The organism is Lignipirellula cremea (genome assembly GCF_056501455.1).
Genome location: NZ_CM151415.1, coordinates 1,330,073 through 1,387,743 on the forward strand (window position 1 = coordinate 1,330,073; position 57,671 = coordinate 1,387,743).

The 57,671-nt window shown below is 64.0% G+C and carries 42 protein-coding genes (2 of these 42 running past the window's edge); 8 read left to right on the forward strand and 34 right to left on the reverse strand.

The annotated features are described in order from the left end of the window. The 3 genes from SH602x_RS05215 to SH602x_RS05225 all read right to left on the reverse strand — a co-directional run. Positions 1 to 706 carry the 5' portion of an MFS transporter gene (locus SH602x_RS05215; RefSeq protein WP_479475783.1) on the reverse strand. 578 nt of this gene lie to the left of the window's left edge, so 706 of the gene's 1,284 nt are visible here — the first part of the coding sequence; its start codon is at positions 704 to 706; its stop codon lies beyond the left edge, outside the window. Beyond that, on the reverse strand, positions 703 to 1,479 hold the full coding sequence (locus SH602x_RS05220; protein WP_479475784.1) for a creatininase family protein: 777 nt from the start codon (positions 1,477 to 1,479) through the stop codon (positions 703 to 705). Before SH602x_RS05220 ends, SH602x_RS05215 begins: the two co-directional genes overlap by 4 nt. 289 nt (positions 1,480 to 1,768) lie before the next feature. Then, the gene (locus SH602x_RS05225; RefSeq protein WP_479475785.1) at positions 1,769 to 3,319 is read right to left on the reverse strand and encodes a DcaP family trimeric outer membrane transporter; all 1,551 of its coding nucleotides are present in this window, start codon (positions 3,317 to 3,319) and stop codon (positions 1,769 to 1,771) included. Positions 3,320 to 3,545: 226 nt separating this feature from the next. Here SH602x_RS05225 and SH602x_RS05230 point away from each other — a divergent pair, with 226 nt between their 5' ends. Both SH602x_RS05230 and SH602x_RS05235 read left to right on the forward strand, forming a co-directional pair. After that, complete coding sequence (locus SH602x_RS05230) at positions 3,546 to 5,096, forward strand: AbgT family transporter (RefSeq protein WP_479475786.1); 1,551 nt, start codon at positions 3,546 to 3,548, stop codon at positions 5,094 to 5,096. Next, positions 5,096 to 6,454 carry a threonine/serine exporter family protein gene (locus SH602x_RS05235; RefSeq protein WP_479475787.1) on the forward strand — a complete coding sequence of 453 codons (1,359 nt, stop codon included), beginning with the start codon at positions 5,096 to 5,098 and terminating at the stop codon, positions 6,452 to 6,454. The genes SH602x_RS05230 and SH602x_RS05235 overlap by 1 nt, the downstream gene beginning before the upstream one ends. Positions 6,455 to 6,475: 21 nt before the next feature. Here the strand turns inward: SH602x_RS05235 and SH602x_RS05240 are convergent, their stop codons facing one another. The 7 genes from SH602x_RS05240 to glsA form a co-directional block, all read right to left on the reverse strand. Next, entirely contained in the window at positions 6,476 to 7,678 is a 1,203-nt protein-coding gene (locus SH602x_RS05240; RefSeq protein WP_479475788.1) for a M20/M25/M40 family metallo-hydrolase, read from the reverse strand. 37 nt (positions 7,679 to 7,715) lie between these two features. Beyond that, positions 7,716 to 9,374, reverse strand: coding sequence for an AbgT family transporter (locus SH602x_RS05245; RefSeq protein WP_479475789.1), 1,659 nt, complete (start codon positions 9,372 to 9,374; stop codon positions 7,716 to 7,718). 156 nt (positions 9,375 to 9,530) lie between these two features. Next, complete coding sequence (locus SH602x_RS05250; RefSeq protein WP_479475790.1) at positions 9,531 to 10,643, reverse strand: baeRF11 domain-containing protein; 1,113 nt, start codon at positions 10,641 to 10,643, stop codon at positions 9,531 to 9,533. A gap of 30 nt (positions 10,644 to 10,673) precedes the next feature. Then, positions 10,674 to 13,781: an efflux RND transporter permease subunit gene (locus SH602x_RS05255; protein WP_479475791.1), complete on the reverse strand. Its 3,108-nt coding sequence runs from the start codon at positions 13,779 to 13,781 to the stop codon at positions 10,674 to 10,676. Further along, complete coding sequence (locus SH602x_RS05260; protein WP_479475792.1) at positions 13,778 to 15,055, reverse strand: efflux RND transporter periplasmic adaptor subunit; 1,278 nt, start codon at positions 15,053 to 15,055, stop codon at positions 13,778 to 13,780. The genes SH602x_RS05255 and SH602x_RS05260 overlap by 4 nt, the downstream gene beginning before the upstream one ends. A 210-nt stretch (positions 15,056 to 15,265) precedes the next feature. Continuing rightward, the gene (locus tag SH602x_RS05265) at positions 15,266 to 15,874 is read right to left on the reverse strand and encodes an HdeD family acid-resistance protein (RefSeq protein WP_479475793.1); all 609 of its coding nucleotides are present in this window, start codon (positions 15,872 to 15,874) and stop codon (positions 15,266 to 15,268) included. A gap of 198 nt (positions 15,875 to 16,072) precedes the next feature. Further along, entirely contained in the window at positions 16,073 to 17,077 is a 1,005-nt protein-coding gene (gene glsA / locus SH602x_RS05270) for a glutaminase A (protein ID WP_479475794.1), read from the reverse strand. A 248-nt stretch (positions 17,078 to 17,325) separates the two neighbouring features. On the opposite strand from glsA, the gene SH602x_RS05275 reads away from it, so the two are divergent. Then, a complete protein-coding gene (locus SH602x_RS05275) occupies positions 17,326 to 19,155 on the forward strand; it encodes an SLC13 family permease (RefSeq protein WP_479475795.1) in 1,830 nt (609 codons plus the stop codon). Positions 19,156 to 19,192: 37 nt separating this feature from the next. Here the strand turns inward: SH602x_RS05275 and SH602x_RS05280 are convergent, their stop codons facing one another. From SH602x_RS05280 to SH602x_RS05305, 6 genes are all read right to left on the reverse strand, one after another. Further along, positions 19,193 to 20,377: a zinc-binding metallopeptidase family protein gene (locus SH602x_RS05280; RefSeq protein WP_479475796.1), complete on the reverse strand. Its 1,185-nt coding sequence runs from the start codon at positions 20,375 to 20,377 to the stop codon at positions 19,193 to 19,195. A 118-nt stretch (positions 20,378 to 20,495) separates the two neighbouring features. After that, complete coding sequence (locus SH602x_RS05285; RefSeq protein WP_479475797.1) at positions 20,496 to 21,650, reverse strand: VWA domain-containing protein; 1,155 nt, start codon at positions 21,648 to 21,650, stop codon at positions 20,496 to 20,498. Continuing rightward, positions 21,647 to 23,974, reverse strand: a complete 2,328-nt coding sequence (locus tag SH602x_RS05290) for a DUF5682 family protein (protein WP_479475798.1) — start codon at positions 23,972 to 23,974, stop codon at positions 21,647 to 21,649. The genes SH602x_RS05285 and SH602x_RS05290 overlap by 4 nt, the downstream gene beginning before the upstream one ends. A 34-nt stretch (positions 23,975 to 24,008) precedes the next feature. Continuing rightward, positions 24,009 to 25,169 carry an ATP-binding protein gene (locus SH602x_RS05295; RefSeq protein WP_479475799.1) on the reverse strand — a complete coding sequence of 387 codons (1,161 nt, stop codon included), beginning with the start codon at positions 25,167 to 25,169 and terminating at the stop codon, positions 24,009 to 24,011. Positions 25,170 to 25,212: 43 nt separating this feature from the next. Further along, positions 25,213 to 26,805 carry a DUF5691 domain-containing protein gene (locus SH602x_RS05300; RefSeq protein ID WP_479475800.1) on the reverse strand — a complete coding sequence of 531 codons (1,593 nt, stop codon included), beginning with the start codon at positions 26,803 to 26,805 and terminating at the stop codon, positions 25,213 to 25,215. Next, complete coding sequence (locus SH602x_RS05305; RefSeq protein WP_479475801.1) at positions 26,805 to 28,115, reverse strand: SWIM zinc finger family protein; 1,311 nt, start codon at positions 28,113 to 28,115, stop codon at positions 26,805 to 26,807. The genes SH602x_RS05300 and SH602x_RS05305 overlap by 1 nt, the downstream gene beginning before the upstream one ends. 307 nt (positions 28,116 to 28,422) lie before the next feature. On the opposite strand from SH602x_RS05305, the gene SH602x_RS05310 reads away from it, so the two are divergent. After that, a complete protein-coding gene (locus SH602x_RS05310; RefSeq protein ID WP_479475802.1) occupies positions 28,423 to 31,773 on the forward strand; it encodes a DUF7133 domain-containing protein in 3,351 nt (1,116 codons plus the stop codon). A gap of 38 nt (positions 31,774 to 31,811) precedes the next feature. Continuing rightward, positions 31,812 to 33,368: a phytoene desaturase family protein gene (locus tag SH602x_RS05315; protein ID WP_479475803.1), complete on the forward strand. Its 1,557-nt coding sequence runs from the start codon at positions 31,812 to 31,814 to the stop codon at positions 33,366 to 33,368. A gap of 37 nt (positions 33,369 to 33,405) precedes the next feature. Here the strand turns inward: SH602x_RS05315 and SH602x_RS05320 are convergent, their stop codons facing one another. The 10 genes from SH602x_RS05320 to SH602x_RS05365 all read right to left on the reverse strand — a co-directional run bounded on the left by SH602x_RS05320 (position 33,406) and on the right by SH602x_RS05365 (position 46,756). After that, complete coding sequence (locus tag SH602x_RS05320) at positions 33,406 to 34,284, reverse strand: alpha/beta hydrolase family protein (RefSeq protein WP_479475804.1); 879 nt, start codon at positions 34,282 to 34,284, stop codon at positions 33,406 to 33,408. 557 nt (positions 34,285 to 34,841) lie between these two features. Continuing rightward, positions 34,842 to 36,014 carry a lysylphosphatidylglycerol synthase transmembrane domain-containing protein gene (locus SH602x_RS05325; RefSeq protein WP_479475805.1) on the reverse strand — a complete coding sequence of 391 codons (1,173 nt, stop codon included), beginning with the start codon at positions 36,012 to 36,014 and terminating at the stop codon, positions 34,842 to 34,844. A 163-nt stretch (positions 36,015 to 36,177) separates the two neighbouring features. After that, entirely contained in the window at positions 36,178 to 36,579 is a 402-nt protein-coding gene (locus SH602x_RS05330) for a carboxypeptidase-like regulatory domain-containing protein (protein WP_479475806.1), read from the reverse strand. A 52-nt stretch (positions 36,580 to 36,631) separates the two neighbouring features. After that, positions 36,632 to 37,618 (reverse strand): DUF1559 family PulG-like putative transporter, encoded by a 987-nt coding sequence (locus SH602x_RS05335; RefSeq protein WP_479475807.1) that lies wholly within the window; start codon positions 37,616 to 37,618, stop codon positions 36,632 to 36,634. An 862-nt stretch (positions 37,619 to 38,480) separates the two neighbouring features. Continuing rightward, on the reverse strand, positions 38,481 to 42,008 hold the full coding sequence (locus SH602x_RS05340; protein WP_479475808.1) for a hypothetical protein: 3,528 nt from the start codon (positions 42,006 to 42,008) through the stop codon (positions 38,481 to 38,483). A gap of 127 nt (positions 42,009 to 42,135) precedes the next feature. After that, positions 42,136 to 42,978 (reverse strand): sugar phosphate isomerase/epimerase family protein, encoded by an 843-nt coding sequence (locus tag SH602x_RS05345; protein WP_479475809.1) that lies wholly within the window; start codon positions 42,976 to 42,978, stop codon positions 42,136 to 42,138. Continuing rightward, entirely contained in the window at positions 42,975 to 43,745 is a 771-nt protein-coding gene (locus SH602x_RS05350; RefSeq protein ID WP_479475810.1) for an NAD-dependent epimerase/dehydratase family protein, read from the reverse strand. Before SH602x_RS05350 ends, SH602x_RS05345 begins: the two co-directional genes overlap by 4 nt. Then, complete coding sequence (locus SH602x_RS05355) at positions 43,742 to 44,602, reverse strand: glycosyltransferase family 2 protein (protein WP_479475811.1); 861 nt, start codon at positions 44,600 to 44,602, stop codon at positions 43,742 to 43,744. The genes SH602x_RS05350 and SH602x_RS05355 overlap by 4 nt, the downstream gene beginning before the upstream one ends. Then, complete coding sequence (locus SH602x_RS05360) at positions 44,599 to 45,591, reverse strand: glycosyltransferase family protein (RefSeq protein ID WP_479475812.1); 993 nt, start codon at positions 45,589 to 45,591, stop codon at positions 44,599 to 44,601. Before SH602x_RS05360 ends, SH602x_RS05355 begins: the two co-directional genes overlap by 4 nt. Positions 45,592 to 45,604: 13 nt before the next feature. Continuing rightward, a complete protein-coding gene (locus SH602x_RS05365; RefSeq protein WP_479475813.1) occupies positions 45,605 to 46,756 on the reverse strand; it encodes an FAD-dependent oxidoreductase in 1,152 nt (383 codons plus the stop codon). 195 nt (positions 46,757 to 46,951) lie between these two features. Between SH602x_RS05365 and SH602x_RS05370 the strand changes: the two genes are divergently transcribed. After that, a complete protein-coding gene (locus tag SH602x_RS05370) occupies positions 46,952 to 47,182 on the forward strand; it encodes a hypothetical protein (RefSeq protein WP_479475814.1) in 231 nt (76 codons plus the stop codon). 889 nt (positions 47,183 to 48,071) lie between these two features. On the opposite strand, the gene SH602x_RS05375 is transcribed toward SH602x_RS05370, so the two are convergent. The 7 genes from SH602x_RS05375 to SH602x_RS05405 form a co-directional block, all read right to left on the reverse strand. Next, positions 48,072 to 48,686, reverse strand: a complete 615-nt coding sequence (locus tag SH602x_RS05375; RefSeq protein WP_479475815.1) for a pyridoxamine 5'-phosphate oxidase family protein — start codon at positions 48,684 to 48,686, stop codon at positions 48,072 to 48,074. Positions 48,687 to 48,765: 79 nt separating this feature from the next. Continuing rightward, complete coding sequence (locus tag SH602x_RS05380) at positions 48,766 to 49,227, reverse strand: nuclear transport factor 2 family protein (protein WP_479475816.1); 462 nt, start codon at positions 49,225 to 49,227, stop codon at positions 48,766 to 48,768. Between the two features lie 82 nt (positions 49,228 to 49,309). Next, positions 49,310 to 49,894 (reverse strand): carboxymuconolactone decarboxylase family protein, encoded by a 585-nt coding sequence (locus SH602x_RS05385; protein WP_479475817.1) that lies wholly within the window; start codon positions 49,892 to 49,894, stop codon positions 49,310 to 49,312. Positions 49,895 to 50,018: 124 nt separating this feature from the next. Next, positions 50,019 to 50,975: an alpha/beta fold hydrolase gene (locus tag SH602x_RS05390; RefSeq protein ID WP_479475818.1), complete on the reverse strand. Its 957-nt coding sequence runs from the start codon at positions 50,973 to 50,975 to the stop codon at positions 50,019 to 50,021. 70 nt (positions 50,976 to 51,045) lie between these two features. After that, the gene (locus SH602x_RS05395) at positions 51,046 to 51,240 is read right to left on the reverse strand and encodes a carboxymuconolactone decarboxylase family protein (protein WP_479475819.1); all 195 of its coding nucleotides are present in this window, start codon (positions 51,238 to 51,240) and stop codon (positions 51,046 to 51,048) included. After that, the gene (locus SH602x_RS05400; protein ID WP_479472661.1) at positions 51,237 to 52,604 is read right to left on the reverse strand and encodes a transposase; all 1,368 of its coding nucleotides are present in this window, start codon (positions 52,602 to 52,604) and stop codon (positions 51,237 to 51,239) included. The genes SH602x_RS05395 and SH602x_RS05400 overlap by 4 nt, the downstream gene beginning before the upstream one ends. A gap of 55 nt (positions 52,605 to 52,659) precedes the next feature. Next, positions 52,660 to 53,109 carry a carboxymuconolactone decarboxylase family protein gene (locus SH602x_RS05405; protein ID WP_479475820.1) on the reverse strand — a complete coding sequence of 150 codons (450 nt, stop codon included), beginning with the start codon at positions 53,107 to 53,109 and terminating at the stop codon, positions 52,660 to 52,662. Between the two features lie 212 nt (positions 53,110 to 53,321). Between SH602x_RS05405 and SH602x_RS05410 the strand changes: the two genes are divergently transcribed. Continuing rightward, entirely contained in the window at positions 53,322 to 54,935 is a 1,614-nt protein-coding gene (locus SH602x_RS05410; protein WP_479475821.1) for a sigma-54-dependent Fis family transcriptional regulator, read from the forward strand. Positions 54,936 to 55,088: 153 nt separating this feature from the next. Here the strand turns inward: SH602x_RS05410 and SH602x_RS05415 are convergent, their stop codons facing one another. Beyond that, the gene (locus SH602x_RS05415; protein WP_479475822.1) at positions 55,089 to 55,565 is read right to left on the reverse strand and encodes an integrase core domain-containing protein; all 477 of its coding nucleotides are present in this window, start codon (positions 55,563 to 55,565) and stop codon (positions 55,089 to 55,091) included. Positions 55,566 to 56,351: 786 nt separating this feature from the next. On the opposite strand from SH602x_RS05415, the gene SH602x_RS05420 reads away from it, so the two are divergent. Beyond that, a protein-coding gene (locus tag SH602x_RS05420) for a glycosyltransferase (protein ID WP_479475823.1) crosses the window boundary here: on the forward strand, positions 56,352 to 57,671 show its 5' portion. 957 nt of this gene lie beyond the right edge of the window; the window shows 1,320 of its 2,277 coding nt (coding positions 1–1,320); it begins with the start codon at positions 56,352 to 56,354; its stop codon lies beyond the right edge, outside the window.

The following is a 57,671-nucleotide window of genomic DNA, read 5'->3' on the forward strand; positions in this document are numbered from 1 at the left end:
TCACCACCGGGACGAGCGCCCAGAAGCGTCGGTTGGCGAAGCACTCCGTCCACCAGACGCCGAAGAACGAGGAAGGCGCCGTCGCCTCCGCGTCGGGCGACTTCATTCGATCGGTCGAGCGCATCGTCGCCAGCCAGCCGACGACCCACACCGCTCCGATCGCGCCGATCACGAGAAAGGGGGGTCTCCACGCGCCGACGCTCGTGTCGTCGCCGACCATGACGCGAATGATCAGGGGCGTCACGATCGCGCCGAGCGCTCCGCCGCTCTGCAGGATGCTGTTGCCGAGCATGCGATCCTTGCGCGCGAGCACGGCCTGCGTCGTCTTCAAGGCGCAGGGCCAGTGGCCCGCCTCGAAGAAACCCAGCAGCGTCCGAAAAATCAGCATCGACAGGTAGCCTTCGGACAACCCGGTCAGGATGCCGACGGTCGACCACGCGACGACGACGGCCGGATAGAGAAACCGCACCGGAAGGCGGTCGGCGAGGATACCGAAGAAAAGCGATCCCGCGGCGAACGCCCATCCGAAGGCGAACTCCAGGTCGCCGTAACGTTCCTCGGAGATCTCGAGTTCGCTCTTGATGCGCACCGCCAGATTCGCGAGCGTCTGCCGGTCCATGTAGTTCAGCATCGTCGCCGACAGCAGCAGCGCGCTGACCCACCAGCGCCACTTCCAACTTCGGCCCGACTGTTCCAGTTCCGTCACGTCGGCGTTTCCCAAGACAGGCCATCCCACGAAACGACGCGATCGAGGAACGTCGCGACCCCTTCGGCGAAGACGTCGAACAGATATTCGCCCTTCGCGGCGGCGGCATGCTGCGGGTCGCCGAGATGCCCGGGCGCATCAGAGCCGACCGGAGCGCGTTCCTTCGTGATCCAGCCTCGATACGCAGGCTCGAATCCGAAGCCGACGCCCATCGGCGAGAGCCCTCGATACTCTTTCACGAGATCGGGCCGGATCGCCAGCATCATGGACGTCTCCCACTCGCAGGCGTGGCCGAGCGACGTCTGCACGAGATCGTCCCGCAACAGATTCGGCCGGGCGAAGTCCCAGTACGAACATCCCAGCAGCAACAGATCGCTCCGTGTGCGATGCCGCTGCCGCGTCTCGAAGATCGCCTGTCGCATCGGGATCACGTTTCCGCCGTGGCCGTTCAGGAACGCGATTCTTCGGAAGCCGTGCGTCAGCAGGTTCTCGAGCAGATCGTTCAGCAGGTCGAGGTAGACCCGCGGGCTCGCCGAGAGCGTGCCGGCGTATTCGAGGTGATGGTGAGAGTTCCCCAGCCACTGCACCGGCAGAAACAGAACCTGATCCCGCTTCCGCTCCTCCGCTCGACGGACGACCTCCGCCAGGAGCAGGCTGTCGGTCGCCAGCGGAAGATGATGCCCGTGCTGCTCGACCGCCGCGATCGGCACGACGACTGGCGTGTCGGGAGCGCGCGAACGGATCTCCGGCCAGGTCAGTTCGGCGAATTGCATCGGCGGGAAGGAAGGCGAGTCAGGCCATCGACGAGGAGGGCGCCTGCGACGGTCCGACCGATCGACGGCCGAACGTCAGGCGGGCGACGCCTACGATAGCGCAGGGAGGACCGGGAAACAATCCGATCGTCGCCCGCGCGTCGCCCGCGCCTGACGCGCTGCGGAAGTTTCTCGCACAGGCGAATCGCGTCCCGGCGCTAGTGCGTGCCGCACTCGCATGTAGCGTTCGCGCCGATCTGAATCGTTACGGAATCGGCGCACAGGCCGCTATAGTTTCGCGAGACGCGATCTAGAAGTTGTATTGCGCTAGCGCGTGAAGTCGGTCGGCGTTCGCGGAGGCGCGGTCGAGATTCTCGCGTTCGCCCGTGATGTATTCGACGCCGAAAGAAAGGCGTTCGACGGGGATCCACCAGAGACTGGTCGCCAGATACTTCCCGGCTCGATACTCGTCGCCTGACTGGTTCGCGACGTTGTTCACGTTTACCTGGCTATAGGTGACGTTCGTCAGCCAATGCTTGTCGAACCAGTGTTCGTAGCTGGCGTTCCAGCCGATCGCCTCGACCAGTTCCATCTGCCCGGTCACCGGGTCGACCTGGGCGTCGAGGCCCTGTCCGGGCAGGTCGTTGATATACCGACTGATGCCCTGTCCCCACGTCGCCTGGCACAGGAACCGGCTGCGATCGAGGCCGGACGGGTTCGTCGCGCGCAGCGGATCGGTGTCGAACAGAATCGCCCAGGGGTGAACCACGACGTTTCCGCTGACGCCGTACCCCGTGAGTCGCGTGACGTCCTGACCGGTCGGCTCGTACCCGACCGTCCTCAGAAGCGAGCCGACTTGCAGATGCCCCCGGTCGCCTTCCAGGCGCAGATGCGTCGCGAAGTCGGGAACGTCCTGAACCGACTCGCCCAGACCGTTCGTCGTCACGTCCGAGAACGGGCGCTCGATACTCGACGCCCAGTACATGCGTTCCATCACCGGTACTGTCACGCGGGCGGAGGGCTGACGCTGATTGACCCAGCCGTTGGGCCCCTGGAAGTCGACCAGACTCGGCCAGTTCGTGCCGTCCATAAAGACGGTGTTCTGCTGACCGAAGCGAAACCAGCCGACGTCGACGAAGGCGTGACGCAGGCGGAGGGGGTTTCCGCCGCCGCCGACGGCCTGATCAGGGCCGTTGAAGAAGTCGACCTCGATGAAGGTGTGGATCGTCCGCTCGCACCAGTTCGTGGGCGTCCAGCTTTCGATCGCGAAGCGGCTGATCCGCCCGCTCATGTTGAAGTTCTGCCCGCGCTCCTGCGGAACAGGAATCGTGTTGGGCACGAACGCGTCGCGGAGCCCGATCGGCTTGAAGTCGTAGAGCGCGGCCAATCGGACGAAGCCGCGAAGACGGAACGACGTATTCGTCCCCGGCGCGAGAAACGATCCGGGGACGATTCCTCCGACGACGAACTTCTCGCGCTCTTCCTGCGTTACGCGAACCGGCGGAGAGATCCGGGTGAATTCCGGATCGCCCGGCGCGCTCTGATAGTCCCGGGCCGCGTAGCCCGGCGGCGCGTAGTCGGCGATCTGGTCGACCTCCGGGATCGGCTGGTCGTAATACGCCGGGTCGTAGACGTATTCGGGTATCGGGTCCGATACCCGGTCGCGACTCGACTGGTACGGATCCAGGACCGGCGCGTTTTGAATGAAGTTCGGATCCAGGTCGAACGCCTGCGGAAGCGACGGCGCCATGCCCGGCCTGAGCGACTCCTGCGCGTAAGCTCCGCTGCAGATCGCCCCAGCGCATGCCGCCGCTACGGTCGCGCGGCACAGGAAGGCTCCGGCGGATCGGCGGCTCTTCATTTCGCGGTCGCTCCGTATCAGCGTCACCTTCGGCATCGTCGGGCCGCAACGCACGATCGGCGCGGGCGGAGGCATCCTTGCGAACGGTATCGTCGGACCGTTCGGTATCGCGAAAGAAATTTCGCCCGCGCCAGTCGACTTTGCCGGACCGCTACCCCATCCTAGGGGGGCAAGCATATGACGCCTGAAGCGCTTAAGAGCCGCTCCCCATCTGCAGAAGCGCCCGATGACCAGTGTGGATGCGGACCGCAAGTCATTGATTCAGAAGAGCTTGCAGCTTGTCGAACGCATCGGCAACAGCGTCCCGCATCCTGCCGTCCTGTTCGCGGGGCTCATCCTGCTGGTGGTCGTGCTGTCGGCGCTCCTCGCGGCGTTCGGCGCAGGCGTCACGCATCAGCGCCTCGACCCGGCGACGGGCGAGATCGAAGTGGTTCGGACCGAGGTTCGCAGCCTCCTTTCGGCTGACGGACTTCGCTTCATCTTCACGTCGGTCGTTCCGAACTTCGTTAACTTCGGACCCGTCGGGATCATCCTCGTCGCGATGATCGGCGTCGGACTGGCCGAGCGCGCAGGGCTGATCCAGGCGCTCATTCGCAAGATCGTCGCCGTCGCGCCGCGGATGCTAATGACGGCGATCGTCGTCACGATGGGCGTCCTCTCCAGCATCGCGTCCGACGCCGGGTATCTGGTGCTCATCCCGCTCGGAGCGGCGGCCTTCTTGAGCCTCGGTCGCCATCCCTTCGCCGGTCTGGCCGCTGCATTCGCCGGCGTGGCGGCAGCCTTCGGCGTCAACTTCCTCGTGAAGCCGATCGACGGCATTCTCGCGGAGATGACGGTCGACGCGGCTCATCTCGTCGATCCCGACTACACGATGCCGCTGACAGCGAACTTCTACTTCGGAGTCGCTTCGAGCCTGCTCCTGATCCTGGTCTGTACCGTCGTTACCGAGCGGGTAGTCGAGCCCCGACTGGGGAAGTACGAAGGCGAGTCTCCCGACGAACCGCCCGGCGAGGACGAGGCCGAGCGAACGAAGGCGGAGAATCGCGGGCTGCTCTATGCCGCCGGCGCGTTCGCCCTGTTCGTTCTCGCGATCGGACTGCTCGCGCTTCCGTCGGGCGCGCCGCTGCGTAACGCGGAAACGGGCGACCTGATCGGCGACTCGCCGTTCATGCACAGTCTGGTCTTCCTGATCATGCTGGCGTTCTTCGCCGCCGGCGCCGCGTACGGCGCAGGCTCGGGCACGCTGCGCAGCCTCCAGGACGCGATCAGCGCCATCGAAAAGACGTTCGCCGATCTCGGGGCGTTGCTGTTTCTGTTCTTCGTGATCAGCCAGTTCGTCGCCTACTTCAACTTCAGCAACATCGGTTCGGCGCTGGCGGTCACGCTGGCCAATCGGCTGCAGGAATCGAACCTGAGCGTGGAGTGGCTGCTGCTGTCGTTCATCCTGATCGGCTTCCTGCTCTGCTTCCCGCTTCCGAACATCCTTCCGAAGTGGGCGATCATGGCGCCGATCTTCGTGCCCCTGTTCATGAAGCTGGGCATCGACCCCGACGTCGTGCTCGCTGCGTACCGGGTGAGCGACTCGCCGCCGAACGTCATCAATCCGCTCCTTCCGCACTTCGCGCTCGTGGTCGGCTTCGCTCAGCGTTACGACAAAAGCGCCGGCGTCGGGACCATCATCGCCCTGATGCTTCCCTACACGATCGCCACGGGAATCGCCTGGACGCTGGCGTTCTTCGCCTGGCACCTGCTCAAGCTTCCCTTCGGGCCGGGGTGATGAACGACCCGGGGACCGAGCGAACCGATGCGACCGCGAGCCGGGATCAGCCGCGAGGCCAGAACGGGTCGGCGGCCGCGCCGGTCGACACGAACGAGCTTCTTCAGTTTCTGCTTCGTCTGGCCCAGGCGCTGCTCGCGTCAGGCGAACAGACCGCGACCGTCGAACTGAGCCTGCGTCGTGCGGCATCGGCGTACGGCATGCGACGGTCGCGCGTCGTCGCGTTCCCGACCGCCCTGTTCATCAGCGTCGACGACGCGACGGGGGAGAAAGTAACGCTAGCGGAGGGGCCGACGCAGTCCCTGAGGCTCGATCAGATCGGCGACGTGTACGAACTTCGCGACCTGGCCCAGCGAGGCGCCGTCGACCCGGGCGAGGGTCGCCTGCGGCTGACGAGAATTCTGCGGCAGCCGCCTCGCTTCGGGGCGCTGGGACTGATCGTCGGCCACTTGATTCTGTCCGTCGGGGTCGCGCTGATCCTGATGCCGACCTGGATGAACGTCCTGGCGTCGGCGATCCTGGGCGCTCTCGTCGGTTGCCTGAAGTATTTCAACCGGGATCGGGCGCTGCTCGCCGTACCGCTTCCGGTGATCTGTTCCGCGATGGTCGCGACGGCGGTCTTCGTCGCGATGCGTTTGGGAGCGCCGATCGAGCCGCTTCATGCGCTCGTCCCGCCGCTCGTTTCGTTTCTGCCGGGCGCCATGCTGTCTCTCGGCATGATCGAACTGGCTTACGGCGACATGGTGAGCGGCGCCAGTCGCCTGACCGCGGGAGGCATTCAGCTCATCCTGCTGGCGTTCGGACTCGTGGCCGGCGCGGCGCTCGCCGGGTACTCTCCCGAAAGTCTGGTGGACGAATCGTCCGTCCCGCTCGATTCGCAGTGGCGAGTCGCGGCGTCGTGGCTCGGCGCGGTCGTTTTCGGGGCGGGCGTCTACTTCCACTTCTCCGCGCCGCGGAGGTCGTTTCCGTGGATGCTGCTGGCCCTGCTGACCGCGTTCGCCGCACAGCAGGCGGCAGCGCCCTTCGTCGGAAAGACGGGAAGCGGCTTCTTCGGCATGCTGGCCGTCACGCCGCTCGGGTATCTGATCCACCTGCGGTTCGGCGGTCCGCCCGCGATGGTGACGTTCCTTCCCAGTTTCTGGCTGCTCGTCCCCGGGGCGCTAAGTCTGGTCAGCATGAAGTACATGCTGACGGAGCGGGGAGCCTCCGCCGACGGCCTGATCGGAGTCGCGTTCGTCTTCGTCGCGATCGCCCTGGGAACGCTGATGGGCGCGGCGCTCTACAAGAACGCGACCGAACGCCTCGGAGCGTGGACGCTCCAGATCGGACGCGTCGAGCGATACTTCCGCCGAAAGTGACGCGGAACGCCGGGGCGGAGCCTACGGCTCCAGCGTCGCCAGCGCGACCGCCAGGCGGCAACCCTGCGCAAACTCCGGCAGCTCGACGTATTCCTTGATCGTGTGAATCTCGTACTGACCGGCGCCGATCGTCACCGTCGGGACGCCGTGCTTCACGAGCCAGTTGGCGTCGAGCCCGCCGTTGGAGAAGACCGTCGTCGGCGCCATTCCCAGGGACTCCACTGCCCGCTTCGCATGACGTACCGCAGGCGAATCGTCCGGAAGGTTGAACGACGGGTACGAGGGCTTCGACGAGAACTTCACTTGAGCCGTGTCGCCGCCGGCATCCTTGACCTCCGCCTGCGCTTTGGCGAACGCCTCGCGATAGCCGTCGCAGATCGCGCTGGCGAAAGCCAGGTCCGGGCTGCGCGCTTCGCCCTTGATGCGAACGAGGTCGGTGACGACGTTCGTCGCGTCGCCCGCCGGCTTTCCCTCGGCGCCGCCGAAGATGCCGGGGTTGCTCGTCCCGTGGCCGTTCTCCTTGACGACCTTCCCGAACCAGCCGGCCCGATGAGCCTCGGTCAGTCCGATCGACGCCACCAGCGTGGCGGAGATCCCCTTCTCCGGCGCGACGCCGGCGTGGGACGCCTTTCCGCGAATCTCGACCTCCCAGTTCTCTTGCCCGACCGCGCCGACGATCAATTCGTTCGGCAGGCGACCGTCGACGTTGAAGCACATCGCCGCGCCCTTCAGATCGGCAGGCGAAAGCTCCCGCGCGCCGTGCAGTCCGCTCTCTTCGCGCACGGTGAAGAGCAGCGTGATCGGCGGATGCGGCAGGCTGTGCTTCAGCAGCGTCTCCGCCAGCGCGACGAGGACGGCGCAGCCGGTTCGATTGTCTCCGCCGAGCGCCGTCGTCCCGTCGCCCACGATGCGATTCCCCTCCCGTCGCGGCTTGGCGCCCGCGCACAGCGGCACCGTGTCGAGATGCGTCGAGAAGAGCATCCGCGGCCCGGGACGCGTGCCGGGCAGATCGGCGTAAAGATTGCCGGTTTGCGTGGGCAACGGAATGCGCTGATGAGCGTCGTCGTAGCGGATCGCCGAAGCCGGGACTCCGACCGCGACGAGAGCCTCCGCGACCGCCGACGCGATCGCCTGTTCCTCCCCCGTCACGCCTTCGATCTGGAGGAACCGCATCAGGTGGGCCTCGGCGGCCGCCACGTCGAGAGGGAGTTCGGTGACGCTCATCGATTGCGCTCCAGGAAGATCCAGACAGGACGGAGAATCAGACGCCCCAAGGCAGCCGCGCCAGGTGCCAGATCACGAAGAGCGCGGTCCACGCGAGAAACGTGATCACGACGTACGGCAGCATCAGCGAGACGACGGTCCCGACGCCCGCGCTCCGGTCGTATCGCTGGGCGAAGCCGACCACCAGCGCGAAGTAGGCGTTGAGCGGCGTGATCGAATTCATCGGCGAATCGGCGATGCGATAGGCCGCCAGCGTCGCTTCCGGCGAAACGTCGAGATTCATCAGCAGCGGCACGAAGATAGGCGCGAACAGGGCCCACTTCGCGATGGCGCCCGTGATCAGCAGGTCGATCAGCGCGACGACGAAGATGAACGCGATCAGCAGCACCAAGGGCGGGAAATCGGCGGACTGCAGGGTGTCCGACAGCGAGAGCGCCAGGATCGTCCCCATGTTGCTGAAGTTGAAGTAAGCGATGAACTGGGCGAGCACCAGGAAGAGCAGCAGCAGGGGTCCGAGGCTGCGAAGCGCTTTCTCGATCGACCCGATGATCGCCGTCAGACTCATCAGCGTTCCCGCGCCGTAGCCGTACGCGGCGCCGGTTCCCAAAAACAGAACCATGATCAGCGCGATCAGACCGTTCATGAACGGCGAGTTGCCGATCAGCACGTCCGTCTCCGCATCCCGCAGCGGCGCGCCGGAGGGAATCGTCAGCAGCGCGAAGACGACCAGGGTCGCCAACGCCGCCAGTCCGGCGAAGAGGAGACCTCGCGACTCGGCGGCCGACAACCGGTTGTCGTCGTTCGTTTCGGTCAATGCATTCGACGCGGGAGCATCGTCCGGCGACGTCTGCGGCACGTACTTGCCGAGGCGAGGCTCGATCAGACGTTCCGTGATGAACGCGATGATCACCGTCAGAACGATCACCGACGCGATCGAAAACCAGACGTTCGACGCCAGACCGATCGAACGTTCGGTATCGACGAGGGCGATAGCGTCGTTGGTGAACTCCACCAGTACGGCGTCCAACGGCTTGATGAGCATGTTGACTGTGAACGCCCCCGCGACCGCGGCGAATCCGAGCGCGAGACCCGCGAGCGGATGCCGCCCGACGCTCAGGAAGGCGATGCCCGCCAGCGGAATAAGCACCAGGTAACCGGCGTCCGCCGCGACGCTCGACAGGATGCCGACGAACGCGAGGATGTACGTCAGCGCCCAGGACGGGGAGACGATCACAAGCTTGCGGATGAGCGCCTTGACCAGACCCGATTCCTCGGCGACGCCGGCGCCCACCATCGCCACGATCATCAGGCCGAGCGCGGTGAACCCCATGTAGTTCGGGATCAGGGACGAGTACATGAACCGCACGCCTTCGATCGTCAGCAGACTGCGCGCGGAGATCGTCCGCTCTTCGATCTTGTAGGCGTCTTCGTCCAGCGTGCCGTATGAGACGGTCGTTCCCGTGTCGTATTCCGACGGGTCGAATTCGTCGCCCGGGGCAGAGGCTGTCGTCGACGGAACGAGGACCTCTTGCGTGACGGTCGCTCCCGCCAGGTAGAGCACGTGCGACAGCACGATCACGAGCGCGATCAGCGAAAGGAAGATCAGGACCGGGTGCGGCACCAGGTTCCCGACCTTCTCGACGACGTCAAGAATCCGCTGCATGATCGTCTTCGGCGCGTCAGTCGAATCGCTCATGGAAGCGTCCTGTGGCGTGTCGCGCGAACGACTTTTTCGTCGGGCGCGTCGGATCTGCGTGGGAAATCGGCGTCGGAGTTTATCGGCGGCAGGATCTCGTTTCGAGCGGCACGTCCCCTCAGGCCGTTCCGCTCGCGACAGGCGTCGAGTCGGGACCTACGCGGGATAGCGATAGATCGCAGCGAGCGACTTTCCGCCGGGAATGTCCTCGGCCCGTACGGACAACACCCGCGCGCCGCCTGCGAGGGCCCTCGCAGTGATTTCGTCGACCAGGTCATGGCTCTTCGCGCAGGGTCCGTCCGCGAACTGCACCGCGCCGATCTCGTCCATGAATCCGGGTTCCGAACGGTCGATATCGACCAGCAGCGTCTGAACCGCGCCGTTAGTCGCCGCGCGAGCCGCCGAGGAAACGTCGGTCGTCGTCCGCCCTGAACTCGACAGCCGCTCGAACGAATCGCGAATCTCGGATAGTTCCTTTTGGAATAGTTCGTCCAAAACGCGGCGTGCGGCAGCGGACAGATCCTGATCGCTGATTTCGTCCGGATTGGTTTCAATCGCGGTCGCCGCCAGATGCGGATACGTCTGCACGCCGCGGTAGATAGAGAGCAGCGGCTCGGTCGCGGCGAGGATCAGCGGCGTCTCGCGACCGCCGAGCAGATCGCGCAGCGCGTGATCGATCTTGCGGGAATAGGAGGTCAGCCGAACTTTCTGTCCTTCCGAACCCTGCATCCGCCCGCTCGGCGAACGGTCCTTGATCGACGACTTTCCCGCCGCGCTCGCGGCGTCCTTGGGCATGTCGTGGACGCGAACGTCCGAAGCCGGAAGATCAGCAGTCACCTGCACGACGCGAACGGCGTTCTGCGAAAGCGCGAGCACGAACGCGGTCTGAGGCGTCGTGACCGAGCGCAGGAGCCGCTTGATGTAGTAGCGGTCGCTCACCTCGACCGCGGGCTCCAGTTGATTGGGAAGTCGGAACGTTCGCAAACCGGCAGGCGAGACGAAAATGGCGAGGCTATTCGCCTGGAACTCCCAGAACTGGTCGTCATCGACCAGATCGTCGAGCGCCTCTTCCATCGCGCGAACTTCTCGCTTGTCGTGATCGGCGAGTTGTCCGATCGCTTCCGATGCCAGGTTCTTGAGCGCGATGCGGCTCTTCTGAGCCTGATCGGTCAGAGGCGACGTCGGCAGATAGATCGAGACGCGTCCGGGGCCGCGATCGTGCAGCAGGCTCTGAAGGTCCGAACGGGACGGAATGTCGACGTGAAGCATGTTCGTGATCCGGAAGAGAAGACGGACGAATCAGCGTTTGGACGAAACGGAAGAGGCGGAATTCTCGCGGACGTTGAAGAAGATCGCGTACAGCGCCGGAACCACGAACATCGTCAGCACGCAGGCGAACGAAAGCCCGAACATCAGGGCGACCGCCATCGACGAGAAGAAAGGATCCGTGAGCAGCGGAATCATGCCCAGCACGGTGGTGATGGCGACCATCAGCACGGGCCGCAGTTTCATGACGCAGCCCTTCACGATCGCATCGTAGTGATTCGTCCCCGCGGCGACTTCGTCGCGGATCTTGCTCAGGACCACGATCGAGTTCTTGATCTGTTCGCCGCCCAGGCTCAGCACGCCGAGCAGCGCCATGAATCCGAACGGCGCCCCGGTCAGCAGCAGCCCCGCCGAAACGCCGATCAGGGCGAGCGGCGCGACCAGCCACACGACTGCGGTCACGCGCACCGAGTTGAACAGGCAGATGACGATGAACACCATCAGCGTCAGCGCGGCGGGAATCGACTCGGCCAGCGCGGTGCGCGCGTTGCGAGAGTCCTCGTATTCGCCGCCCCACTCCAGCGAGTACCCGGGCGGCAATTCGATCGCCTCGATCTGGTCGCGGACTCTTCCGAAGAGCTGGCTCGGCAGCCCGAAACTCGGATCGGCGTGGACCGTGGCCGTCGGGAACCGGTCGCGACGCATAACGACCGGATCCTCCCATTCGACGGCGACGTTCGACATGACCTGATTGAGCGGAATCATGCGCCCCGCTGTCGGGCTCCAGATCTGCATGCTCCGGATCGCGTCGGCTTCGCTCCGCTCGTTCAAGGGCGGGCGCGCGACGATCGGCAGCAGTCGCGTCTCCTGCGGGAAGATGCCCTGAGCGGCGTCGCCCGGCTCGCGATAGAAGCCGACGACGCGTCCTTCGAATCCGAGCTCGAGCGCCTGGGCGACTTCGACGCGGGTCAGGCCGTTCCGCCGCGCCTGCAATTCGAGCAGCGTGGGGCGGATGACGCTTTCGCGATCGCGCCAGTCGTGACGGACGCAAACCGCGCCGCCGTCGGCTTCGAGAATCGTCTCCGCCTGCTCGGCGAGCCGTCGCAACACCGTCGGATCGGGTCCGCTGAACCGCGCCTGGACGCGGCCCCCCTGGCCCGGTCCGAGCAGAAACTTCTTCGCGACGGCGTTGGCGCCCGGATAGTTCTCTTCGAGATGGGTCTGGATTTCGTCGATCAGCCCGTCGATCTTGCCTTCGTCGTCGACGTCGACGAGGAACTGCACGAAGGCCCGATTCTCCCGTTCCGGCGAATAGACCAGCAGAAATCGCAGCCCGCCGCCGCCGACGAACGTCGAGATATGCGTCACTCCGTCGAGGGAGTGGACGTGGTCCTCGATCGACTCGGCGAACGCTTCCGTCGCGAGGATGTGGGTCGCCGACGGGAGGAACACGTCGACCATGAACTGCGGTCGCGTCGCCGGCGGAAAGAAGCTCTGCTTCACGAAGCCGAAGGCCCAGATCGCGACGACGAACGCCAGGATCGAGGCGACGACGACTCCCCAGCGGAAGCGAAGCGACCAGACGAGCATCGATCGATAGACGCGAAACACGATGCCGCCGTACGGATCGTCCGCGACGCCGGAGGCGGTCTGCTTCTTGCTGAAGAAGTAGTACCCGAGCATCGGGGTCACCGTAATCGCCGAGATCCAGCTCAGGCTCAGCGAAATCAGGATCACGAGGAAGAGCGAGTTGCAGTACTCGCCCGTAGAGTCGTCCGACAAACCGATCGCGGCGAACGCGACGACGGCGATCGCCGTAGCGCCGAACAGGGGCCACTGATTCTGCGCGACCGACTCCTTGACCACCTGCAGCTTGTCGTCGCCCGCTTCGATCCGGACGCGGATCCCTTCCACGATGATGATCGCGTTGTCGGTCAGCATGCAGAGCGCGATGATCAGCGCGCCGAGCGAAATGCGCTCCATCAGGATGTCGCCGTCCAGGTACATCACCAGGAACGTCGCCATGATCGTGAGGAACAGCACCATGCCGACCACGATTCCGGTTCGGAGTCCCATCGCGATCAGCAGCACGATCACGACGATGCTGACCGCCTTGATCAGATTGAAGATGAAGTCGTTCGTGGCGTCGACGACCGCTTCGGATTGAAAATTGATCTCGTTGATTTCGATGCCGAGCGGCCGATCGGCCTCCATGCGGACCAGCCGTTCCCGCACGGCGTCCCCCATGGTCACCACGTTGCCGCCCTGCACCGTCGAGATGCCAAGGCCTATCGCCGGCTGGCCGTCGTAGCGCAGGATCCGGCGAGGCGGATCCTGATAACTTCGTTCGATCGTCGCGACGTCGCGCAGCGCAAGCTGCCTGCCGGAACTGTCTGACCCGATGACCACGTCGAGCATCTCTTCCGCCGACGCGAACGCGCCCTTCGGATCGAGGGCCGTATGTTCGTCGCCGACGCGGATACGTCCCCCGTCGGCGGCGATGTTTCGCGCCTGCAGACGCTCGTAGATCTGCCGCTCGTCGATGCCGAGTTGCGACAGGCGATGCCTGGAAATCTCCAGGAACACCGCCTCCTGCTGCGCCGCGAAGAGGTCCACCTTCTTCACGTCAGCCGCCTGCAGCAGTTCCCGGCGGAGCGTTTCGGTGTAGCGGCGAAGTTCGGCCTGGGTATACCCTTCGCCGGTGATCGCCAGGAAGACGCCGTAGACGTCCCCGAAGTCGTCGACGACGATCGATCGCCCTCGTACAGAGGGGGGCAACCGATCCTGCACGTCGGCGATCTTGCGCCGAAGCTCGTCCCAGACCTGAGGGATGGAATGCTTGTCGAAGCGATCCTCGATCACGACGGTGACCGTCGATCGACCGCGGACCGATTCGGACTCGACCCGTTTGAGCTGTCCGAGCTGCTGGCACGCGGCTTCGATGGGGTTGGTCACCTCGACGGCGACCTCTTCCGCGCTGGCGCCCGGGTAAGGCGTGACGATCAACGCCTCCTTGATCGTGAATTCAGGGTCTTCCAGGCGCCCCATATTCTGGTAGGCGACCGCTCCCCCGACGACGACCAGGACCATCGCGCAGAAGACGACGCGATTGTTGCGAACGGAGAGAACTCCCAGGTTCATCGGGTTCCTCCGCCGAGCGCATCGCCGAGATCGCGGACCTGCATTCCATCGCGCAGCCGCGTGGCGCCCGCGATGGCGATCCGGTCGCCCGCGGATAGGCCCTCGACGATCTCGAGGCTCGATCCGACGATCGAGCCGACGGAGACTTGTCGCGATTCGACCGAGCCGTCATCGCGCACGATCCAGACGACCTGTTCGCCCGATTCCCGATTCAGCGCCGCCGCCGCGGGAACGAGGATCGTCTCTCCCAGCAGCGTCGAGCGTCGGTAGCGGACCGTCACTGCGGCGGTCATTCCCGGAAGGATCGAGCCTCCTTCGGGAACCAGCATCGCGACGCGCACCTGGAACGTTTGCGTCGCGGGATCGGCGACCTGCGAGATCTCGCGCAAGTGGACCGGAAAGTCGATGCCGGGCGCGCCGTTGAACTGCGCCGTCATCTGCAGGATGTCGGCAGTTCGAATATCCGCCGCCATGACCGCCTCGGGGACGTCGACGACGATTTCCAGTTCTTCCGCGTCCTGGAACCGCACGATGGGGGTCTTCGCCGGGAGCGTCTGGCCCGCCTCGACGAAGCGCTGGGCGATGACGCCGTCGTAGGGGGCAATCAGCCGGCAGTCCTGAAGATCGAGGTTCGCTTCGACGACGCGCGCTTCGAGCCCGCGGATCATCGCCTCTTTCGCGGCGACGTCTTCCTGCCGTGCGAACGAGCCGAGTTCCAGATTACGAAGGGCGGCCTGGTGTTCTTCCTTGGCCACCTGGTAGAGCTTCTCGAACCGCTCGAATTCCGACCGCGTCACGGTGCGGGACTCGACCAGCGGCGCGCGTCGTTCGACGTCCGACCTGGCGTTCACCAGACGCGATTCGGCTGCGCGGACCTGCGATTCCCGGCGCTGGATCTCCTCCGGGCGCTCGCCCTGCACCAAGGCATCCAGTTCCGCGCGGGCCTGTTCCAGTTGGGCCTGCAACGCGTCGAGCCGCACCTGAAATTCGTCCTCGCGGAGCCTCGCGACGAGATCGCCGGTCTTCAAGCGGTCCCCTTCCCGCACAGGAAGTTCGGCCAGAATCCCAGGCACGCGAAACGCGAGTTCCGCCTTGCGCGACGCCTCGACCGTTCCCGGGAACGTGCGCAGGCGGATGTTATCGTCGGCGCCGACGACCATCGTCTTCACGGGACGAACGAGTTCGGCGCTGGGAGGCGAACGATCCCTGCAGCCCGTCGCGAAAGCGAGCGCCGCTGCCGAACTAAGCGAGGCGAGCGTGAGCCACTTCTTCATGCCGTCGATTCCCGACTTTCGAAAGCGAACGATACCGCAGGGCGTCAATCAGGCCCGAGAGAGCGAGCGGACGCCGCGCAGAACGAACGCCGCGAAACTCGTGCGTCGAAACCGCCTCGCCATGCAGGGGCGACCGATGCGTGCGTCGCGTCGAGAAGCCATCTCCTGGCGCTCGCGACGAGCGGCGACCGATCGTCGACCGGTGCGTCGTCAGAGCGAGGCGGACGAAGCTTCCTGACGCGGCGAGACGTTCTTCAGTACGAGCGAGAACATCACCCAGGCCCATCCGTTGAAGATCATCTCGATCCCCACGAACAGCCCGATGACCCAGAGCCCGGACGCAGGCCACTGGCGGTAGATCATCAGCCCCAGCGCCAGCGAAACGACGCCGTTGAGCGCGACCCACTTCCAGCCTTCGAAACGTTCGACCGCCGCGAAGGCGACGCGGAAAGCTCCGCCGAAGATCAGGAAGAGGGCGATGATCAACGTCAACTGGATCGCTGCCGACTCCGGTCGATCGACCAGAAACGCCCCCGCGACGACGTAGAGAACGCCGACCAGCAGGTGAATCAGGCGGTGCCGCGTCCTGCCGGCGAGGAAAGCCGTCACGGCTTCGGCGATTCCGCTGCCGATCAGCACGAAGCCGAACATCCAGGTGACGAGAACGGTGATCGACGCCAGGCAGGAGTAGCTGATCGCTACCATTCCCAACGCGACCATTGCGGCGCCGACCGCCGCGAACAGGGGCCAGTAGCTCTTCAGCACGCCCAGATCGTCGCCGCCGGACGGGGGACCGTAAGCGGTCGTCGCGGTTGACATGTCAGCGTTCGCCATCTTCGAGAGGAGATCCGGGCCCGAATCGCTGACGCTGCCCCAAAGCGTTATTCGGCGAAGTTGAAGATAGTGGCTTCCTAGACAGAACGCCACTGTCGGGGGGGAAATTAATGTCGTTCGAGTACCATCTTTCCGACGACCGTCGAATGCATCGGCCCGCGAGCGATCGTCGCCGAAAAACGCTCAGGTTTCCGGCGCCGAGGCGAAGAGGTCCATGCCGAGACGCTGCGACAGGTGTCTCGCCGCCATCTGCCCGCGGACGCTGTTTCCGGCGCGGTCGAGCGGAGGAGCGAACGTGCCGAGACCGCCCTTCCCCGGAGCGACGGCGACGATCCCGCCGCCGATTCCGCTTTTGCCGGGAAGACCGATTTCGTAGAGCCAGTCGCCCGAGGTTTCGTAAAGACCCGCCGTCGCCATCGTCGCCAGCGCGTAGTGGCATACGGATGGGGCGACGACGCGTTCTTTCGTCAGAGGATTCACGCCCCCGTCGGCCAGCGTCGCACCCATCACTGCGAGATCCCTGGCGCTGACGTCGAGCGAGCACTGCCGGGTGTAAAGATCGGTCGCCTCCGCAGGGTCGAGGTAGATCCTGCCGTAGCCTTGCAGCGCCCTCGCGAGACTCTGATTGCGGAAGTTCGTTTCCGACGCGCACTGGTAGACTTCTTCGTTCAACGACAGCGTCCGACCGGCGAACCGCGAAAGACCGTCATGCAGCGCTTTCCAGCGGTCGGCGTGATTCGCTCCCGGAATGAGGCTCGTCGTCGCGATCGCGCCGGAGTTGACCATCGGATTGGTGCGACCGTCGTCGCCCCTTTCGATCCCTTCGAGCGAGTTGAACGCCCGCCCGGTCGAGTTCACGCCGACCTTGTCGCGAACCTCCGCATGTCCCAGCGCTTCGCAGACGAGGGCGAAGACGAATGGCTTCGACACGCTCATGATCGTGAACTCGTAGTCCGAGTCGCCGACCGCGTAGACGTCGCCCGCACATCCGGCGATGCAGATGCCGAACAACTCCGGCGGCACCCGCGCGAGCGCGGGATAGACCTGGGAGACTTGTCCTTCCGCGTTCGATCGGCACCGCTCGTGGGTTTCGGCGACCAATTCCCTCACCTGATCGGGCGAAGGCAGTCGGCCCGTCGAAACGTAAGGACGTTCTTCGTCCGAGGGGTCCAGTGAGCGAGCGTTCATACGAGTTCTGCACCGGCAAAATGATCGGTCGAATGATCGTCGCGAGGCATGATACGCCTCGATCACGGGCCGTCGCGACAGGTCGCGAAAAATAGTCGGCGTCGTCGTTGGGACGCTTCGGTCCGGCGGCTGACGGTCCGCCACTCGCTCCGTCGCGATCGTCGGCGGATGGCATGGCGACGTCGTCGCGAGTAGGCTGTACTCCCCTCGATCGAGGGGAAGAATCTCTGCTCGTCGGATGCCGCGGAATGAATGCCGAGCTCGGGATCGTACTGGCCTGCCTCGGCGCCGCGGTGGTGATGTTCGCGGTCAATCGCCCGCGAATGGACGTCGTCGCGATCCTGGCGCTCGTCGCGTTGCCGCTCACCGGCATCGTCACGATGGGCGAGACGCTCCAGGGCTTCGCCGATCCGAACGTCGTGCTGATCGCCGCGCTATTCGTCGTCGGCGACGGCTTGGTCCGGACCGGAGTCGCGCGAAAGCTCGGCGACTGGCTGATCTCCACGGCTGGTTCCAGCGAGGTCCGCCTGACGGCGCTCCTGATGGTCGTCGTCTGCGGGCTGGGCGCGATCATGAGTTCGACCGCCGTGACGGCGATTTTTATCCCGGTCGCGCTGAGAATTTCCCAGACCTCGGGCGTCGCGCCGGGGCGACTGATGATGCCGCTCAGCTTCGCGGCGCTCATCAGCGGCATGATGACGCTCGTCGCCACGGCGCCGAATCTGGTCGTCAACGCCGAACTGACGCGACACGGAATCGAAGGCTTCGGCTTCTTCAGCTTCACGCCGTTCGGCGTTCCGGTGCTTATCGCCGGCATCTTGTACATGCTCTACGCCCGTCGCTTCCTCGGGCCGGGCAAAAACCCTGCCGCGGGAGACAAGGACGATCGAACTCGCCTGAAGGACTGGGTCGCGGAGTACGACCTGAGCCGTCGGGAACGACGCTTTCGCATCGGCGGCGGATCGACGCTCCTCGGGAAACCGCTGAAGGAACTGGACGACGCGCTGGGGCAGGATGCCGCCGTGATCGCCGTCGAGCGTGCGCCCTCGATCGCGCTGTCGACTCCCGCGCCTAGCATGACGCTCCGCGAGGGCGACGTCGTCTATCTGGACGCCGATTCGGGAGACTTCGATTTCGAAACCGTCAAGTCGCGGTACGGCCTGAGCAGCCTGCCGCTCGCAGGGGTTCACGTCGCCGATCGGTTTCAGGAGATCGGGATGGCGGAAGCCATCCTTCCCGCGAATTCCGCGCTGGTGGGCAAGACGATTCGCGAGTTGCGGTTCCGCGGACGCTACGGACTGACCGCGATCGGTTTGCGCCGGGGGAGGCATCCGTCCGAGTCCGGAGTAGTCGACGAACCGTTGCAGGTCGGCGACACGTTGCTGCTTGCCGGTCCCTGGAAGTCGATCCGCGAACTGGGGTCTTCGTCGCGCAATCTGGCGCTGCTCGATCTGCCGGCCGAATCCGAAGACGTTTTGCCGGCGCCCGGAAAGGCGCTCTTCGCCGTCGTCTGTCTGGCGATCGTGATCGTCCTGATGGTCACCGGTCTCGTTCCCAACGTGCAGGCCGCGCTCATCGGGTGCCTGCTGATGGGAGCGACCGGCTGCATCGACATCGCGAGCGCCTATCGTTCGATCGACTGGAAGACGATCGTGCTGATCGTCGGCATGCTACCCTTTTCGCTCGCGCTGCAGCGGACAGGCGGCGACGAACTGGCGGCGGAAGCCCTGACGGCGGTCACCGGCGGAATGGGCGACTACGGAACGCTCGGCTGCCTGTTCATCGTCACCGCGGCGCTCGGCCTGTTCATCTCGAACACGGCGACGGCGGTGCTCATGGCGCCCGTAGCGATCGCCGTCTCGACGGAGCTCGACGCATCGCCCTACCCGTTCGTGATGATCGTCGCCCTGGCGGCGTCGACCGCGTTCATGACGCCCGTGTCGTCTCCGGTGAACACGCTCGTCGTCGGGCCAGGCAACTACAAATTCGTCGACTTCCTGAAAGTGGGCGTCCCGTTCGCCTTCATCGTGCTGCTGATCTGCGTGCCGCTCGTCGCGTGGTTGCTTCCGCTGAAGTAAGGCGGCGGTCTGGCTCGCTCATCCCGTCGCATCGGCTTCAGGCGAAGAGCGATGTCCCGCCGCGAGCTTCCCTCGCGACGATCTGGATGAAGTGCATCTTGCGCAGCACGGGTCGGGACATGACGAACGGATAGAAGTCGTGCTGGCCCATGCTCCGGGCAAGTTCGTTCAGCACGGTCGTCAACTGCACCCAGGAATTGATCAGCAGGACGACGCGCGCCGCATCCGGCGCATCGGGGTCGTACAGGTCGTCGACGGTGAACGGCTCGATCGTCTTCTCGACGTCCTCGCCCTTCAAGCCGAACCGCAGAGCCGTGTCGAGACTGTCCACGACGTGCAGATAGTGGGCCCAGGTTTCCGCCCAGTCCTCCCACGGATGGACCGAGGCGTAGGCGCTGATGTGCTGGTCCGCCCAATTCGCCGGCGGCCCTTGATCGTAGTTACGCTTCAACGCCTCGGCATAGTCCTCGCGCTCGTCGCCGAACAGCTCGCGGAACTTCTCCAGCCACGGCGTCTCGGCGATCAGCCGATTCCAGTAGTAGTGCCCGATCTCGTGGCGGAAATGTCCCAGCAGCGTGCGGTAGGGCTCGTGCAGCTCGTGGCGCGTTCGTTCGCGAATCGAGTCGTCCGCCTCCTCGACGTTCAGCGTGATCAGGCCGTCGGCGTGTCCGGTGAGAACGCGCGGGCCCTCTTCGGGCGACCGCAGAAAATCGAACATCACGCCGTGCTTCGCGTCCTCGGTCTCTTTCGCCGCGATGGGCAAGTCCATGCTGAGGAGTTGCGAAACGAGTCGCCGTTTCGCGTTCTCGATCTTCCGCCACCAGAGACGGTTATCGGGATCGGAAAGATCGGGAATCGTGCGGTTCAGACGGCACGATCGACAGAGCGTCTCTTCTTCGTCCGCCTCGGTCAGCCAGTTGCAGCCCGCCGGCGATTCGAAATTCTCGCATCGCTTCCAGATCGTTTCAGCATCTGCCTCGTCATCGCCCTTGCCGTCGAGATCGACGGTCCACGTTCCAGGTTCGGCGCCCGCCGTCAGCGCACGAACCTGCTGATCATGCGGCACGAACCCCAGCGGCGCCTGGCATCCCAGGCAGACGCTGTTGTAAAAGTAGACGGGCCGCCCGCAGCGACAGTTGCAGGCGCTTTTGTGGCCCGAAGTCTCGTCCGACTTCCATGCCTCGACCAGGCGACGGGTGACGAGCTCGAAGATATTCAACATGGGGTCGATGGACTCGCGATGGACGCCTTCGCCGGACACCTGAGGGCGACTAGACGGTAACTGTTGCCTCGCGTCGCGAGTATCCGGCATTCCGCGTTTCGAGCGCTCCCGGCCATCGCTATCGTACGACGATGTCTCGCTTCGCGGCCCATTCGGCGAGATCGCGCTTACCGATGGCCGCGGCCATCATCTCCGGAAAGAGATCGGGCGTGCAGGCGAAGGCGGGGGCGCCAAGCGCGGTCATGTTGCGAGCGAGGCCCTCGTCGAAGCAGGGGGTCCCTTCGTCCGAAAGAGCGAGCAGGCAGACGAACGTCACCCCGGAAGCGGTCAGCCGAGCCGTTCGCTTCAAAAGCTCCTGTTCGACGCCGCCTTCGATCAGGTCGGAAATCAACACGAAGATCGTCTGCGACGGGCGCGAAATCAGGCTGCTGCAGTAGCCGACGGCGCGGTTGATGTCCGTGCCGCCGCCGAGCTGCGTTCCAAAGAGGACGTCGACCGGATCGTCGAGCTTCTCGGTCAGGTCGACGACTTCGGTATCGAAGACGACGAGCTTCGTCGTCACGGCCCGCATCGACGCGAGCGCGGCGCCGAAGACGCTGGAATAGACGACCGACGACGCCATCGAGCCGCTCTGGTCGATACAAAGTACGACGTCACGAAGCGACGACCGGCGACGACCGTAACCGACGAGCCGCTCGGGAACGATCGTCCGGCGGTCGGGCAGGTACGTCGAGAGATTGCGGCGGATCGTGCGGTTCCAGTCGATCTCCGCCGCTTTCGGACGCGACGTCCGCGTGGCACGCGACAACGCACCCTTGACCGCCTGCTGCATCGGATTGGCGAGTCGCCGTTCCAGGTCTTCCACGACCTTGGCGACGACCTTGCGTGCGGTCGCCTTGGTCTTCGCCGGGATAACGTCCTTGAGCGAAAGAATGGTCGCCGCCAGGCGGACGTCGGGCTCGATCGTCTCGAGCGTCTCCGGCTCGAAGAGCATCGCCTGTAGATTCAGGCGGTCGAGCGCGTCCTTCTGCAGGAGTTGCACGACGCTCTTCGGAAAGTACGTCCGGATGTCGCCGAGCCACCGATTGACTTTGGGGCAGGACTTGCCGAGCCCTGCCGAACGCTCCGAGTCGTAGAGCGCGGAGAGAACGCGGTCCATGTCCGCGTCGATCCCGAACAGGGGGGAGGAAATGCCCTCGCCGTCTTCGCCTTCCGCGGCGCTCCCCAGAACGAGCCGCCATCGCTTGCGACGATCCTCTTCGGTAAGGCTCATCGACGAACTCCTTCTAAATCGGCGAGATCGACGCCGAGCAACGCGGCCAGGGTGGGCAGAACTCGGTCGGCGCGGGCGGCGTCGATCGAGTCGTCCGCCGACGTGCGAGTCGCGGCCGACGCCTCTCCGCCCGGTTGTCCCAGGCGCTTCGCCTTCTCGCCCATCTGTCGTCGCTCGGAAGGCGAGAAGTCGGCGTAAGCCCTCCGAACGAGCGGCAGCGTCTGCTTGAACGATTCCTCGGACAGGCCGGCGAGCCAACCATCGAACGCCCGCCAAAGCCCGTCCTGATGAAGCAGCGCCAGGCCGCTCCCCCTCAGCAGACCGGTCGCCCAGGCGGCAGCCTCCGCGGGAGCCGACGCCGCCGCGAGATTCAGCCGCGAGAGTCGTACGAGTTCCTCTTCGGAGAGCTTTCCCGCGTCGAGCAGGCGCCGCGTGCACCAGCCGCGCAGCAGCGGATGGACGGCGTCGCCGGCGAGCGACGCCAGGCGTTCATGCCACGACTCCAGCAGGTCCTCGCGCGAAAGCGTCTGAAGGGCTTTGTCGGCGGAGTCGAGCGCTTCGATCATTCGCGAAGCGGCCTCGTCGTCGAGCGCCGAACAGGCGGCCGGCAGGCCGACCTCGCCGCGACGAAACATCCCCACCAGGATCGGTTCTACCTGTCGCACGTCGCTGCCGCGCACGTCGCCGTAGCGGATGACGCGAGCGAGCGGCTCGAGTCCGAGAAGAAGATGTCTGGCGTCGGAGGCGACGGCGGCCTGGCGCTGAAGATTCGACAGAAGCGGCTCGATCGCCGAGGCGAGTGACGCCAGGATCGCGGCGTCGAGCAGCGCCGTGAGCTCCGACAGATCCCTGGCCTCCTCCGCACGACGAACGGTTCGCGCCGTCGCCGCCGATTCGATCGTGTTCCCCCAGACGTTCGCCTCGATCAGGGCGACGGAGAACTCCGGCGCCCACGCGACTCGCCAGATTTCGTGAAAGGAGGAGGTGCGGTTGCGATCGTGCTCTCGCCTCCCCCACGCAACGCCGAGAAGGTTCAGCCGATGAAACAGGCGGCTCTTTTCCAGGTCGTTCGCCTTGCGGACGTCGAGATCGATCGAGCGAATCTCCGCCGAAGCTCTGAGTCGCAGCGACTTCTGAAGCCGGGCCAGATCGCGCGCCAGCGGCACCGACGGAGTCTCTTCCGGAACTTCGCCGAGGACGTCGCCGATCTCCAGCTTACGGCGAATGAGCCGCATCCGTACGTCGTCGCCGCCGCAGAAAACGGACAGGCTCGCTTCCGACAACTCCGTCAGTCCGGGCGCTCGCAGATCGCGGAGCGCAGCGAGGGCGTCGGCGAGTCGTACCGATTCGATGACGCTCGCCGAAGAGGCGTCGACGTCCTCTCCGCGAAAGGTGCGGGCAGTCCTAACGAGCCAGCCGACGGTCGGCGAATCGGGATCGCTCCAGAGATGTTCGTACCAGCCGGGCGAATGGACGCCGGCGCCGTAGCCGCTCCGATAGGTCAGCCGCTCGTAGGTCCAGGGAATCCACGTCGCCTGCGTTGAAATCTTGGGAAGTCCCTTCAGTCGCGCGGCGTCCTCGCCGATGCCGCAGCCGGGTCGCTTGCCCGCGATCGCTTCGTCATCGAGCACGGGAGCGTGCCACGCTCCGCACACCACGGCGACGCGTTCCCGCCCCCCCTTCTTCGCGGCGCGAATAGCGCGGCGCATGTGAGCCTCCCGCAGCAGGTCTCGCTCGCTCGTTTCAGGGAACTCTTCGCGCACCGCCCGCATGGCATCGAGCAGCGCCGCGAACAGGTCGCGCGCATCCTGGCGGCGTTCGACCTGCTCCTCCCACCAGAGTTCCCGGTCGCGATACCCCGCCGCTTCGGCCAGCAAGCCGATCGGATCGGTCCGCACGCCTTGCTCCGACGAAGCGTCGGCGACCTCTTCGTCAGGCGATGCCGGACATGATTCGTCGCTTTCCGCCGCCAGTTTCTCGGCCTGCTCGCGCTCCTGCGCGATCGACTGGGCGAAGGCGATTGACTGCGGAAGGTCGATCATTTCGACGGGAACGTCCCGCGCGAGCGCCCAGCGAAGCGCCTGCCACTCGGGCGAGTAGACGGCGAACGGATAGTACGACGCCCGCGACGGCTCGTCCGGCGAGTAGAGCAGCAGCGCTACAGGAGGCGACATCTCCGCATGCGCAGCGAGCGGCAACGCGTCGGCGGCGTCGGCGGGCCCTTCGATCAGAACGACGTCCGGCGCGATCTCTTCCAGCGCCGCGAGAACGCTGCGAGCGCTGCCGGGGCCGTGATGGCGGATACCTAGGACGTGAACGGTCATCGTCGAGATCTCCCTTTCTGACTCGCGGAACCGGTCATTCGGCGTCGCGGGAAGCCCGATAGAGATCCTTCCATTCGTCGCGATCCTTCACGACGGTCTGCAGGTACTCCTGCCAGACGATCCGATCCTGAACCGGATCCTTCACGACGGCGCCGATCAGACCGGACACCAGATCGCCCGCCCCCAGGCGTCCGTCGCCGAAGAAGGCGGACATCGCCATGCCGTTGCAAACGACGGAGATCGCTTCGGCGGTCGAGAGCGTCCCGCTGGGCGACTTGATCTTGGTCTTGCCGTCTTGGGTCACGCCGCTGCGGAGTTCGCGGAAGATCGCCACGACCCGGCGGATCTCCTCCAGCGCCGGATTCTCCGCAGGAAGCTCCAGCGCCCGACCAAGCTGCTCGGAGCGCCGCTGCACGATCGTCACCTCGTCCTCGAACGAATCGGGCACGGGCAGCACGACCGTGTTGAAGCGTCGCAGGAGCGCGCTCGACAGCTCGTTCACTCCTTTGTCGCGATTGTTCGCCGTGGCGATGACGTTGAAGCCTTTCTCGGCCTGAATTTCGCTCGAAAGCTCCGGAATCGGAAGCATCTTCTCGGAGAGGATCGTGATGAGCGTGTCCTGGACCTCGCTGGGGATGCGGGTGAGCTCTTCGATCCGCGCGACCCGACCCGATTCCATGGCGACGATCATCGGGCTCTTCGTCAGCGCGTCGAACGACGGCCCCTCCGCGATGAGCCGGGCGTAGTTCCACCCGTACCGCAGCGACGATTCGTCGGTGCCCGCCGTCCCCTGAATCAGCAGCGTCGACGTGCCGGAGATCGCGGCGGCGAGATGTTCGCTGACCCAGCTCTTCGCGGTGCCCGGCACTCCGTAAAGCAGCAACCCCCGATCGGTAGCGAGCGTGGCGACGGCGATCTCGATCAGCCGGGCCGACCCGACGTACTTCGGCGTGATCTCGGTTCCGTCGGACAACGTTCCGCCGAGCAGGTACGTCTTCACCGCCCAGGGCGAAAGATTCCATCGCGGCGGCCGCTGACGATCGTCGACCCGCGCGAGCGCCTCCAACTCGTGGGCGAACTGCTGTTCCGCGTGCAGTCGAAGCTTCCCGTCGCCGCTCGGATGCGAGGCGCCGCTGGGTTGCATAGCGCCGTTCGGCGAGCCGTCTTCGACCTGCTTCGATGATTTCTTCGCCAACGCAGAACTCCGATACGCAAGAAAGAAAAGATTGAAGGACGCGTCAGCTCAAACGCGGAGCCTCGGCGCGAATCTGCTCGACGAGCCGCCGACGCCGGCTGACGACGTCGACGAACGACTCGACGAGTTGCCCCGTTCGCCGCGCGTGCCAGGTATCCGATTCCGGAAGGTTCCACGCGACGAGCGCCGCCGGAATCTCTTCGAAGGGAAGGACGAACGCGAGCGAATCGAGCAGCGACGCCCAGCGATAGACGCCTTCGGCTTGCGACGTTGCGAGTTCGCGGCGAATGCGCGCGACGAACGCCGGCGCAATCTTCGCGGACGCCGGACCGTCGAGAGCGAACCGCGTATCGGCGAACCACGCGTCGCTGGAGTCGGCGGGGAGTCGCTCGGTCAGGCGGAGCCAGCGGTCGACGTTCGTCTCGTCGACGAGATGCCCGAGTCGCCGGAGCGCGAGCGGGTCGCGGACCGTTCGCTTCTCGCCCGATCCTTGCAGCGCCGAGGCGTAGTCGAAGAGCGCGCTCCACCAGCGACCGTCGCGCCGCGCGTCCGCATCGCTAGCGAGGGACGCCGTCCAACCGCAAGCCACGGCGTCAGCGTCCTCCTCCTCCGCGATGGCGCCGACCAGCGATTCCGGCGTCGCGCCGAACGCCTTCTCCCAATGCGCCAGCGGAACGGCTCGCAGGATCGCGAACGCCAGGTTCCACTTCTCCGATTTCTGTCCGACGCGGTCTTCGCCGCCCGCGTCATGCTTCCAGTCCTCGGGGATCTCTTTAGGGAACTCGACCCGGAGCGAGAGCTTGCGGAGCCAGTTGCGAGAGCCCTGAAGAATCTGACCGGCTCGCTCCGTCAGTTGGGCGACGAGCTGCGAGCTCGGCATCTCGGTCAGCAGCCGCGTCGCAAGCGAGGCGACCTGAACCGAGCGATCCTTGCGCGCTGCTTCGAGAAACGCTTCGTCGTCGGGGTCGGCGTCGCTCCCGAGCGTCTCCAGCAGTCGTCGCCGGTTCTCAGCCTTCTCCGACGCGAAGGCCTCTTCCAGCCAGCGACGGCCTTCGTCGCGATCGATCTTCCGACAGTCGGCGAGCGCGGCGATTCGTTCGTCGATCGTTCCACGGTCGAAGGTCGATCGAACTTCGTCGAGACTCGTCGAATTGCTCGAAGATGCCGACCAGGCGGCTGCGTCTCTGTCGAGCGCCGCGAGCCAGCGTCCGCGATTGCCGAGTGACGGTGCGAGAGCCATGCGCAATTCACGGTCTTCGATCGCGAGAACCGTCGGCAGAAGCTCGGGCGGATTCAGAAGTCCCGCTCGCTCGAGTTCCCGCGCAAATTCGACGATGGCCAGGGGAGCCAGACGCGAGAACCATCCTTCCGCCGCTGCCGCGACGGTCGCCGACGCGAACGGGCGATCCTCTGCCGGAGCCGGCGCGAGCGGCGGAACGTTCCGCGCGGGACGATAGCCGGCGAAGCGATAGATGGCCTCGGCGCCGCAGGCCTCGAGCAGCGCTGCGGCAGAGTCGGCCTCCGCTGACGATGAACGCGAAAGCTCGACCAGACGAACCGCCGGGCGCGCGTCGCGTGCGGCGTCGAAAGGCATGCGGTTCGTGCCCGCCAGAGCGATTTTGACGAGGTCGTCCATCAGACGATTCGGTAGGCGCTGTCGAAAAAGAACCCGAGGAGTCGAAACTCGCGACCGTTCCATTCGCCTACGAGGTCGAACGGCTCGCCGCCGGTCTTGGCCAGAACCCGACGCCGGTCGCCGCGAGCGAGGGGCAGCGCGTCGCCCGCGGCGTCCCTCACGAACCACGCGGCGCCGACGGGAACGAACGTCACGCCGCAAAGCGTCGCGCCGAACGCGTCCGACCAGGGATAGCGCGCGAGATCATCGGCGACCGAATCGAGGAAGCTCCCGATCGAATCGAAGCCGGGCCAGCGTGCCGTGACCGCTTCCAGCGTTCCTTCGCCTGCAGAGAGGAACTTCGCCCGCTGACGCGCGGCGCCGGGATAGAAGATCAGCTCGCCGCGACGCTCCGTTCCCGCCGCGACGATCTCCGCGAAGGGCTGCTGTCCCGCCGCGAATTGAAGCAGCAGCGCCCGACGACCGCTCTCGCGCCCGAACAGCCAGGACCGTTGCGTCCGCACGCGATCGGCGTCCTCGACCGTCTGACCGCCGACGATCCAGGAATCAGCGACACGATCGCCGTCCCGGGCCAGATCCTCCGCCGTCGCGACCAGGCCGACCGTCTGACGAAGCTCCGCCTGCAGACTTGCGTCGAGACGATCCAAACGTCGAAACGCGTCCGTGAAGAGTCGCACCTTCCCCGCTTCCGCGAGAAGTCTCCGCGGCCAGTCTGCAGAGCTACCGGGAATTTCGCCGATCAGCGAAACTCGCGATGCCAGCCCCGGCGCCTGAGCGTCGACGAGTCGCCGCGACTGTTCTCGCCAAGGAGCGGCGCCCTCCGCCTCGATACCTGCGACGCCGCGCCTTACCAGGTCGTCCAGCCAGAGATCGAGTCGATCGAGGCCGTCGGCGATCCGCCGCATCCGATTCGCGGCTCGCTCGGCTTGCGCCGCCTCGTCGACCGGCTTCTTCGGCGCCTCGACTTTGGCGGCCTTCTTTTCCTTGTTCTCCTGTCGACGCGCGAGCCAGTCCGACGCCCAGGCGGGGATCGCGGCGGCGGGAACGGCCTCCTCGGAAGTCGAAGTCAGAAGAAGGATCCCCAGGACGTGCTTGCAGGGAAACTTGCGGCTCGGACAGGAGCAGTGGTAGCCGAGGTCCGCCAGGTCGATCTTCACCTGGTAGACCGCGCTTCCCTTGCACAGCCCCCACATCGCCGCATCGTCGCGACCGAGGTCGGTCCAGTGCTTGGCGGCGGCGAGCGACGCGCCCGCCTTGGCCGAACCGGCGTCGGGCGCCATCTCGCGAATCTGATCGGCCGTCAGTCGCATCGCCCGCGGAACTCCTTCTCCGATCGACGAGAGACGACGCTTCCGCGCCGTCGCGCTCTACTGAGCTTTCGCACACGTTAGCGAAGCCGAGCGCCCGACTCAAGCATTCGAGATGCGAAGCGCTTCGCTGGTGCAACGACAAGCCGCTCAGCCCCACGATGTGCAGGGTTCCGTCGAGCGGACGATCGGGACGCCGTGAACCAGCGGCTTCGAGTCGATTACAGTAGGCTCGTTCGGAAGTTCGTTGAACGAAGTCGATGCCCCGCGATGAGGTCGGTTCCTGATGATTTACCCCTTCGCTCGAATCATGCCCGCTGGGTATTTGACGGCGTTCGCGATGTGCTTCTGCTCGTCGATCCTCTGCGAAACTACGGCGAGGGGAGCGGAAACGTTCGAAGAGCGGCTGATCGCCGAAGGGAATCTCACGCTGGCGACGGAGGCGATGAGCCAGGGCGACCCGCGGCGAGGGGCCGCCATCTTCTATGCCCGCTCGATGGCCTGCTCGACCTGTCATAGCGTCGGCGACCGTCCGGCGGCGATCGGACCCGATCTGGCGAAGCTCGATCCGAAGACGAGCGACGCGGCGATCGTCGAAGCGCTGCTGGAGCCTTCGAAGACGATCGCCGTCGGTTTCGCCAACGTGTCGCTCGTGACCTCCGACGGACGTTCGCTGTCCGGCCTGCTCGTCGAAGAGAATGACGAACGCCTGGTCCTTCGCGACGCCGCTCAGCCCGACAAGCTCGTCACGGTCGCTAAGTCGGACATCGAAGATCGTCGGGCTAGCGACCAGTCGATCATGCCCAGCGGGCAGATCAATCAACTGGCGAACCGCGGGCAATTCCTTGATCTGGTTCGCTACCTGATCGAGCTGCGCGACGGCGGCGCCGAGCGAGCGCGGGAGTTGCAGCCTCCCCCCGACGCATTCGCACAGCAGGTTCCGGACGCCCCGCTTCCCTGGCGGCCCGTGGTCCAGCGCGGCGAAGTCGCCGCCGAGGGCGAGGTGAAGTACCCGCATGCCGTCGCCCTTGGCTTCGTGGGCGGATCGGCGCTGTTCGACGCGAATCGCCTGCGGATGGTCGCGACCTGGACCGACGGGTTCGTGAAGCACACGCCGCAGAACTACTTCGGTCTCTACTGGCAGCGCGAAGGAAGCGCGCCGCGACAGTCAGTCGAGGGCGACCATCCGCTGACGTTCAAACTGTCTCGCGAGTCCGGATGGCAGGCGTTCGAGCCCGCGGCGACCAGCGACCCTACTGTCGGGTCGCGTTTCGACGGATACGAAATCGGACAGTTTGCCGTTCGGCTGCGCTACCGGACGGCGGTCGATCAGCGGCAGATCCAGGTCAGCGAAGACGTCCGCTTCGAGAACCGCCCGGCCTGGAGCGGACTGGGTCGGCAGTTCCGCTTCGTCGGACTTCCGCCCGGCGGGCAGGCGTCGCTCTCGTTTCCTGCCGACGGACCGATCCACTCTTACGACAATCTCGGGAACGAAACGACTTTCTCCGAAGGCGCCGACCGTTCGCCGCTGCTGACGTATCGCCGCGGAGCGGACCTGCATTGCCTGCGCCTCGACACTGACGAGCAGACTTCCTGGGCGATCGAGGACGAGGGCAGTGCTCGCACGATACGGCTAGTTTCTTCGCGCGCCGAGGATGCCGAAACTGCCGTTGTCCTGCGGATCGATGCCTGGGTCTATCAGGGCTCGAACGACCATCCGTCGACGAAGGAACTCGCAGAGCTTGCGGCAAGTCCGCCGGCCTTGAACGACGCATTCGGCGACGCGCCGCCGCGCTCGATCGAAACGCCCCCGGCGCCCCTGCCGACGGAACCTTCAGTCGCGGCGATCGCCAGCCGCCCGGGCGTTCAACCTCAAGAGAACGTCGACCAGTTCCCGCCCGTGCGAGCGAGGTTCCTGCGATTCGTCGTCACGGCGACGAGCGACGAATCGGCTCCCGGCATCGACGAACTGGAGGTCTACGGCAAGGATCCCCGTTTAAATCTGGCTTTAGCTGGCATGGCGAGCGCCTCGTCGGTTATCTCGGGATACCCGATTCATCAGATCTCGCATCTCAACGACGGTCAGCTCGGAAACGAGCATAGTTGGATCAGCGCCGAGAACGGCGGCGGCTGGGCGCAGATCGAGTTTCCGGAACCGGTCGACGTGGAGAAGATCGTCTGGGCTCGCGATCGCACCGGCGTCTGCCGGGATCGGCTTGCCGTCGCCTATCGGATCGAAGTCTCCGACGACGGCGAGCGCTGGACAGCGGTCGGCGACGAATCTGGTCGCGCCGCGCCCGGGAACGCTATCGGGGCCATTCGACGCGACGCCGCGCCTGGTTACGTGATGGAGGAGATTCCCGGACCCTTTCCGACCTGGCGCCCGTCCGACGTCACCTTCGGCGACGACGGCTATATGTACGCCATCGCCATGACGGAAGGCCAGGTCTGGCGAGCTCAAGTTCCTCCGAAGGATCGTCCCGAACAAGTTCGCTGGAGCCGCTACGCCAGCGGCCTCTATCATCCGATCGGTCTGGCGATCGTCGACGGACGAATCTTCGTCGCGCAGAAGCCGGAGATCACCGAGCTGATCGATCGCGACGGGGACGGCACGGTCGATCGTTACCGGACGGTCGCCACCGGCTGGGGCCTCTCGACGGGCTGGCACGAGTACACGTTCGGGCTGGCCGTCGATCGCGACAAGAACCTGTGGTTCGCCCTGAACACGGGCTACTTCTGGACCAACCCGGGCTACGTGAACCCCGGTCGTCTGCGCGGTTCCGTGATGCGCGTCGCCTACGGTTCGGAGAAGCTGGAGCAGATGGCGACCGGGTGCCGGGTGCCGAACGGGATCGCTCGCGGTCCGAACGGCGACATGTTCTTCACCGACAACCAGGGCGACTGGATCCAGGCCTGCAAGCTGGCTCACATCGTGCCGGGACGGTTCTACGGACACCCCGAAACCGCGGAAGACGCCCTGCCGGCGGAGACCTATCCCGACGGTCGCAGCGCGGTCTGGTTGCCCTATAGCCGAAGTCGCAGCGTCTCCGGTCCGGTCGTCGACGATACCGACGGTCGATTCGGTCCTTTCGCCGGTCAGATGTTCGTCGGCGACGTCGGCTACGGCGCGAACGCCGGAATCATGCGGATCGCGCTGGAGCAGGTCGACGGCGAGTATCAGGGCGCCTGCTTCCGCTTCGTCGACGGCCAGCCGCTGGGATGCGAGCGAATGACGTTCGGACCCGACGGTCAGCTCTATATGAGCTCCCTCACCAGCGGCCTGACGCGCATGGCCTTCGAGGGACCGGCGCCGTTCGAGATGCATTCGGTGAACGTTCGCCCCCGCGGCGAAGGCTTCGTCGTGCACCTCACCAGGCCGCTGGCCGAAGGAGCCGATCTCAAGCCCGAGAGCATTCGGGTCAGGCGCTATCGCTACTTGTACACCGGCAACTACGGCTCGCCCGAAGCCGACGAAGCGGCGGTTCCCGTCGCACGAGTGGAAGTCTCCGACGACCGCACTTCGATCACGCTGACGTTCCCGGTGGAGACCGACCCGCTCGGCATGGTTTACGAAATCGACCTCGGCGAGCTCGAAGCGGAGGATGGTCAGCGCCTGCTGCACCACGAGGCGTGGTACACCGTCCACCGCCTGCCCGAGTAGCGATCCGTCCTTCGCGAATCCCGAAATGAGGACGGCACATGAGCGACGCAAGCAGAGTCTACGACGTCATCGTCGTCGGCGGCGGTCACAACGGCCTGGTCGCGGCGTGCTACCTGGCCAAAGCGGGAAGATCCGTCTTGCTGCTGGAGTCGAACGACGAACTCGGCGGCGCCGCGACGAGCGCGAACGCTTTCGCCGACTATGAGGCCAGGCTCTCGCGATACTCGTACCTGGTGTCGCTGCTGCCCGATCAGATCGTGGCCGATCTGGGGCTTCGCTTCCGATCGCTTCCGCGATTCGTCTCGTCCTATACGCCTTACTCCCAGGACGGGCGCGACGACGGGCTGCTGATTTCGAGCGCTTGGGACGAGCGGACGGCCAGCAGTTTTCGAAGACTGACCGGTTCGGATCAGGAGAGTCGAGCCTGGCGCGAGTTCTACGGCGGGATCGCGGAACTGGCGAAGCGACTCGCGCCTTCGCTGCTCCAGCCGTTGCAGCGAGCTTCAAAACTCAAGTCCGATCTGGGATTGCCCGACGTCTGGCGCGATCTGATCGAGGTCCCGATCGGCCAGGTGATTCGCGAGCGATTCGGCGACGACCTCGTCCGCGGCGTGGCAGTCACCGACGCACTCATCGGCACCTTCGTCTCGGCTGACGACCTCCAGGCCAATCGATGCTTTCTCTATCACGTGATCGGTAACGGCGTCGGGCAATGGCGCGTGCCGCAGGGCGGCATGGGAGCGTTGATCGCCGAACTGCTCCGCGTCGCGAAGCAGCATGGCGCGAAGATCGAACGAAGCTCGAAGGTCGTCGCTTTAGAGAGCGGTCCGGCAGGCGTGAAGGTGGAAACGGAGTCCGGCCGTGCTTACGTTGCGCGGGATCTGCTCTTCGCAGCGGCGCCGCATCATCTGGCTCGTTTACGGGGTCGCCCGGTTCCGAAGTCTCTGGAAGGCTCGCAACTGAAGATCAACATGCTCCTGTCGCGATTGCCGCGGCTTAAGTCGGGCGTCGATCCGCGACTCGCGTTCGGCGGGACGTTTCACGTGAATGAACGCTACTCGCAGTTGGAAACCGCCTACGCCTGCGCCTCGGCAGGGAGCGTTCCGCAGCCGTTGCCTCTGGAACTCTACTGCCACACTCTGACCGACCCGACCATCCTGTCGGACGACCTGATCGCAAAGGGTTTCCATACGCTCACGCTGTTCGGGCTCCACACGCCGGCGAAGCTCTTCGACGCGGATCCGCAGCGCGCGATAGCCGTCGCTCGACAGCTCGCGCTGGAGAGCTTGAACGAGTATCTCCTCGATCCGATCGAGTCCGTGCTCGCTCCCTGCCGCGACGGCTCGCCGGCGATCGAGGCGAAGTCGCCCCTCGATCTCGAGGCCGAGCTTTCGATGCCGCGAGGCAACATTTTTCACGCCGACCTGGAGTTCCCTTTCCTCGATCGGGACGACAAGGAAGCCGATCAGCTTCGCTGGGGCAGCGAGACCGACGATCCCCATATCCATCTCGCAGGGGCCGGCGCCCGTCGGGGCGGAGGCGTCAGCGGCATCGCCGGCCACAACGCCGCCATGGCCTTGCTGGCGAGAGGTTGAGGCAGGGGCGAAGAAATTCGCAGGTCCGAAGCGCCGACTATCGGGCGTGCTTCGCCAGCCAGCCGCGTGCCTGATCGCGGCGCTCGCTCTCTCGATGCATCCAGAGGTCGGTGTGCGGGTGGATCACCTTCCCCTCGGGGATGTCGAAAATCTCCGACACGGGAACGTGCAGAAACGTGACGTCCGCCAGGTCCGCATGTTCGCGAAGGAAGCCGGTCCCGATGCCGCAGGCGAGGACCGGCCGACCCTTCAGCCGGGCGAGACGGGCGAGGGCCGACTCGCGATCGTCCTCTGGATAGCCCCACTCCCGATCGCCGTCAAAGTGGTCGTGCGTAATCATCCCCTTCCAGAGCGACGCGATCTCGTCGTCGGCCAGGCCGATGTAGCTGCACGCGATCGCCCCGCGAGAGAACCCGCAGACGAACGTTCGCTCGGGGTCGCCGCCGAACGACCTGCAAATGCGAGGGACGTTCTTTTTGCAGTAGTCGATCGTCCGTTCGCGGTCGCCCCACCACGTGACGGCGTTCCGGGCGCCGTCTCGTTCGACGTACGGCAGCGAGACCCAGATGAAGCCTCGTCCGCCGGTCAGACCGTAGCCGAGGTTCGCGTCCTCGACCTCGCCGGTCGACCCGCACGCCGGAAACTTGTTGCCGGTGTATTCGACGATCACCGGGTACGTCCCGCCGGCCTTCCAGTCCGTCGGCAGGTAGAGGGCGTGGTAGACGTCGGTTCCTTCGTACTCCGGAGCCGTCAGGCGCACGCGTCGCCCCGCGGCAGGCTCCTCGTCGGTCATCGCGGGCGTCACGAGATCCGGGGTCGTCGGCCGCTCGTCCGCCCGAACGCTCGGCGACGCGAGTATCGCGCCGGCGAGGAGGACGGCGATTCGGAGCGATTCGGTTCGGTTCGTGCTGTTCACGCGGCGATTTCCTACGGCTGCGTCACGAACTCGCTGAGGTTCGACAGCATGCGACCGAGCGCAACCCGTGCGGCGAACTCCGCCTCTTCGGCGGGCTTTGCCCAGCTAACGCTTCGATCACTTCGCCAAGGCCGAGCGAAACGAGCCGTTGTTCGTCCTCCAGCGCCGCGACAGCTGCGCGATCCAACCCTTCCCGCGGAAACGTCGACTCGAGAGCCGCCTCGTCGGCAGCGACGTAGAACGAGTGCAAGATACGCCATCGGCTCCCGGCTCTGGGAAGATCCCGCTACATCGCGACGAAAGTCGCTCGGTTTTACAAGTCGATCGCAGGATAGTATCCGTTGACGGCGAGCAACGACGTGAAGCCGAGACCCCGAACCGTACATACGCCGTAAGTTCGCATGGATTATCTCGGTTCGGACGAAGGCGGAAGCGGACAACCTATCGGAACGCGATTTCGACGCCCTGGCGAGTGCGACTAACCGGCGCCGGAGCGATTTCCGGGGGCATGCAAAGCGAGTTTCGCGAGTGCGGCAACCGCCGAATCGAAAGCGCCGCTAACTCGATTCGGACGTCGCTGGAAGGAGATGGTCACGTTCGCTCTTCGCTTGAGCAAGCATCGTCTCCACCTGTCGCCGCCGGACGAGAAAGAAGTAAGCCCCGAGTACGGCGTACAGCACCGTCATCAGCCGATACGCGAAGGCGACCACGATCCCTTCGTGCGACTCCACGTTCGGGTCGCCGAAGACCTGGTACAGGTAAGCTAGTGCGACTTCGAACGCTCCAAGGCCCGCGGGGAGCGGTACGAGGGTCGCCAGCATCGCGACGGGCACGGCGACGAGGTGCTCCGACAGCGTCGGGTGGTCCCCTCCGAGCGCGACGGCCGTTACCCAGATGGTGACCGCAGCCCCCAGGTTGGTGATTACGCTGAGAAAGCTCGCGGCGAACGCGACCGACGGCATGGCCCGATACGTCCGAAGCGCTCCCAGAAGATCCATAGCCGTCCGCCCGACGAAGGGAATTCGGCCGACCTCGTCGAGCGCCGGATGCGCCAGCAAGGGCGTGGCCATAGCGAGGATGATGAGGAACGTAGCGACGACGCAAACGATCGAAGCGACGAATCCGATCGCGTGAAGCGGCTGAAAGGCCGGTTCGGCCAATTGATCTGCCTGCGTCGCTCGCAGGTAGAGGTAGCCGAACGCTGCGACGTAGAAAAGCGCGAGCAGTCCGATGGCTCGGTCCAGAATTACGGTCGCGATCGCTTCGGCCTTCCGATCGGGTCGATGTCGCGCGATGTAGTACGCTCGAACCGCATCCCCGCCGACGACGCCGACCGTGAAAAATGTGAAGAGGTGACCGATGAATCCCAACTCGAGAGCGTCTCGGGAACGGAACGGAATGCCGAGAGCTTTTACGAGAAGCTGCCAGCGGAGGAACGTGACGGCGGTCGCGACCAATCCGATCGCGAACGCCCCCACGAGCATTCCCCAGTCCACGGTCCGGGACTGGAGATCGCGCAAGCTGTCGTCCGTCCACGCCTGCCAGCCCAGGTAACCCAGCAGGCCGAACGATACCGCGTATTTCGCAATGAAAACGGCCCAGGACCGGGCCTCGTTCGACTTCAAGAGAGCGCTTGGAAATGGAGGTTCGAAGTTAGGCGACGATATAGGCCGCGATCGAGAACCGCACGACGCGTTCGGCGCCCGAGTTATGCCTCGGATGGACGTCAATTCGTTCGCTTACCAGCTCGATACGCGACCGTTCAGCATCGAGCTGCCGAGGAGTCGTCGCTCGCGACGAGGAGAAGCGTCAATGGTAATTGGGAGCTTTCCGCAAGTCGCTTTTATAAAGGCTTGCGTCGGAACGACGGCGCGTGCGTCCGGGCGCACTACGTCACTCCGCCGCGATCGTCAGTTCGTTCGGCTTCCCTTCGCCGACGTCGACTTTCAGTCCTGACGTAGCCGGCGACGTGTACTTCTTAGGAAACGGAAGCGGCGGCACAGGCGTACGAGTAGGGAGCCCGTTCGGCCCATGCGACAGTTCCTCCGACTTCGGAATGAGCGCCGCTCCGTAAGTGCCCTCGGGCACCTGGCCCATCCGGAACGTGCCGTTCTCGTCAACCGTGGCGGTGGCGACCACCCGGCCTGACGCGTCCGTCAAAGCCACCTGCGCGCCGGCGAGCGGGGCGCCATCGGAAGCGGCCGTACCGGTAACGCTGTGGCCCGCGCCGCCGCATCCGACGACGCCGGGCCAAAAGGCTAGACCGAGAAGCAGCAGCGAACGCCCGAACGTCATGAAGGACCGTTCCGCTTCCTGAGAGGAGAGGATCGCCTGTCGAAACCGAACCTCACGGAAGGCTGACCGCTTCGCCCAGACTGGCCGTCCCGCAGGACCGATAGACGTTCAGATCGATCGTCTCGGACAGAAACCGTACGCCTCCGTCGCCGAGGCAGAACTGTCCGCCTGCGGGATGGCGGCTCGCATAGCCGAGCGTAGCTTGCCACCAGTCCGGGTGCTGAGGTGCGCAGAAGACTCGATCCGCCTCCCAGTTACCGCTGTCGCGGCACGTCGCCTTGGCATTCAGCGGGATCGCCGTACTAGCCAAGCTAGAGTCGCCGTCGTACCCGGCGAAGAAGCCCCAGGCGTTGCGGTAGCCATGTCGCGGGATGGCCTCGCCGATCATGATGGTACTAGTCAAACCGTCCTGCACCGCCGAGAACGGTAGCCACGCAGGCCAGTTCATCAGGTCTCGCCTGTTACTGAGAATGCCGTTTCCTCCCACCCAGTGGTCAGCGGAGGGCTGGGCGAAGTTCGTCCCCGCGACTGAATAGGGAGCCATGTCGTAATTCGTTCCCAGACAGCCCTTATAATTGATGCGCGCCGCCGAGAAGGAATCTAACCCGTGATCTTTCGCGCCGTCGCTAGGGCAGACGAAGGTAGAAACTCGCTGCGCGGTGACCCACCCATTGCTAGGGTTGTTCGGGCGCATGGGATCGGACCCGTTCCGCGGGTCGATTCTCCCGTATGAATCGAAGTTGTACCGCTGGTCCGCCTGATCGTAGAGCGGCCCCTGCTCGAGCAGCGGGAGAAGCGGCGGCATCCAACATAGCGTTCTGATTTGGCGCTCGTCGAACCCCGTGGGCGGCAGCGTCTTGTGGATGTCATGGTAGTTATGCAGCGCGATCCCCAACTGCTTGAGGTTGTTGCCGCAGCTCATTCGGTTCGCCGCCTCGCGGGCCGCCTGAACTGCCGGCAACAGCAGCGCTATCAACACCCCGATGATCGCGATGACGACGAGAAGCTCGACGAGCGTAAAGGCCGGTCGACGGGACATGGCAGGCTTGCGGCTGGAACGTGCTAGTTCGACGATGCACACGAGTCCCGGCGATTGCCTTCCCGGAGGAACGTCAAAATCGGGACGTTCTGCATCGTTCATAGATTTTACGGCGCGAAGTCGAGGAGGCGCCGGTCAAACTCCGCCTTTGCCTAAATTCCCTGACCGTCCGAGCGGATTCAGCAGAGTTTTAATCGACCTTCGCAAGAGAAACGGACATCGGCCCTGCGACGAACGGCGTCCTCCTCGGTCTCAGATCGCCCGAACGTTGGGCGCCCTCTGGCGTTGGTCGCCGCGGGCCCCACGACGCGGCGCTGCTTCCGCTTCCAGTGTCCCGATCAGCGTCTTCGCGCGCGTGGGCCCAACGCCAACAGGCTGCTGCAAAAGGATCTTGTTTCTGCGGAGTCGGCGCCTCGGGGCCGCTCGCTTTTCGAAGACGATCGCTCGCAGGCTGCTGCGTGCGGCGGTCGCCGGCTTGGTTTTCGGTTCGCCGGATGACCTGCCCCCGAGTTCTGCTCCGCGCTTTATGAGAGTTGGGCCGGATGGGGATCGCAGTTCGCGGGAGCGAAGGCGTAGCCCGAGCGTACGCGAACTGCGAGCGTGCGAACGCCGCCGGGGCCACCTGCCCCAGACTGCCGGTCGGTCGCACTTGGTTGTAATCCTCCTGCCACGGCTTCGTCAGAGCGCACGACCTCGACGCCGGCCAGACGCTATCGCGTACCGAGTCGAAGGAAACGCAGTGCATCGCGGGCACGATCGGGCCAGGATCGGGCGATCGCGATGAACGATGGGAGCCGCGGCATCCTCGAATTCGCGACCGGCGTGCCAGGATTCGGCGCGTCGCCGAACCCTGCCTTCGGATTCAATCGCGAACGTACCAACTTGCTACGCGATCGGTCAGATTCAGCTCCTCGACGTCGCGTCTCTGGAATAGACGCGGGTTCTCGAGTTCGACCGAGCTGCCCGGCGGCAGCCCTTCGAACGCGATCTGGAGCTCGCGGATCTCGTCGCGCAGGACCCAACGGTGGGAGGCATCGAGCGGAATCAAGAGCGTTTCGGAAGCGGCTTGGAAAGCGAATCCGTCCGGGACTCTTTCCCTGCCAGGATGTCGCCAGCTGACCCGACAGGCGACAGGTCGATCCCAAGGGTTTCCGTCGGGTCCGAAGAATTCGGCGTCGATCGCGAGCACGCCTAGCTCTCGGCCGTTCACGGGGTTCTGGAAGGTCCACGTTAAGCTAGGCGCCGCTCCGTCGACCTTCCACCGATTCTCCTGGGAGGTCGGCGTCATGGCTTCCGCGTTCCGTACCGCCCCGGCGAACGCGTCCCCCTTGTCGACGAGCAACGGTCGCAGCGATTCGAACGAACGTCCCCAGACCGTCGGAATCATTCCGACGTCACGGATGAGCCATGCTCCGTCCCATCCTTGCACACGTTCATCACCGGAACCTTTGCCTAGTTCCCGCAACGTCATGCGGTGCGGAAAACCGTGCAAGGACGGGTCGAGTTTCGAGCCGCTGAGCGTGATCCGCAGGAACTCGCCGAGCGGCTCCACCTTCGTGATCTTCCGAATGTCGGACTTCGCCGTGACAATCCTCCGTCCCGGCTGAAGCAGCATCGCTTCAGGAGAAAATGGATCGATCAGCAGGGATGCTTCCTCGGTCGCCGTCAGAACTCCGTTCGTCCACCACTGGTCGTCGTGATCGATGATTCGCACACGGGGGGTCTTGCCGCCGTTCGCCCGCTCATCGAGTAGGGCGTCGGTCGCTTGTTCGAGTCGCTCGGGCAGAACGCCGTAGAGTTGCGATCCTGCGGGGACGGGGACATACGTTTCCAAGAGGTAGCGAAAGAGAAGGGGCGCCCGAAGCGGTACGCGGGGTTCGTTATGCGCGACTCCGCCGCCGAGCGCCACGAGCAGGGGAACGGGGTTCTTCTCCAGTTCGCGAATCGCGGCCAGTTGGTCAGGCGTCGCATGAGAGTTGACGAACGCCAGATTCCGCAGCGGTATCGGCTTATCCAGATAGTAGTAGAAGGCGCTGCTATTGCTCGCGTCGAGGAACGTTTCCCCGTCTTTCACGTAGAGGTCGAGGGCGTGGGAGAGTTGTCGGAGGCCGTAGCGTTGCTGGTCGAGAAAATCGCTGCGGCCGGTACGAGGAAACGCTGCCGTGACGGATCGCGCAGCAGCCGGCGCGAGGGCGACCAGGTCCGACGGCTTGTGCGTCAACGAATCGATCGGCGAAGGCGCAGGGGCGAGCGATGCGAACAGCAGAGTCGCAGCCGTAATCTCCGCCACGCGTCGTCGAGGAACGGCGACTGCGATCGCCGGAAGAAAGTAGCAGACCGCGACGAGACTGAGCCACCCAGTTTTGTCGAACCGGTTCGGCGCTAGGCGACCTGCGGCGTACGGGAGCAGCAGAAAGATCAAGAGCATCGCGACGAGCGCGTAAGCCGTGCTCGCCTTATTCGGCGTTCCTCCCCTCACGCGCAAGACCAGCGACCGTGCGACGACCGCAGTCGCCAGCATGAAGACCCCCATGAAGGCCCACCGCGTGATTTCGAACCCCGCTGCCGACGTTCCTGGCGGAAGCAGGGCCGGATCAATCGTTTCCCAGTTCGCGCTCCAGGCCATGTCGTTCAGCGAACGCTGAACCAGCAGGTACTGAGCGGTCTTCAGTACCATCGGCCCGAGCGGAGTGACGCACCAGAGGGCGAGAATCGCCGCGGTCGCGATCCCGCCGCGAATAAGCGCTCGTCGTCGATCCTCTCGGAGCGCACGAATCGCGGCGAACGCGGCTAGCGGGAAGATCGCGATAGCGCCCGCGACGCCGTGCGGCAGAGAGTAGAACGCCAGAATCGGACCGAGCGCCATGTAGCCGATGGCGAGCGTCAGATAGCGCTTCTTCAAAAGGAGTTGAACTGCGACGGAAATCGCGATCAACGTGACGAGCGTGCGCGAGGCATGGCTCGCCATGTAATAATCCGGCATCACCGCGAAAACGACGACCGCCGCGAGCCCGATTCCGAACTGTCTGCGAAAGACCGCTAACGCGGCGACGATCAAAACGCAATTGACGACCAGCAAGCCAGGCTGGATGACGTCGACGGAGTCATCGAAGAACAGCCTTCCCGCCACGACGGGGAGCGGATCGACCAACCCGTGCGTCGCGACGAAGTCGGCGAACGGAAGCATTCCGTGATCGAGCATCATGTACGCGGAAACAAGCAACTCACCCAGGTGATAATCGTCGGCGGCGCCGAGATACATTCCGCGAGGAAGCGCTAGAACGAGCACGGCCGCGATCGCCGGCGTCGCAATTAATCCGTCGATCCGAAGCTTATCGGCCCGCAAGGCCCTGACGCCCGCGATCAGCGTCCAGGCGACGCCGCCGATCGTGAACGTCAGCAATAACGCGATCATCGCCGCGCTCAGGGGGAACATGTGTTCCACGCGCGAACCGTCGGTGACGTGCGGCGGTATCATCAAAAAGAAGGCCGCAGGCAATCCGAGTTGGCTGACGACGACCCCGTACGCCAACGCGTTTCGCAGGAGTCGATCGCGATGTCCGATCGCCAACCACGTCGCCGCGACGGCCATCGATGCGACGGCGAACGCGGTCGCCATCAAGGCCTGAAGCGCGTCCGGCGTCACTGTCTGTTCGGCGTTAAGGACCAGACGGGCGTAAGCCGTCGCCGCCGCGCACGCCGTGAGCGCGACGAACGCCGGTATGAGCGTGGATAACCCGATCTGCTGCGCGAACGACTCGGTACGCAGCGACGCGAACTGAGGGCGCCGTAAGCCCGCGCAGACCGCGACAACCACTGCGTTCGCCGACAACGCCGCCACGATCGTCAGTTCGCTCACGCGGTCGACATGCAGATCGGGCATCGTCCCCATCAGCAGCTTTCCCACCGCGTAGACGGCGGGCAGAGCGCAGAGGGCGAGGAGGTTGTCGAACGCACGTTCCGCAGCGTGTCCGCGACGGATCGCCAAGAACGCTCCCGTCGCGACGCACACGGCGAGCCAGATGACGAATGCGGCGAGCGCTCCGTGGAGGAAAGCGTAGTCCCATACCTTCACCAAGTCGCCCCGCATGGGAGCGTCGCCGGCGATGAAATCAGGATAACGGTCGAAACGGTTTTGAGCCCAATCGCGCCATAGAGACGCGCCGAGGAAGCAGATCGCCAGCGACGACACGACCTTCTGCCAGGTCGGACCGAGCGCTTGCATCGCCGCGGACTGCAGGGGCGCGAAGGCGGCGTTCAGCTTTCGCCGAAGTTCGGCGGACGGCGACTGTCGAGCGACAGCGCGTTCGTCCGATTCCAGCGTCGGTATCGCTCGCGTTTCATCCAGACTGCCCGAATGTTTCTGCAAGCCGGTGGACTGCGTGGTCATCGAATTCTTACGTTGGGGAACTTACAAGAACCGGAGTACGAAGCTCCGGCCCTTCGCGGACGAGCTTCGCCAGTCGCCGAGCGAGATCGGGGGGCGTCTGAGAGGGGAGAGGTCGCTCCGCCGATCGCTAGGAAGGTGCGTCTCCGCGAGCTTCGGCCTGAGCTCCATAGACTTCTCGCGTGAAGTTCAGGCTGGCGATCAGGTCTTCCAGGGCGAAGCGTTCGGGCGTCTTCATCTCGATCGACGTCCACCCGTCGTAGGCGACCTCCTGGAGCGCCGAGGCGAATTTCGAGTGCTGCGAAGCGCCGTTCGTCAGCGGAGCGAGCATCGGTTCGCTGACGTGCACATGTACGAGGACGTCTCGCCCCATCCTTACCGCTTCCGCAGGATCGTCCCCAGCGAGTTGCATACAGCCTGCGCAAAGGTGCAAACCCACGCCTGGGTGATTCAGTTCGCGCACGAAGTCGATCGCCTCGCTTGCACAGGTCAGGTAATCTGCCCCGTAATCCGAGGGATTGGCTTCGATTCCGATTCGCACGCCATGCGCCTCGGCTGCGTCGCCCACGCCGCGGAAGAATTCCGCGGCGATCTGGTCCGCGGCTTCCTTCGTAAGTTCGCCGCGGTTCCGGTTGCGAGGCGACCCGAACACCAGCGTCTGCGCGCCGAGTTCCGCGGCCACGACGATGATGCGTTTCAGGAACTCAGCCGTCGCGAGTCGAGCCCCGCGGTCGCCGAAGAGTTGCAACTCCGGCTTGCCGAACAGCAGCGACTGCAGCGCGACCACGCGGAGTCCTAAGCCTTCGACTTTGCGTCGATACTCGCCCAGCGCCGAGCGCGGGACTTCCGCAGGCGCGGACCACAACTTGGTCGGCGCGACTTCCAAACCGGCGAAGCCCGCCTGCGGCAGGAGGGCCAGCGCTTCGTCGTCCAGATCGGCAGGCCACGCGATGTTGGAGATCGCTAGATTCATCGTCGCTCCGCTCTTTCCCGCTCGACGAACTTCTGCAGGTCCGTCAGCGTCGTTTCGCGATCGATGAAGTATCCCGCCGTTCCTCCGAAGTCCGAGGCGTGCCGGCTCCGGAAGTCGTACGTGGCCGGATTCGATTCGTGCCTCGCCAGCTGCGTTCCGAAAACCGTCGAGGCGATCTCGCCCATCGCCACGGGCTCCGTCGCGAGATTGACAAGCTCGAGCTCCGCGTCCAGAAAGCGATCGCAATCATCGGCCATGCGTCCGATGTCGTAGAACTGGTAGCGGCTCTCGGGATGGATGAGGTGAATCTGGTTGTCGTGCAGAAGGTCGTAGATCGCGTTCTTCTTCAGGCCGGCGCCGAATAGCGCGGGAAGTCTCAGGACGAGCCGTCGGTCGAAACGCTCGCCGACGAATCGTTCCAGCAGCAATCGATGGAGGCCGTAAGGATGGCAGCTCGTCTCCTCGATCGCGGTCGCTTCGTCGACGTCGCGAGGATCCGGATAGACGTCGACCGTCGAAGCCAGAACGAACGTCTCGGCTCGAACGGTCTCGAGCGTCGCGATCAGACGATCGAGGTTGCGGCGGTCCGCTTCAGGTTCTCGATTCGCGATCCACTTGGCGGCGGGCATCGCCGAACAGTAAACCGTCCGGAACGATCGCCCGCGAGCCTCTTCGAGGTTCCGAGAGTTAAAGAACGCGTCGAAGCTCCGCGAACGCGACAACGCGCCGCCGACGAACCCCGTGTATCCGAATAGCGCGTCGCTCATCCACGCTCTCCCGCCGTGTCGGAGGTCGTGTCGACGGGGTCGTACCCGCCGGTGCACGTTCGTATCAGTTTCTTCAGCACGTTAAGGTTTCCGCGAACGGGACTGATCTTGGTCGGAACTTTGCCTGTCGCGGGATAGACGCGCGCGACAGGAATCTCCAGCACCTTGAATCCTTTCTTCGCGGCCTGGATAGCGAGGTAGTAGTGCAGTTCGTACCCCTCGAATACGTCTCGGAACGTCGCAACGCGGGGGTCGCGAATAAAGCGTGCGCTGTACGCGCGAAAGCCGTTCGTCGTATCGGTGTACGGATAACCCGACGCCCAGCGCATTAGCGGAGCGTGGAGCAGCTTGACTCCGACCAGGCGACTGAACGGGAGATTCTCCGAGCGACCGCCTTCGATGAACCGAGAGCCCTGAGCGTGATCGACGCCGGACTCTAAGGCGTTTACGAATCGGGGAATCGCCTCGACGCCGTCCTTGCCGTTTCCGTCGATGACGATGACGCCCTCGTATCCGCGAGCCAACGCCCAAGCGAACGCCATCCGCATCTGCGTGCCGAGCTTCCCTGCGTCACGCTTCACCAGAAGCGAGTTGACGCCCAACGCTTGCAGCGCCTCGAGCGCCGTGGAGCCGTCGTCGCTGCCGCCGTCCGCTACGACGACGTCGACGTCGAAACCGCCGGACCGAATTCGCTCGAGTTGTTTCAACAGCTTCTGGCCCTCGTTGATGACGAAGACGCAGAGACAGTACCTCGATTCCTTCGTACGAAGTTCGTGCGCTTCGTACGTCGGAATTCCCGGCGATCGAGTTTCGATGGTCGCCGTTCGGGGCGATTGGGCGCGATCCTCTCCGCTCATCGCTCCTCCGCCTGCGGAAGATCCGCATCGGTCGTCACGTTTCGGCGGCGCTCGTCGATCATAACGGAGCTGTGATATTCACGCGCGACGTCATACTCGCGAAGGCCGTCGCGGTCTTCGGCGATTCTAACCATATACTCGCTGTAGACCGTCAGAATAAGAAACAGGAGCGTGAACTGACAGGACATGAACACGCTCAAGGAAGTCCACCCTTCGATCACGTCGTCGTTAAACAGCTTCAGGGAGAGCGCATAAACCGAAATCGCCACGCTCAGAAGACTGGCGAGCAGGCCCGTCAGGCCGACGATTCGGAGCGGCGCGAGCGAATAGTGCACGATGATCGTCGTCGCGTCTCTCACCCCTTGAAACACGCTTTTGCGATATCCCGCGCCAGGTGCGAACGAATAAACGTGCACGTCGGATCGCGAAAGCGCCCGAGACATGTCGACGAAAAGCAGCTTGATCCGGCGGCGTCGCGACATCAGAAGGTTGGCCCCTCGGCGGCTGATCGCCCGGAGCATCGTCGCATGTTTCGGTACGCGATACGGCACGAACGCTCGCACCGTCGTCCGGAATCCGACGCTGAACGGCAGATAAGCGAGACTGCGCGACGATCGGCAGACGCCGACGACCAGGTCGTTCCCTTTCAGCGCTTTGCTCGCGATCGCTGGAACGACCGCGGGCGGATCCGTGCGGGGATCGATGACCACGACGACGTCGCCAATCGCGTTTTCCAGGCCCGCAGCGCACTGCAGTTCCCGATCGGGAGCCTCGAACAGTTCGATGACTCGGACGTACGGCACTTCGCGGACGATCGACTGCATCATCGACGCCGACGTCTCCAGGATCGAGGCGTCGACGATGACGATCTCGTGGTCGTCGAACGTCTCCCGCAGCGTCGCGGAGAGATCGCGCACGAAGGCTCCGAATTCGGGACCTTCGTCTCGCGTCGGCAGCACCGCCGACAGAAAGCAATCCGACAGCTTCATTGATCCGGCCTGGTCAGACGCCCGAAGTGTAAGCCACGCCCTGGTCGGCTTCGATCGCTTCGACCACGTCGTAAACGCTGTCGATCTTCGCCCCCAACACGCAGTGAAGGTTGGCTAACCCCTGATTTCGCCGAAACAAGATCGGACGGCTGTCGTTCGCTTCGCTAGCAGGAAGAACAGTCTTGATCTCCCATAGGGAGTCGACGTACTCCGCGTCCTCCAGCGAGGGCATATAGCGACTCGCGTCCCGAATCATCCGACGCCAACTGGAGCGGCGAAGCGGCGAGTGCAAGATGCTCGCGGGGTCCACGCCTTCGGCGTCACGGTCTAGCCACGCGTAATGAGGCGTGTAGCGTACGTGACTCAGCGTATGCGCATCCCTTGCGGGAAACGGCAAGAAGGAAAAGAACGGCCCGCACATCACCGTCACGCCTAGGGATTCCAGGCTCGCGGGAATTCGCATCAGGCACATTTCAGCCAGTTCATGCTTCAGCGGAACCGTGGGCAGTTCCGAACGACGAAGCAGCGTGTTGAGCGCGGCATAAGTGCAGTTATAAATGTCTCTCGCGGCGACGATCCGAGGTCCGTCCGAAGTCGTTAAATGGACGGCTAGAAAGTCGTCAGAAAGCCGTTCCACGCGTTCGGCTGACGTCGAAGTCCAGATTTCAGCGCCCTGATCGTGGAGCCGTTCGAGCATCTTGTCGCGCAGCTTGATCGCGTCGAAAGCATGTTCCGTGGTCGAGAAGACTTCCTCGATCAGGTGATCGTTGAAATGGCGTTTGAAATCCCCGCTTGCGCGATCGCAACGGGCACCGATTCGGTCGCAGAAGAGCTTGAACTGCTTGGCAGTCAGATTGCCGAGAACGCTTCCGACCGCGTACAGACTCTCGTAGTCATCGACGATGCAATCGGAAAACTCCGCGACGAAGCGGGGAAAAGATGTCCGCGCACGGAGCGCCGTGAGGACGCTTCTTGGATAGTGGTAGCCGTTGTGAACCCGCGCTTGATTGGAAAACGAAGCGCGTGCCATCGCCACAGGGCCGGCTTCGACCGTCAGAACGCTCCGACCTTTTCGAGCGAAGTAGTCTGCGATATACAGGCCGAAAAAGCCGCCGCCGACGACGACGACGTCGTACTGCCGCTCAGCTACTGAACAAACCATCATACGACCAAGGAGGGGCGACGCCGAAGCAGCGAAGGCGGCAGTAGGCGATCGAAGACGCTCTCTAGGGCGAGTTTATTTCACGCATTCAGCTTCGGAGTCAGAATTCCAGAATTCGTCGGCAGCGTCGACCCCGCCGAGATTCGATCAGCGAAATGCGTCCGACCCCGAAGATGCTCCGTTCTGGAGCGGATCGGGATGGACTACGAGACGGCAGACGGCATCGCCGACTTCCACGCCGCCGGCCGGCACAGCCGCATCACCGGCCTCGTCCGCTCCGGGGTGAGCGTTCCGGAGGCTCAGAAACCGGCCCGGCACACCGACGTCAACATGAAGATGCGCTACACGCACATCGGTCTGGAGGAACAGGCGAAAGCGATCGAGCGCCTGAGCTGGCAGCGGATTTGGCAGCGGAAAAAGCGTCGCTGAGGGGCAGAATCCGTCACCTTCTGACAGCGACGAGTAGGAACCGAGCGAAGTCCAAAAACGCAGAAACCCCTGCCCGAGCAGACGAAGAGGTCGATTCGGGTGGCGTCGCCGAACGAGCCGTGACGGGATAGCCGCGGCTCGCCCAAGTCATTGCCGTCGGCAGCCGGCGAGTTCGACCGCGCGCGGCACGACGTACTTGTTCTTGCACTCGATGGCGTAGCACGTGACGAGGCGCTTCCGTCCGTCGACGTGACGGTACGCAATCCAGCCGGGTGCCTCCCGGTCCTGCCAGACGCCCCTATCGCTGATTTCGCCAAAGTGGGTGATCTGGCACATGCCGGCGTCGGCGTAGCAGATCGTGTTGAAATTGAGGTTGGTCGGCCTTCCGCGACCAGCCGTCTGTATATCCTCCAGGGCCGTCCAATTTCGGCCTTTCGGCTCTTGAGTACCAATCAGGAGTGGCCCGCGATCTATATTCGCGTTCCAAGCGTTGACGCCGGTAAGAGACTGTCATCACCACGATCGCCCTCGCCACCCGCCGCCTCGCAAAGACAGAGGGAGTTCGAAGACAGTCTCTGTAGCCGGATGAGAACCTGCGGCGTTTCAACCTCGAACGGCGGGTGACCACCATCAGCGCCGCGTATTTCTGCGAGACAGGCAGTCTTTTTAGAATGTCGTCCCGCGACTGCTGGACCAAGGCGTGATGACAGGCAGCGAGGTGCGAGCCGCCTGGGATCAGATGAAAGCCCGCGAAGCGGAGTCCAACCGAAGGTGGTTACGGACTCAATCTCGGCGAGATCGTCCCGAGCATCCTGAAAGCCTCGGCAAGAACTTCATGATCCCCCGCGAGCATTGAGTGTGAGGGGGCGAGTCGTTCGATTTTCGTGAATTAGTTGTGCAGCTCATTCGTCAGCCGTCGCACTTCAGCTTCCAACTCGGCGATCCTGCCTTGCATTTGTTCGATGACAGGAGCGACTTGCTGTTGCGAGAAGCGTTTGTGGATGTGCTGGGGGCAGTTCACGTCCCACGCTTCGACTTGGAAAAGGATGGCTCGCTCAACTTTCCCCGGATACGCAGGTTCGCGCAATCGGTCGAGCAAGTCCGGATCGTCCTCCACCACGCGGGCATTCCCCCAGACCTTGATGCGGCGGCTGCGGGCGTAGTCCATCAGGAAGATGAACGCCTTTGAGTTCTCGGACAGGTTGCCGAGCGTGATGTATTGCCGATTTCCTCCGAAGTCGGCAAAGCCCAGCGTCTTCTCGTCTACCTTTTTCAGGAAGCCCGGCGAGCCGCCCCGGTACTGAATGTAAGGCTGAAATTCGGCGTTCGCCGTTCCCAGATAGAACATATCCAGTTCCGCGAGGAAGGCTTCCAATTCCGGAGTGACTGTCGTTTCCCAGCTCCCGCCGGATTCCATCCGGGCGTAGCCGGAACGGGAACCCTTCTCGGTCTGAATGGCCTTCACCGAGGGGGTGAAGGCGGTGTCGCTGGCGAATGTGCGCATCGCAAAGGTCCTCCAAACTGGCAGTTGTTTCGCTCGCATCCAGCCGTCGACATCCTGGCTGTGTCGTGAGCGGGGACATTCATCTGACGTCCGAAATCCCGGCGTCATTGACTGGTCGCGGGCCGGGAGCAGGCCAGCGGAACTTCCGGTCGCATTCCTGAATTGGCACGTCGTTGATGCTGGCCTCTCGCCGCCGCATCAGCCCGTCTTCGTCAAACTCCCACAGCTCATTGCCATAGGCCCTGAACCATCGGCCTGACTGATCGTGATATTCGTACTGGAAGCGAACCGCAATGCGATTGTCTCCGAAGCTCCACAGCGATTTGGTGAGACGGTAGTCGAGTTCCCGTTCCCATTTTCCGGTCAGGAAGGCTTGAATCTGGTCCCGGCCGCGCAGGAATTGATCGCGATTGCGCCACTCGGAGGCTTCCGAGTAAGCGAGCGCAACACGGTGCGGGTCACGGCTATTCCACGCATCCTCGGCGGCCCGCACCTTGGCCGTGGCGGATTCCAGTGTGAAGAGTGGTCGGATGGAGACCATGACAAGTCCTTTCGAATGAATGCTGAGAGGGGCGAAATCGGGTGGCTGGTTCGACCAAGCATCCCACCGGCCCGCAAGTCGCTTAATATGTCGAACAGGCAGGGGCCTCGCAGTTCGAAGCGAAGCAGCCGGCCACTGGCTCGGCCTTGGGGATGTCGAGTTCCGTATCAGCCACGTTGTTGAGGAAGTTAGTGAAACAGCCCAGCACGACGCTGGCGACGATCTCCACGATGTCGGCATCGCCGAACCCGGCTTCACGAACCGCAGTGAGTTGCTGGTCGCTGACCTTGCCCCGACTTTCCAGCACGCTGTTTGCAAAGGTGAGAGCCGCCTTGGTTCGACGGTCGTCTGAGTGGCCGGTACGACCCGCCAGTATGTCGGCGGCAGACAGGCCCGCTGAAGGAGCAACGGCGCTCAGGATCGACGTGCAGTAGTCGCAGGAATTCGTTTCGCTGGTCGTGAGCTTGACCTGGTTGTGCAGCTTCGGACCGATCTGGGCTCCACCCATCGCCGTGCTGAAGGCGAGAAAGCTGTCGAGCACGGCGGGCGAGTTCGCCATCACTCGGGAAGTATTGGGGATGACGCCGAAGGCTTGCTGCACGGTGTCGAGCAGTTCTCTGGTGCGGCCTTGAGCGACTTGCGGGTTGACGGAATTGAGGCGTTGCATGGTTCTTCTCCAATTGGAAAGGGGAATACTGGGGAGCGACTGAGTCAGAAACAGAACTGGCTCGTCAGTTTGAGAAGGGGGGCGCTTTCACCAGCGTGCTGCTGGTCCGTTGATCGCTGTGCGGCTATTGGAGCCGCTGTTTGCCCAGGAATTCTCGAATCCTCGCGGTGATCTCTGCCCCCTCTTCTTCCAGGGCAAAGTGCCCCGTATCGAGCAGATGGAACTCCAGGTTCTTGAGGTCCCGCTTGTACGGGTGCGCTCCCGCTGCCGGGAAAATCTGGTCATTCTTTCCCCACACGATCAGGGTGGGGGGCTGATGCTGGCGGAAGTACGCCTGCCACTGGGGATAGAGCGGAGGGTTGCTGCCGTAGCTGTAGAACAAGGCGAGTTGAATCTCCTGATTGCCGGGGCGGTCCAGGAGCGGCTGCACATGGCCCCAGGTGTCCGGACTGATAGTCTCGACGTTGCGCACGCCGTGGGTGTACTGCCACTTCGTGGCATCGAGCGTCAGGAACGCCCGCAGTGAATCCCCTTGCTTGTCCGAGCGGTCTTTCCAATACGCCTTAATCGGCTTCCAGAACTCATTATCGAGTCCCTCGTCGTAGGCATTCCCATTCTGGACAATCAGCGTTTGCACACGTTCCGGGTGCTTCACGGCGAGTCGATAGCCGACGGGTGCGCCGTAGTCCATCAGATAGATCGAGTACTTCTTCAGGCCCACCTGCTCGGTGAACTTCTCGATCACGTTCGCCAGGTTGTCGAAGGTGTACTCGAACTCCTTGACGGACGGAGCTGAACTGCTGCCAAAGCCCGGATAGTCCGGGGCGATGACGTGGTACTTGTCCGCCAGCGCCGGAATCAGGTTGCGGAACATGTGCGAGGAGGTCGGAAACCCATGCAACAGGAGCACGGTCGGTGCATCCTTCGGACCGGCTTCCCGGTAGAAGAGATCGAGTCCATCGACCTTGACTGTGCGATGTAAGACTTGCGTAGGTGCGGTGGATTTCGGCTCGCCGCCGTATGCGGACGTGGCCAGCGTGACGAACGCGACTACGGGTGCGAGATGCTTGAGCGAGTTCATCGTTGGATACGCCTTGCCGATGAGAGATGGATTGGGAAAAGGATGCGAAACGAAGGGACGTCTTTGGGGCCTATCGCGTCTCGTCGCACCCAGGGATCGACGCACACACTTCGTGGTGATCGACGATCGGCTCGACCCTGGGGAAGTCGATGTCCGTGTCGGCGACATGGTTGAAGTAGTTCGTGAAGAGGTTCAGCGCGACGTTCGCCACCACTTCGGCTAGCAGTCCGTTGATTTCCCTGTTCGCGAGAGCCTGAGCGTTCAAAAGGTCGCTGAGCGTCGAGGCATCAGGAGCGGGAGCCGGACGGCGACCGAGATGCTTAAGATCGCTCGATGCGATCCGACGGCGAAATCAGCGAAGCTGGAGAGCCCAAACGCGGCGGAAAGCGCTGCTCCCAGTTCTCCGAACTGTTTCGGCTTACCGGCGCCGAGGAGTTGGCGCAGGATCCGTCCCAAGTTGTAAGCGACGGCGGCGACGAGGTAGCGCTTGCGGATCTTGGCCAGCCCGCGAAGCCAGGTTCTCCTGCCGCCGCCCGTTTCGAGCACGTGCGCGAACGTCCGCTCGACCTTCTCGCTTCGTAGACGCTGCAGCCTGCGACCGCGACGTCCGCGCGCGTTCCGGCGATTGCGACGATAGGCCGCCTGACGACTCGGCGGCTTGCGTTTTCGCTTCCGAGACTTCGCTCGCTTCGGCTGCGGAATATACGTCCGCACGTGCGTCTCGTGCTGCAGCCGGTCGAGCGACTCTTCGCTGTGATAGCCCTTGTCCGCCGCGACCTCTTCCACGTCGCAGCCCGTGCCCGCCTCGCGCAGGTTCGTTCGCGCGGCGTTCACGGTATCTTCGATCGTCCGGCAGTCGCCGGCGGTCCCTTCGTAGACTTCCGCCGCGACGATCACGTCCGTCTCCAGATCGACGGCGTGTTCGACCTTGTACTTGAGATGCGTGCGACCGTCCTTCATCTTCCCGATCCGAGCGTCGGGATCGTGCGGATTGACCCACTCGTCGTTGGAGACCTTCTTGTCCTTCCGCTTCCTGTCGAAGCGGCGCAGCTCCTCGTCGTCCGGGTCGCTTACGCCCGTTTCGGCTTCGTAGAGCTTGCGAACGTACTCCTGCCAGTCGTCGCCGTTCTCCCGGCGGACGATCGACTTCATCGAAGCGTTCGCTTCGAGATCGCTGGCGTCGACGCCGAGCGTTTTGCCCTTGAGCAGACCCTTCTCGTGGCAGAGGCCGAGAACCAGGTCGAACGCGAGCTGATGGATCTCCAGCGGCAGCCGGTTTCGCGTCAGCGTGAGCGTCGAATGGTCCGGCGTCTCCTCGCCGGGACCGAAGCCCAGGAAACGGGCCAGCGAGCGACTGTCGTCGCAGCGCCAGGCGATGCCGCGCTGGCTGTCGATCCCCTCGAAGTAACCGATGAACAGCATCCGGAAGTAGACGCCCGGCGCCAGGCTCTTTCGCCCCGTCGTTTCGTAGTACGGAGCGGCCGCCTCTTCGAGCCGTCCGTCGAATTCGATCTCGGCCAGCAGCCCGTTCAGACGGTCGTAGAAGACGTTTCGCGGACCGCTCCCCAGCTTGTCCGTCGGAACCCAGAACGTCCCCTGCGTCTCCCGCTTCCGCTTGCCCAAGCCCATCGCGATTCCTCCCCCGCGTCGAGATCACGCGAGGATAGCGCAGGCAGGGCGAAAATCAACGGGCTGCTAGCGCGGCGTCATCGAGACCCGCCGCTCGAGCGCTCGCCAAATCGAGGTCGGTGACCCGGCCCCGTTCGTCGACCACGCGGCGGGAGAACTTCAACAGCGCTTCCGCCTTCGGATCGACAGCCGTTCCGCGACGGCTATCCATGATCTGCTCGGCCGTCAGCCCTACCATCTTGCCGATCGTCGAGTGGGCCGCGAGACAGTAGTCGCAGCCGTTGACTTCCCCGACCGTCAAGGCGATCTGTTCTCGCTGTTTCGCGGACAGGTTCCCTCTGCTCAGCGCTCCGCTCAGGGACAGGTACCCATCCAGGACGGCGGGGGAATTCGCCATCGCACGCGTCATGTTGGGGATCAGCCCCAGCTTGCCTTTCAGAGCGTCGAGCAGTTCTTTCGCCTTTCCAGAAGCAGACTCAGGATTGACTTGGGAGATGCGTGGCATGGTCGAGACCTTTGCAGAACTGTGCGGACTATCGTTCCCAAGCGGACGGCCGGCTGGTGATGACTCGCTACTAATTCAGTTCCCGTGCCAATTGCCAAGAAAGACACAAGTCCAATCTATGTAATGTTTTGCGAACTTCTTCAGATCGCACGACAATTCGTTGATCAACGAATTGTCGTGCATGCGTCACGAGATTTCGTTACTCTCAGGTGATGGCGGACATTCAGAATACGTCGGGAATCGTAGGTGATCCCAGGAGCATCCTCCTGGAGTTGGCAGACCTGCATCAACTGTCGGAGCTTCTTCCGCTGGCGGTCCGACGACTGGCCGAATCTCCGACCGTCGCACTGGCTCGCGTCTGGTTGATTCAGCCCCCGAAGACAGGCGACTGCGCGGCTTGCCGCTTCGCTAGCGAATGTTCTGAACGCGAGCGGTGCCTGCACCTGGTGGCAAGCGCCGGGCGATCAATTCAGACGCACGAGACCAATTGGCAGCGTGTGCAGGGGGCGTTTCGACGATTTCCAATCGGGATCCGCAAGGTGGGAAGGATTGCCGCGACCGGCGAGTCGCTGGAAGTGGCGAACATGGCTGGCGATCACCCGTGGGTGGCCGATCCGGATTGGATTCGTGAAGAACAGATTCAGTCGTTCGTGGGACATCCCCTCCGGCACCGGGGTGAGGTGCTAGGTGTGCTGGCGCTGTTCTCGCGTGCCCAGCCGGGACCGACTTGCTTTGCGTGGTTGCGGATGATCGCGAATCATCTGGCCGCCGCGATTGCGAATGCCCGGGCATTGGAAGAGATCGAAACCCTCAAACAGCGTCTGGTGCTGGAAAACGAGTACCTGCGGGAGGAAGTGACTCAGGCCGTAGCCTTTGGCGACCTGATCGGTCAATCCCCCTCATTTCAGGCCGTGACCCGTCAGATCGAACTGGTGGCTCCGACCAATTCCGCCGTGCTGATTCTGGGTGAAAGCGGCACCGGCAAAGAGGTCGTTGCCCGCGAGATCCACCGTCACAGTCAACGCTCCGAGCGACCGCTCATCAAAGTCAATTGCGCCGCCGTTCCTCGCGAACTCTACGAAAGTGAGTTCTTCGGGCATGCGAAAGGGGCGTTCACCGGCGCGCTGCGTGACCGGGCCGGACGGTTCGAACTCGCCGATGGGGGCACCCTGTTCCTCGACGAAATCGGCGAGATCCCGCTCGACCTGCAAGCGAAGCTGCTACGCGTACTGCAAGAGGGCGAGATCGAACGGATAGGCGAAGAGCGAACGCGGCGGATCAACGTGCGGGTGATCGCTGCTACCAACCGGAACCTGCGGGCAGAGACGGAAGCTGGACGATTTCGCCAAGACCTGTTCTATCGATTGAGCGTCTTTCCGATGGAGTTGCCGCCGCTTCGTAAACGCGTCGAAGATATCCCACTCCTGGCGGAGCACTTCCTCGCGCGGTTCTCCCGCCAGCTGGGGCGGCACACCCCTCGACTCACGCTGGCCAATGTCCAGGAGTTGCAGCGGTACGACTGGCCGGGCAATGTGCGCGAACTTCAGCATGCCCTGGAACGGGCCTGCATCGTCTCCACCGACAGGAAATTGCGATTCGACTTGGTGATGGAGCCGCTGAAGCAAAATGCCAAGCCATCCCAAATCGAGGCTGAGCAAGAAATCCTGACCGACCAGGAGCTGCGGCAGTTTGAAGCCAACAACATCCGCGCAGCGCTGACCGCGTGCAAAGGAAAGATTTACGGGACCGAGGGTGCCGCAGCGCTGCTCGGGATGAAGCCCACGACGCTCGCTTCACGAATTAAAGCGCTCGAAATCATCAGCTGATCCTGCGCTCCATGGTTATGCCGCCCCCAGAAAGTAGCGCTTGAGCCGCCCTCCCAACCGCTCGCGGCAGACGATCCGCAACTTGGTCTCGTCGGAGTCGCTTTCTGGATTTGCCGTCGCCCGACGATGCACGGGAGGCTCATTTCCCAACGACTAGTGCGGCCTTTCCTCGCGGTAATGTTCGACCATTTCCGACACGAGATGATCCATGTGCTGCTCGCCGAACACGACGAAGTAATCGAGAACTTCCTGCTGCAATGTCTGGATGAACCGCTCGACGTAGCCGTTGGTGTTCGGGGACCGAAACGCGTTCCGCTTTCCCTCCGCGCCGGCAGCGTCGATGGCGCAGGCGAGGGTGACGAAGGATTCGTAGACGGCGTCGTGGCGACCTCGACGGTCGCCGACGCGGCGATGCTGCTTCAGCCACGCGATCGTCCGCTCAACCAGCCAGCGGTAGCGACCGAGGCCTGCGGGCGAGTTTTTCCCCGTTGCGGGATCTCGGCTCGTCCACCGCAGAGATCGAGCAGGCCGGGCAGGTCTTTCGACGTGTAGCCATGGTCGGCGCGAACGAGTCGCGGTAACTCTCGCGGCCTGCCCGGCGCTCCGCCGATGCCCCAATGTTCCCTGCACGTGGTAACGGCTTCGTGACTGCGCTCAAATGCGTTCACGATCACCTGCCGAAGTGCTCCTTCTCAATACGTCCGTCGCGGATCTTCCTCTCCCGGTACGGGGTACGCCTCTTCGCATAGTTCGCGGACGAGTGCCTCCGCCTCTCGTCGCCTCTCGACGATCCTGGTAGGCGCAGAGTCTGGTCTCGGCCAAGCTGGTTTCTAGAATTCCTCGTCATCGCTTCCACCAAGCCGCCGGCGCAAAAGGTCGACGATCTTGTGGATCGACAGTAGGTTCGGGGGGTAACGAATTCCGCCACGTGCCTCTCGGACGCTACGTCGGTCAATTCATAGCCGTGGTTGATCAGCGCTGCCGCTTCGTCCGCGCTGAACGCGTCCAGGTCCGTTCGGATGCGCGCGATGAACTCTTCAGCGATCGCCTTGGAGTATCGTCCGCTAGCGAGCGTGGCGCGGGCGTATGACGTGCGGCTCGATGAAAACGAGCGCCATTGTCGTGAAACAGGCGACCGTCGCGGCAGGCCACCAGGCGAGCGTAGCCGTAGCGTGGAAGGCCGAGTCTGCGAACCCGGCGCCCACAATTTTGAACCTCTCGTCGAGGAAGCGGGTGGCGTCGCGACAGCCGCTCAGCGCGCGATCGTCGAATACTTTCCACGGTCTCGAGCGTCAGGAGCCACTTTCCGTGATCTGCTCGCCGTTCTGATAGACTGTCGGACATTCATCCGTCGCTGATTTGTAGCTTTCGGGATTCCGAGCAGATTCGTGACGAGCCGCCCAAGGCCGAGGGAAAATGCCGCGTGATTCCGAGATTCGAAAGATTGCGTTAGTCGGGGACTACCTGCCGAGAAAATGCGGCATCGCGACGTTCACGCACGACATGCATGCGTCGCTGGCGGGGCGCTTTCCCGACGTCGATTGCTTCGTCGTGCCGGTGAACGACCGCAGCGAGGGATACGATTATGACGCGGAAGTTCGATTCGAAATAACAGAACGCGACCTCGACAGCTATCGTCGCGCGGCTGATTATATCAATTTCTCCAATGCCGATATCGTCTGCCTGCAACACGAGTACGGCATCTATGGCGGCGTCGCGGGGAGTCATATCCTGGGCCTGCTTCGGGATCTGAGGATTCCCGTCGTCACGACGCTTCACACCGTCCTGCAGGAGCCCAACGCGGATCAGCGTCGTGCGCTGACGCAGCTCGCGGGCCTGTCGGCGCGAATCGCGATCATGACGGAGCGGGCACGCACGTTCCTGATCGAAATTTACGGAGTGCCCGACTCCAAGATCGACGTCATTCCGCACGGCATTCCCGATACGTCGTTCGTGCCGCCCGACCTGTTCAAAGAGCAGTTCGGCGTCGAAGGGCGCCTCGTCGCGCTGACGTTCGGCCTGCTCTCCCCGAATAAGGGGATCGAGCACATGCTGCGCGCGGTACCGAAGATCGTCGAGGCGTTCCCCGATTTCGTCTACATGATCCTGGGCGCGACGCACCCCGAACTGGTGCGACAGCACGGCGAACGCTACCGATTGAGCCTGGAGCGGATCGCTCGCGACCTCGGCATCGAGAAGCACGTCATCTTCTACGACCGCTTCGTCGAACTGGACGAACTCACGCAGTTCATTCGTGCCGCGGACGTTTACGTGACGCCGTATCTGAACGCCGCGCAGATCACCTCGGGAACGCTCGCCTATTCGTACGGATGCGGGAAACCGGTCGTCTCGACCCCGTACTGGCACGCGGAAGAGTTGCTGGCCGAAGGTCGCGGCGTGCTCGTTCCGTTCGCCGATTCCGAAGCGTTGGCCCGCGAGATCTGCGCACTGCTCGGCGACGAGCCTCGACGCGTCGCGATGAGCGAACGGGCCTACGCCGAAAGTCGGGAGACCATCTGGGCCCGTTCCGCCGAACGCTACATGGAATCTTTCCAAGAGGCCCGGCTGGCCTACCGCGAACATTCCGATAGCCCGTCGGCGATCCGGACCCTCGCCGAACGGGAGGCGGCGCGTCCGGTCTGGCGCCTGGATCACCTGGCGCGCATGACGGACTCCGCCGGCATGCTGCAGCACTCGACGTACACGATTCCGAACTTCGCCGACGGGTACTGCACG

What these genes read in the sequence shown, in the direction of transcription:
- SH602x_RS05220 (WP_479475784.1), bottom strand. Translation starts at nt 1,479, where the DNA reads ATGCAATTCGCCGAACTGACCTGGCCGGAGATCCGTTCGCGCGCTCCC.
- SH602x_RS05225 (WP_479475785.1), bottom strand. Translation starts at nt 3,319, where the DNA reads ATGAAGAGCCGCCGATCCGCCGGAGCCTTCCTGTGCCGCGCGACCGTA.
- SH602x_RS05230 (WP_479475786.1), top strand. Translation starts at nt 3,546, where the DNA reads ATGACCAGTGTGGATGCGGACCGCAAGTCATTGATTCAGAAGAGCTTG.
- SH602x_RS05235 (WP_479475787.1), top strand. Translation starts at nt 5,096, where the DNA reads ATGAACGACCCGGGGACCGAGCGAACCGATGCGACCGCGAGCCGGGAT.
- SH602x_RS05240 (WP_479475788.1), bottom strand. Translation starts at nt 7,678, where the DNA reads ATGAGCGTCACCGAACTCCCTCTCGACGTGGCGGCCGCCGAGGCCCAC.
- SH602x_RS05245 (WP_479475789.1), bottom strand. Translation starts at nt 9,374, where the DNA reads ATGAGCGATTCGACTGACGCGCCGAAGACGATCATGCAGCGGATTCTT.
- SH602x_RS05250 (WP_479475790.1), bottom strand. Translation starts at nt 10,643, where the DNA reads ATGCTTCACGTCGACATTCCGTCCCGTTCGGACCTTCAGAGCCTGCTG.
- SH602x_RS05255 (WP_479475791.1), bottom strand. Translation starts at nt 13,781, where the DNA reads ATGAACCTGGGAGTTCTCTCCGTTCGCAACAATCGCGTCGTCTTCTGC.
- SH602x_RS05260 (WP_479475792.1), bottom strand. Translation starts at nt 15,055, where the DNA reads ATGAAGAAGTGGCTCACGCTCGCCTCGCTTAGTTCGGCAGCGGCGCTC.
- SH602x_RS05265 (WP_479475793.1), bottom strand. Translation starts at nt 15,874, where the DNA reads ATGTCAACCGCGACGACCGCTTACGGTCCCCCGTCCGGCGGCGACGAT.
- glsA (WP_479475794.1), bottom strand. Translation starts at nt 17,077, where the DNA reads ATGAACGCTCGCTCACTGGACCCCTCGGACGAAGAACGTCCTTACGTT.
- SH602x_RS05275 (WP_479475795.1), top strand. Translation starts at nt 17,326, where the DNA reads ATGAATGCCGAGCTCGGGATCGTACTGGCCTGCCTCGGCGCCGCGGTG.
- SH602x_RS05280 (WP_479475796.1), bottom strand. Translation starts at nt 20,377, where the DNA reads ATGTTGAATATCTTCGAGCTCGTCACCCGTCGCCTGGTCGAGGCATGG.
- SH602x_RS05285 (WP_479475797.1), bottom strand. Translation starts at nt 21,650, where the DNA reads ATGAGCCTTACCGAAGAGGATCGTCGCAAGCGATGGCGGCTCGTTCTG.
- SH602x_RS05290 (WP_479475798.1), bottom strand. Translation starts at nt 23,974, where the DNA reads ATGACCGTTCACGTCCTAGGTATCCGCCATCACGGCCCCGGCAGCGCT.
- SH602x_RS05300 (WP_479475800.1), bottom strand. Translation starts at nt 26,805, where the DNA reads ATGGACGACCTCGTCAAAATCGCTCTGGCGGGCACGAACCGCATGCCT.
- SH602x_RS05305 (WP_479475801.1), bottom strand. Translation starts at nt 28,115, where the DNA reads ATGCGACTGACGGCCGATCAGATTCGCGAGATGGCGCCCGACGCCGGT.
- SH602x_RS05310 (WP_479475802.1), top strand. Translation starts at nt 28,423, where the DNA reads ATGCCCGCTGGGTATTTGACGGCGTTCGCGATGTGCTTCTGCTCGTCG.
- SH602x_RS05315 (WP_479475803.1), top strand. Translation starts at nt 31,812, where the DNA reads ATGAGCGACGCAAGCAGAGTCTACGACGTCATCGTCGTCGGCGGCGGT.
- SH602x_RS05330 (WP_479475806.1), bottom strand. Translation starts at nt 36,579, where the DNA reads ATGACGTTCGGGCGTTCGCTGCTGCTTCTCGGTCTAGCCTTTTGGCCC.
- SH602x_RS05335 (WP_479475807.1), bottom strand. Translation starts at nt 37,618, where the DNA reads ATGTCCCGTCGACCGGCCTTTACGCTCGTCGAGCTTCTCGTCGTCATC.
- SH602x_RS05340 (WP_479475808.1), bottom strand. Translation starts at nt 42,008, where the DNA reads ATGACCACGCAGTCCACCGGCTTGCAGAAACATTCGGGCAGTCTGGAT.
- SH602x_RS05345 (WP_479475809.1), bottom strand. Translation starts at nt 42,978, where the DNA reads ATGAATCTAGCGATCTCCAACATCGCGTGGCCTGCCGATCTGGACGAC.
- SH602x_RS05350 (WP_479475810.1), bottom strand. Translation starts at nt 43,745, where the DNA reads ATGAGCGACGCGCTATTCGGATACACGGGGTTCGTCGGCGGCGCGTTG.
- SH602x_RS05355 (WP_479475811.1), bottom strand. Translation starts at nt 44,602, where the DNA reads ATGAGCGGAGAGGATCGCGCCCAATCGCCCCGAACGGCGACCATCGAA.
- SH602x_RS05360 (WP_479475812.1), bottom strand. Translation starts at nt 45,591, where the DNA reads ATGAAGCTGTCGGATTGCTTTCTGTCGGCGGTGCTGCCGACGCGAGAC.
- SH602x_RS05365 (WP_479475813.1), bottom strand. Translation starts at nt 46,756, where the DNA reads ATGATGGTTTGTTCAGTAGCTGAGCGGCAGTACGACGTCGTCGTCGTC.
- SH602x_RS05370 (WP_479475814.1), top strand. Translation starts at nt 46,952, where the DNA reads ATGGACTACGAGACGGCAGACGGCATCGCCGACTTCCACGCCGCCGGC.
- SH602x_RS05375 (WP_479475815.1), bottom strand. Translation starts at nt 48,686, where the DNA reads ATGCGCACATTCGCCAGCGACACCGCCTTCACCCCCTCGGTGAAGGCC.
- SH602x_RS05380 (WP_479475816.1), bottom strand. Translation starts at nt 49,227, where the DNA reads ATGGTCTCCATCCGACCACTCTTCACACTGGAATCCGCCACGGCCAAG.
- SH602x_RS05385 (WP_479475817.1), bottom strand. Translation starts at nt 49,894, where the DNA reads ATGCAACGCCTCAATTCCGTCAACCCGCAAGTCGCTCAAGGCCGCACC.
- SH602x_RS05390 (WP_479475818.1), bottom strand. Translation starts at nt 50,975, where the DNA reads ATGAACTCGCTCAAGCATCTCGCACCCGTAGTCGCGTTCGTCACGCTG.
- SH602x_RS05400 (WP_479472661.1), bottom strand. Translation starts at nt 52,604, where the DNA reads ATGGGCTTGGGCAAGCGGAAGCGGGAGACGCAGGGGACGTTCTGGGTT.
- SH602x_RS05405 (WP_479475820.1), bottom strand. Translation starts at nt 53,109, where the DNA reads ATGCCACGCATCTCCCAAGTCAATCCTGAGTCTGCTTCTGGAAAGGCG.
- SH602x_RS05410 (WP_479475821.1), top strand. Translation starts at nt 53,322, where the DNA reads ATGGCGGACATTCAGAATACGTCGGGAATCGTAGGTGATCCCAGGAGC.